Source organism: Bordetella trematum, from assembly GCF_900078335.1.
GTDB classification, from domain to species: domain Bacteria; phylum Pseudomonadota; class Gammaproteobacteria; order Burkholderiales; family Burkholderiaceae_B; genus Bordetella; species Bordetella trematum.
Genome location: NZ_FKBR01000009.1, coordinates 1 through 55,568 on the forward strand (window position 1 = coordinate 1; position 55,568 = coordinate 55,568).

The window sequence follows — 55,568 nt, forward strand, 5'->3', positions numbered from 1 at the left end:
CGGGCCAGCCCGCGCGGCGATCCCCTCTGCCCGCGCTTACCCCTCGCTGTACCGCCGCTGGTGTCCTCATGGCCGCGATCGTCGGGCTTCGTCGCCGATCTGCGCGGTTCCCGCCCCTGTCTGCCTGCCCTCGTGAACGAGATCACGCAGCCGACCCTGGCCGGCGTATTCCGTCGGTGTGATGCCTGGTCCGGCCTTTGATCCGCCGATCTGCAAGCGGGCAGAGCGGCGGAGTCGGGCCGGCGACAGGGAGATAGGGTGCGGGCAGATATCCGCGTGCCAGCAGGGCCACCGCGGCGCGAGCCGCGGGCCGGATTTCACACGTAATCGAGATGGAGGATGGCGGCGGTCTGCTTGCGGGTGTCGAAGCAGGCCTGGCTGTCGGTTTTCAGATCGACGCCGTAGGTAGGAATGAGGGTCTTGAGTCGCGGCAGCCAGGCATCCGGCGTGAGTCGGTCTGCAAAGCAGCGCTGCAGCACCTCCAGGGCGATGAAGGCGGCGGTCGAGGCGCCGGGCGAAGCGCCCAGCAGCACAGCCAGGCTGTGATCAGCCGAGGTGACCAGCTCGGTCCCGAATTCCAGCACGCCGACGGTGTCCTTGCCCGGTTTGATGATCTGCACGCGCTGGCCGGCCACCGCGTGCGTCCAGTCGTGCTGACGCACTTCCGGATAGTACTGGCGCAGCATCTCGAACTGGTGGCCGCTGCTTTGCAGTACCTGGGACACAAGGTATTCGGTGAGTTGCCAGTTGTTCTTGGCTACATCCAGCATCGGCAGGACGTTGCCCGGGCGAACCGAGCGGAACAGGTCGGTGATGGATCCGTGCTTCAGGAAGCGTGACGAGAAACCGGCATAGGGGCCGAAGAGCAGGGACTTCTTGCCATTGATGATGCGGGTGTCCAGGTGCGGCACGGACATGGGCGGCGAGCCGTGTGCGGCCTTGCCGTAGACCTTGGCGTGGTGGCGCTGGCTGACGCGGTCGACGTCGCAACGCAGCCACACGCCGCTGACCGGGAAGCCGCCGTAGCCGTGGCCTTCCGGGATGCCGGATTTCTGCAGCAGTTCGATGGCCCCGCCGCCCGCACCGACAAAGACGAAGGGGGCATGGAGGGTGTCGCGGGCCTTGCTGACGGTATCGCGAACGTGGACCTGCCAGCCGCCGCCCGGTTGCCGCGTGAGGTCGTCGACGTGTTTGTAGTAATGGATCTGGACGCCGGGCTGGCACGAAAGCTGCTGGATGAGCAGGTGGGTCAGCGCGCCGTAGTCGACATCGGCGCCGGAGACGATGCGCGTGACGGCGATGGGTTCACTGGTATCGCGCCCTTCCATGACCAGCGGAATCCATTCGGCGATCTGCTTGGGGTCTTCGCTGTACTCCATGCCGCGGTAGCAATGATGCGCCGACATTTCCTTGAAGCGCTGGCGCAGATACTTGACGTTGTCTTCGCCCCAGACAAAGCTCATGTGTGGGCAAGGGTGGATGAATGCCTGCGGGTCGGGAATGGCGCCCTTGGTCACCAGATAGGACCAGAGCTGGCGCGAAAGATCGAATTCGGTATTGACCTCAAGCGCCTCGCTGATGTCGACGGTGCCGTCTGCCCGGGCAGGGGTGTAGTTCATCTCGCAGTTGGCGGCGTGGCCGGTGCCGGCGTTGTTCCAGCCGTTGGAGCTTTCCTGGGCGCAGTCCTGCAGGGCTTCGAGGATGGTGATGTTGAGCGACGGCTCCAGTTCCTTGAGCACGGTGGCAAGCGTGGCGCTCATGATGCCGGCGCCGATCATGATGATGTCGGCCGGCGCGCCAGGGAGGGGAGTGGACATGGCGGTTTCCTCGTGGGCTCAGGCGGACGGTTTGGCGCTGATGAAGGGCGGCTGAGCGTCCGCAGCGAAGATCACATAGGCGCGGCGCCAGGGCTGCTGGTCGGTCAGTCGCCAGCGGTGGCCTTCGCCGGTGGTGTCCTCGGCCAGCAGGATATCGCCGGGATGGATCGTGAAGGTCGCGCCGCTGCGGGTTTCGAATTCCAGCGTGCCGCTCAAGGTGATGACGAACTGGCGGGCGGGCGCCTCATGCCAGCTGAAGCTGCCGCCGGCATTGGTTTCACGAAACGAGATGCTCTGTACCTTGACGGTGTCGCTGAGCATGTCGCCGCGTTCTCCCTTCGGAAGATCCAGCCAGCCTTCCTCGAAGTGAGACTCCTTGTCTTTGCCTGTCCACAGGCGTACACACCGGATCATTGCTCTTCCTTTGAGTGCGATCAGATTGGGGGGGCAGGCGCGACGTCGGCATGGCTGGCCGGCCTGCGGCGGGGCCGAGCGCGCGGCTCAGGCCGCCGTGAGCGGGCAGTAGTGCGCCGTCTGGGGCGGCTGCTGGAAAAAATCGGAGATGAAGGCGCGCCATTGCGGGAAGGCAGGCGATTGCCGGAAATCGACCAGATGGTTTTCCAGCGTCTGCCACTCGATGCGCAGCAGGTAATGGCAGGGGTCGTGCACGTCATGGATGAGCTCGTGGGCGATATAACCCTTGGAGCGGGCGATGACTGTCTCCAGCCCCTGGCGGGCGGCGGCTTCGAATGCCTGTTGCTGTCCGGCTTGCACCCAGATCTGGGTGTGTTCGTAGATCATGTGGCCCTCTGTGATGATGTGTCGGGTATCAGGCAGGAAACTCACCGTCCAGGTAATACCAGCGGCCGTCGATTTTCTCGAAGCGGCTGATTTCATGCAGGCGTGAGGCCCGGCCTGCCTGGCGGTAGCGGGCGACGAATTCGACGATCGCGTGGTTGTCGTCCTGGCAGACGTGACGCTTGACCTGCAAGCCGAGCCACTTCAGATCGGCCGGATTGGGTTCAAGCGCGGGAGCCTCGGGGTGCCAGGTCCGACGCAGGTAGTCGAGCTCGTCGAGTACATAGGCGCTGTAGCGGGCGCGCATCAGGGTAGCGGCATCGGGGGCTGGCGCATCGCCGTGATGCCACAGGCCGCAGCAGCGCGCATAGGGCATCGGGCTGCCGCAGGGGCAGCCCGATGCCTGCGCAGGGGCAGGCTTTCGACTCACGGTCAGGCCAGCAGGTCGGCGTGCTCGGGGTGGCGCTTGAAGTAAGCCGCAGCATAAGAGCATTGCGGACGAACCTTCCAGCCATTGTCGCGCGCCGTCTTCAGGGCGAACTCGGTCAATTCGGCTGCGATGCCGCGCCCGCCCAGTGCCGGCGGTACCCCGGTGTGGGTGATGGTCATGATCTTGTCTTCGCGCTGGTAATCCAGCTCGCAGACATGCCCTTCGATGATGAGTTCGAAGCGGCCTATCTCGGCCAGGTGCTGGATCTGGGGTTTGGGGGCCGCCGTGGGGCGGGCCTTCATGGCCAACAGGGCGAGCAGACGCTGGTCGCGCTCGCGCGCCAGTTCGGCGATGCTGCGTCCCTGCGCTTCGGCATTCACGCCCTGCACCAGCAGGGTGCGCAACTCGTCGGTGAGCTGGGGGTTGCCCAGATCGTCCCACCACTTCTGCATCGGCTCCCAGAGGTGGTCGAGGAAGTGGTTCATGCCGCCTTCGCCACCGCCCAGGTTGAAGGTCATGTGGGGGCCGAACAGCGCCCAGCGCAGGCCCGGGCCTTGCGAAATGGCGGCGTCGATGTCGGCCACGCTGGCCACGCCCTCGGCGGCCAGATGGGTGGCCTCGCGCCAGAGGGCGGCCTGCAGGCGGTTGGCAATGTGCCCGGGGACTTCCTTGTGCAGGCGGATGGCATATTTGCCGATGGCTTTATAGAAGGCCATGGCCGCATCCATGGCCGCCGGGCTGGTGCGCTCGCCGCCGACCACCTCGACCAGGGGAATCAGGTGGGGGGGATTGAACGGATGGCCGATCAGGCAACGTTCGGGGTGGGCGCAAGCCGATTGCACGCGCGTCATGAGCAGGCCCGAGCTGCTGGAGGCGATGATCACCTCGGGCGGCAACAGGGCGTCCATGCGCTGGAAGAGTTCGATCTTGAAGGCTTCGCGTTCGGGCGCGTTTTCCTGCACGAACTGCGCGCCGGCCAGGCCGCGCTCCAGGTCTGCCTCGAAACGCAGGTCCTGCGGCGTCAGCGCATGGGGCAGGATTTCCGGCAGGTTTTCCCAGGCATGGGCGATACGTTCACGCACGATGGCTTCGGCACCCGGGGCCGGATCGGTGAGCGTGACCTGCAGGCCGCGGCTCAGGAACAGGGCCGCCCAGCTGGCGCCGATGGTGCCGCCGCCGACGACAGCAACGCGTTCAATGGCAGAAGGAGAGTACATGGCCATACCTATAAGACGAAACAACTCCATGATCGGCCCGTCTGGCGCACGAAGCAAGGGGGTAAGGTCAAGGTTTGCCGGCCAGGCCGGAAGATCAGGCGTCTTCGGCAGGTGGCCATTCAGGGCGCAGCAGGCCCATCATGCCCGTATCCCAGCGCTCGTCGCCTATGCCGCTGGGTACCGAGGAGCGACGCACGCCTTCCCAGCGAAAGCCCAGGCGGGTGTACAGATGGATGGCTGGCGTATTGAAGGTGTAGACGTTCAGTTCGACGCGCTGTATCTCCGGATGCGAGAAGGCGTGATCGATCAGTTGGCGCAGCATGACCGGCGCCCAGCCCTGGCCGCGTGCCGCGGGCGCGATCAGGATGCGGCCCAGGCGGGCGTTGCCATCGGTCCAGTCGAAGGCGATCTGGCCGTGGCCGACGTATTCGCCATCGGCCAGCGCCATCCAGCTGCGGCGCGCCGGCTGAGGGCCGCTGTCCTGGGCCAGCATGATGTCGAACTGCTGCGGATCCAGCGGATACCGGACCTGGGCTCCGCCCCATTGGACGGCGGCGCGCTGGTCCGGCAGCCAGGAGGCCAACAGCGTGTAGTGCGAGCGGTCAAAGGGGACGAGTTGCATGGTCAGCGGCTCAGCAGCAGCAGTGTCCAGAGTGACACCATGGCGATGATGCCCAGGAAGCAGGAACCCCAGAAGCCGATGATGGGCCATTTGGCATCCAGCGGGAGCTGCTTGGGATCGACGTGGCTCAGTTGCTGGTTGGCATAACCGGCGACCCAGCGCTTGCTGCGCGGGAAGGACAGGCGCAGGAAGTAGTCAAGGAAGATCCCGGCCTGGATGGCGAAGGGGTATTGCCGGAAGGCGCGTCGCGCAAGCAGAGGATGCTTGAATTCGGCGTTGATGCGTGGGGCTTTCCAGAAAAACAGCACGGCGCCACAGATGGCGCAGGTCACGAAGCACAGCACGAACAGGCTGAAGACAAACACGAAGGCCTGGGAGAAGACGGTGGGCATGGCGATTCCTATCCGCGAGTCTGACCTTCGCCCTGCAGGACCCACTTATAGGTGGTAAGTCCTTCCAGGCCGACCGGCCCGCGCGCATGCAGGCGGTTGGTGGAGATGCCGATTTCGGCGCCCAGGCCGTATTCGAAGCCGTCAGCAAAGCAGGTCGGCAGGTTGACGTAGACCGAGCTCGAATCGACTTCGCGCTGGAAGCGTTGGGCCGCGCCGAGGTCTTCGGTCACGATGGCGTCGGTGTGGCCGGAGCCCCAGCGGGCGATGTGGTCGATGGCCTGCTCCAGATCGTCGACCACGCGCACGGCCAGGATGGGGCCCAGATACTCCGTGCCCCAGTCCGCGTCGGTGGCGGCCTGGATCGCGGGCAGCAGTGCGCGGCTGCGTGCGCAGCCACGCAGCTCGACCCCCTGTTCGGTCAGGGCGTGGGCAATGCGCGGCAACTGCGTTTGGGCAACGGCCTGATGGACCAGCAGGGTTTCCATGGCGCCGCAGATGCCATAGCGATAGGTTTTGGCATTGACGCTGATTTCCAGCGCACGGTCGGGGTCGGCCGCGGCGTCCAGGTAGACGTGGCAGTTGCCGTCCAGATGCTTGATGAGCGGCACGCGGGCTTCCTGTGCCAGGCGGGCGATCAGGCCTTTGCCGCCGCGCGGCACGATCACGTCGACATGCTCGGTCATGGTGATCAGCTTGCCCACGGCGGCGCGGTCGGTGGTGTCGACCACCTGCACGGCCGCCGGCGGCAATTCGGCTGCCGCCAGACCGGCCTGCACGATGGCGCCCAGGGCCAGGTTGGAGTGCAGGGCTTCGCTGCCACCACGCAGAATGGTGGCGTTGCCCGATTTCAGGCACAGGGCTGCCGCATCGATGGTCACGTTGGGGCGCGACTCGTAGATGATGCCGATCACGCCCAGCGGCACGCGCATCTGGGCCACTCGCATGCCATTGGGGCGGACATGGGTGGCGCTCAGGGCGCCGACGGGGTCGGGCAGGGCCGCGATCTGGCGCAGGCCTTCGGCCATCAGGTGCACGCTGCGATCGGACAGGGTGAGACGATCCAGCAGCGCAGGCTCCAGGCCGTTGTCGCGGGCATGCTGCACGTCGCGCGCGTTGGCTTCCTGCAGGGCAGCCTTGCGGTCGGTCAGCAGCTCGGCCATGGTGAGCAAGGCGCGGTTCTTGGCTGCGCCGCTGGCGCGCATCATGGCGCGCGACGCCTGGCGGGCGTTCTCGCCCAGCTTCAGCATGGTTTGTTCGATTGATGACATGATGGATTCCAGAGTGTCGCGTTGCCGCAGCGGGTCAGCTGCGGGCGCCGGCGGCGGCAACCCGCAGCGCCAGACGAGTCATTTCTTCCCAGGGGTCGGACAGCCGGCCCGGGACTTGCAGGCCCTTGATGAGGCGGTCGACTTCATGGGCATGTTGTACCGCGGCCGGCCAGGCTTGCGGCGGCACGCGGTTCAGGGCCTGCATGGCCAGGCGCTCGTGGGCGCCGAAGACCCGCAGACGCCGCATCAGTGCGCCGACGTCCTGCCGGTGCTGGCGCGCCTCGGCAATCCGGGCCAGCAGGCGGATTTCTTCGCCGACGGCCCACAGCACCAGCGGCAGGGCCTCGCCCTCGGCGCGCAGGCCGGCCAGCATGCGCACGGTGCGCGCGACGTCGCCTGCCAGCATGGCGTCGCGCAGGCCGAAGACATCGTAGCGGGCGACATTGAGCACCGCGCGCTCGACATCCTCGGCGGGGATCTCGCCTTCAGGGTAGAGCAGGCCGAGCTTGAGGATTTCCTGGTGGGCCGCCAGCAGGTTGCCTTCGACCTTGTCGGCCATCCATTGGAGGGTCGGGCTTTGCACGCGCTGGTTCTGGCGCGCCAGGCGCGCGCCGATCCAGGCCGGCAGGCGGGCGCGTTCGATGGTGGGGATGTCGGCCAGGATGCTGTTGCGCGAGAGCGCCTGCATCCAGCGCGATTCACGGGTGGCGCGATCCAGGCGCGGCAGGCTGACGACGATGAGGGTGTCGGGATCCGGCTGGCTTTCGGCCAGCCGGGTGAGTGTGTCGGCGCCGCTCTTGCCCGGCTTGCCGGTCGGGATCTTGATTTCCAGCAGGCGGCGGTCGCCGAACAGCGAGACGCTCTGCGTGGCGGCCAGCACCGCGCTCCAGTCGGCGCGCGCATCCAGCACCAGGGAGGTGCGGTCGGTGAAGCCGGCCTGACGCGCCGCTGCGCGCAGCGCGTCGCCGGCTTCGGTCACCAGCAGCGGCTCATCCCCCGAGAGGGTGTAGAGCGGGCCCAGGGGACCACGCCGCAGGTGATCGAGCAGGCCGTCGCCGTCCAGTACTTGCGCCATCAGTCGGGCTGAGCGCCCACGCCCGGAGTGATGTTGGGCATTTCCCAAGGCGCGGGCGTGGTGGGCAGCGGTTGCGTCACGGGATCGTACAGCAGCGTATCGTCGGCGATGTCGTCCTTGCTGCGCTCCAGGCGCTTCATGGACTCTGCCACGTCCGGCGCCGTCAGGCGGCGGATCAGGCGGTTGACCAGCGATTGCTGCATGGAGAGATAGAGCGTCTCCATCTGGGATTGCTTGGCCTGCACCACCCCGTCGTCATACGGCATGTCGCGGTAGATGGTGAAGGTGGTGTCCGGCAGGATGGCGCGCCCCGAGGGTTCGATCAGGCGGAAGGTGAAGACGATGCCCAATTCGTATTCTTCGACCCGGCCCTGGGCGTTGAGCGCCACGTCGCGCAGGCTGCGGGTGTTCTGCACCTGTTGCAGCACTGCCTGAGCGGTCTTGGGATCGTCGACCAGCCGGGTGTCGGGCGAAGCCGCGCGGATGGCGCGGCGGATCGCCGCGCCGAACTGCGAGTTGCTTTCGATGCCGACGTACAGCGTGTTGAAGGGCAGGGGGGTCTCCCCCCGCAGCTGGAAGCCGCAGGCCGTCAGCAGCATGACCATGGCCAGGCCACCGGCCTTGAGCCAACGTGACCCCTGAATGAACGGCAGGATAAGCCTGGCGAGGTTCATGCGCATCCTTTTAACCTACGACGTTGACCAGTTTGCCCGGCACGACGATCACGCGCTTGGGCGGGCGGCCCTCCAGGAAGCGGGCGACCTCTTCCTGAGCTACGGCGATCTGTTCGATCTCTTCCTTGGAGGCCTTGGCACTCACGCGCACGGCGCCGCGCAGCTTGCCGTTGACCTGCAGCATGAACTCGATCTCGTCGGCGATCAGGGCGGCCTCATCGACCTGGGGCCAGGGCGCATCAAGCAGATCGCCCAGCTGGGCGGCGTAGCCGAGGTCCTGCCAGAGATGCCAGGTGATATGCGGCACCACCGGGTAGAGCACGCGCAACAGCACGCTCAGGCCTTCTGCGCGCGCGGCATCGGCATGGACGCCTTCGGGCAACTCGGCGTGATCGAGCGCATTGAGCATCTTCATGCTGGCCGAGACAACCGTGTTGTACTGGATGCGCTGGTAGTCGTACTCGGCTTGCTTGAGCAGGCCATAGACTTCGCGGCGCAGGTCCTTGACGGGGGCCGGCGCATCCTGCCAGTTGGTCGACGTCGCCAGGCCGCGCTGGATGGCGGCGCGTTGTTCATAGGCCAGCGCCCAGAGGCGGCGCAGGAAACGGTTGGCGCCATCGACACCCGAGTCAGACCACTCAAGGGTCTGCTCCGGGGGGCTGGCGAACATCACGAACAGACGTGCCGTGTCGGCGCCCAGGGTGTCGATGAGCGATTGCGGATCGACGCCGTTGTTCTTCGACTTGGACATGGTGCCTACGCCGCCGTAGTCCACGGCCGAACCGTCGGATTTCAGGCGCGCGCCGGTGATGCTGCCCTTGGCGTCATAGATGTTCTCGACATCTTCGGGCCAGAAATACTCGATCCCCCCCTGCGGAGTGCGGCGGGAATAGATGTCGTTGAGCACCATCCCCTGGCACAGCAGGCGGGTGAAGGGCTCGTCGAACTTGAGCATGCCCATGTCGCGCATGACCTTGGTCCAGAAGCGCGCGTACAGCAGGTGCAGCACGGCATGCTCGATGCCGCCGATGTACTGGTCCATCGGCATCCAGTAATCGTTGCGGGCATCGACCATGGCCAGATCATTGCCGGGCGAGGCGTAGCGCATGAAATACCAGGACGAGTCCACGAAGGTGTCCATGGTGTCGGTTTCGCGGCGCGCGGGCTTGCCGCAGGACGGGCAGGCGCAGCGCAGGAAGCCTTCATGCTTGGTCAGCGGATTGCCCGAGCCATCCGGGATGAGGTCATCGGGCAGCACCACCGGAAGGTCTTTCTCAGGCACCGGCACCGGGCCGCAGTCGGCGCAGTGGATGATGGGGATGGGGGTGCCCCAGTAGCGCTGGCGCGAAATGCCCCAGTCGCGCAGGCGGTAGGTGGTTTGCTTTTCGCCCAGCCCGAGCGCGACCAGGTCATCGGCGATGGCATCGATGGCTTCGGCCGAGGTCAGGCCGTCGTACTTGCCGGAGTTCACGGTGCGGCCGGCCTGCTTGTCGCCGTACCAGTCCTGCCAGGCCTGCTCGGAATAGGTCTTGCCGTCCAGGGCGATAACCTGGCGGATGGGCAGCTGGTATTTGAGCGCAAAGGCGAAATCGCGCTCGTCATGAGCAGGCACGCCCATCACTGCGCCGTCGCCGTAGGTCATCAGCACATAGTTGCCGACCCAGATCTCGACCGGCTCGCCGGTGAGCGGGTGCTTGACGTGCAGGCCGGTGGCCATGCCTTCTTTCTCGCGCGTGGCGATTTCGGCTTCGGTGGTGCCGCCTTGCTTGCAATGCTCGATGAAGCTGGCCAGCGCCGGATTGTTGCGAGCCGCATGCGTGGCCAGGGGGTGCTCGGGCGCCACGGCGCAGAACGTCACGCCCATCACCGTATCGGCGCGGGTGGTGAAGACATAGAGCTTGCCGTCCTGGATGAGTTGGCCGTCGGCGCCGGCGATCTCGTGCGGGAAGGCCAGGCGCACGCCTTCGGACTTGCCGATCCAGTTTTCCTGCATCGTGCGCACGCGCTCGGGCCAGCCGGGCAGGTTGTGCTGTACCTGATCCAGCAGCTCGTCGGCGTAGTCGGTGATGCGCAGGTAGTAGCCGGGGATCTCGCGCTTTTCGACCGGTGCGCCGGAGCGCCAGCCGCGGCCGTCGATGACCTGCTCGTTGGCCAGCACGGTCTGGTCTACCGGATCCCAGTTGACGATCTGCGTCTTGCGGTAGGCGATGCCCTTTTCGAGCATCTTGAGGAACAGCCACTGGTTCCACTTGTAGTAGTCCGGATCGCAGGCGCACATTTCGCGCGACCAGTCGATGGCCAGCCCCATCGCCTTCATCTGCTTCTTCATGTAGGCGATGTTGTCGTAGGTCCACTTGGCCGGCGGCACCTTGGACTTGATGGCGGCGTTCTCGGCCGGCATGCCGAAGGCATCCCAGCCCATGGGCATGAGCACGTTGTAGCCGCGCATGCGCAGCTGGCGCGCCATCATGTCATTGATGGTGTAGTTGCGCACGTGACCCATGTGTAGCTTGCCGCTGGGGTAGGGCAGCATCGAGCAAGCGTAGAACTTGGGCTTTTCGCTGCCATCGGGGTTCTTGGCGTGCTCGTGAACGAGGTAGGCGTCGCGGGCCTGCCAGTCTTGCTGGGCGGCCGCTTCGACGAGATTGGGTTGATAGCGTTCCTGCATGGACTCGTGCGTCGAAATGAGAAGGGACAGGCCCGCCAGGCGGGCACTGGAAACCCTAGATTATAGGAGGTGCTAGCCCGCCGATGGGGATGGCTTGGTTTCGGGGATCCGGGCGCTGGGAAAGAGTACGCCGACGGCCAGGGCGAGCAGGCCCACCAGACCGCCCGCCACGGTCACGCCAAGCCAGCCATGATGACCGTAAATCCAGGCTGCCGCCAGGGATCCGGCTGCACCCCCCACGAAATAGGAGGTCATGTAACCGGCGGTCAGGCGGCTGCGGGCTTCGGGGCGCAGCCGGTAGATGGCGCTCTGGTTGGTGACGTGTACGCCCTGAATGGCCATGTCCTGGACCAGGATGCCCAGCAGCAGAGGCAGCACACTCTGTGCTCCCCAGGCGATGGGCACCCAGGACAGCAGCAGCAGGGTCAGACCCAGGCGGGTGGCCCGGTTTCCCAGGCCCTGGTCGGTCATGCGGCCGAAGCGGCTGGCGGCATAGGCGCCCATGGCGCCGACCAGGCCGAACAGGCCGATCGTCATGGTGCTGTAGTCGTAGGGCGGGCTGGACAGCAGAAAGGTCAGTGGCGTCCAGAGCATGCTGAAGCAGGCAAACAGCAGGGCGCCGATCAGCGAGCGGGCGCGCAGCAGCGGTTCGTCGCGGTAGAGGTGCCAGATGGACAGCAGCAGCCGCGGATAGCTGAGCGAGGTGTCGGAGCGATGGTCGGGCAGGATGCGCCACAGGATGGCCGACATTCCCAACAACAATGCGGCAGCGACCCAGTAAACGGTGCGCCAGCCGCCAAGATCGGCCAGTGCGCCGGCCAGCGTGCGAGCCAGCAGGATGCCCAGCAGCAGACCGCTCATGAGCGTACCCACGATGCGGCCGCGTTGTTGCGGTTCGGCCAGGGTGGCGGCGAAAGGGACCAGGACCTGGGCCACGACAGAGAGCGTGCCCGTCATGGCGGTGCCCGCGAGCAGCCAGCCCAGAGTGGGCGCGTTGGCCGAGATCAGCAGGCCAACCGCCGACAGCGCCGTCATCGAGACGATCAGGCGGCGCCGCTCCAGCATGTCGCCCAGTGGCACCAGCAGCAGCAGACCGGCGGCATAGCTCAATTGGGCAGCCATGACGATGCCGCCGGTCGCGGTGTTGGAAACCTGGAACTGCTCGCCGATGATGTGCAGCAGTGGCTGGGCGTAGTAATTGCTGGCGACAGCCAGGCCCGTGGCGACCGACATCAGCAGAATCATGGGGGGAGTCAGGCGGGCGTTCATGGCGAGATGCCTCCGGGCGCCTGGGCGTCATGGGCGGCGAGCACCCGTTTGAGCAGGGCGGCCAGCTGGCGTCGCTCGGCCTGCGACAGGGCCGCCAGGGTGGTATGCAGTTCTTCCAGGTAGTCGGGCAGGACGCGGTCGATGACCGCCAGTCCTTCTGCGGTCAGGGATACCAGTACGCTGCGGCGATCTTGCGGATGGGGGGTGCGGGCGATCAGACCGGCTTGTTGCAGCCGGTCGATGCGGTGGGTCATGGCGCCGGAGGACAGCAGCAGGGCGTCTATCAATTGCTGGGGGCTCAGCGCGTAGGGAGCGCCGCTGCGACGCAGCGTGGCCAGCAGATCGAATTCTCCCTGATGCAGGCCGTGGGCGCGGAAAGCCCGGTCGGCATTGCGCAAGGCAAGGGTGTTCAGGCGGAACAGGCGGCTGCCGACCGCCATGTCGGAGAGGTCCAGGTCCGGGCGCTCCCGGGCCCACTGGGCAAGAACGAGGTCGACGTGGTCGCGCATGATTTATCTCGATGTAAAGTATCTTTATATCAAGATAAATGGGGTGGGTGCAAATGTGCCGGCAGGCAGCGTGGACGAAAAAAAGAACCCGCCGTTGCGGGCGGGTTCCTTCGGGCTTGAGCGGACTGCAGCGCTTACTGAGCGGCGTCTTTCAGCTTCTTCAGGGGGCGGACCTTGACCTTGACCGAAGCCGGCTTGGCCGGGAACCAGCGCTCTTCGCCGGTGAACGGATCCTTGCCGAAGCGCTTGGCCTTGGCCGGCACCTTCTGCACGGAGACCTTGAACAGGCCGGTCAGCGTGAATTCGCCGACGCCCTTCTTGTCGACCGAACCCAGCACGGCGTTTTCCAGGCCAGCCAGAATGGCCTTGACCGACTTGGCTTCAATGCCCGTGCTTTCAACCAGGTGGGCCACCAGCTGCGACTTGTTCAGTGCTTCCTTGATCGGGCGGATCGTGGCGGCAGCCGTCTTCTTCACGGCAGGCTTGGCAGCGGCGGTGGTTTTCTTGGCGGCGGCAGGGGCCTTTTTGGCAGGCGCTTTGGCCGGAGCCTTGACGGCGGTTTTGGTGACTTTCTTGGCGGGAGCCTTTGCTTTGGTGGCCATGGTCAAAATCCGTATGTTGGGTCGTGAGGCGGCGCGTGCGACGGGTGTCCGGCACCACGCGCCCGATGATAGCGGAAAGTGAGCCGTGCGCACGGATTTTTGCGCCGAATAATGCTTGCAGGATGTTGTTTTCGAGAGAAACCCCGAGGCCAGGGCAGGGGCCTGCGGCAGGCGTTCGCAGGCGGCCTGCATTGCATCGCGAGCCCCCCGCGGATTACGCTAGCCGTTCTGCGCATGCCTGGATGCGCGTCCATATCGAGGGGAAGGCATTGCGGCGGGGAAGATGGTTGGGGGCGTGGGTGAGCGAGATCACGCCGCAGGGGGTGCGCGCCGATGCCATGGCGGGATTGCTGGGCGCGTTGCTGGTGCTGCCGCAAGGGATGGCGTTCGCGGTGCTGGCGGGGCTGCCGCCGCAGTACGGGCTCTATACGGCGGTGGTGCCCTGTATCGTGGCCGGCCTGTTCGGCTCCAGCAGGCACGTGCTGTCCGGCCCCACCAACGCCAACTCGCTCGCCTTGTTCGCGGTGCTGGCGCCGCTGGCTTTGCCGGGCTCGCCCGGCTATATCGAACTGGCGCTGGCGGTGACGGTGCTGGTCGGGGTCATGCAGCTGGCTGTCAGCCTGCTGCGCATGGGCGTGCTGGCCAACTTCATTTCGCCGGCCGCCTTGTTCGGCTTCACCAGCGGGGCGGCCCTGCTGATCGCCCTGCATGCCTTGGGCGATGCCGCGGGCGTGCCCCGGGAGCAGGCGCATGGCCTGGCGAACACGTTTTCCGCCATCCTTGATGGCTGGGTCAGCCCGGCGGCGCTGCTGGTGACCGTGATCACGCTGGGGGTGGCATTGGCGGTGCGTCGCTGGGACCGGCGGCGTCCGCACATGCTGGCCGGCCTGGTGGCGGGCACGCTGGCCGGCTGGCTGCTGGGCTGGGTCTGGCCGGGATTGGCCACGTTGGGGCCGATCGCCGAGCCGTTTCCGCCTTTCCATGTGCCGCAGTTCGAATGGCGTCGCCTGCCTGACATGCTGGGCGTGGCCGTGCCGCTGACCATCGTGGCGCTGGCGCAGTCGATTTCCATCGCCAAGGCGGTCGGGGCCCGTTCGGGCCAGACGATCGATGCGAACCGTGAGTTCTTCGGTCAGGGGCTGTCCAACATCGTGGGCGGTTTCTTCTCCTGCTACCTGTCCTGCGGGTCCCTGAATCGCTCCATGCCCAACTACGAGGCGGGGGCGCGTTCGCCGCTGGCGGCGGTCTTCTCGGCCGTGATGCTGGTGCTGCTGGTGTTGGTGAGCGCGCCCTTGCTGGCCCATATTCCTTATGCCGCGATCGCCGGCCTGCTGTTGCTGGTGGCCTGGAATCTGCTCGACATTCCCCGCTGGCGCTGGCTGCTGCGCGTCAATCGCAATGAGGCCGTCATCGCCGGCGTGACGCTGGCGGCCACGGTGTTCATCCGCATGGAGGTGGCGATCCTGCTGGGCGCGCTGCTGTCGTTGACCGCCTATCTGTACCGGACCTCGCGCCCGGCCATGCGGCTCATGGGGATCGCGGCCGACGATCCTGCGCGCCACTTCGTGCCGCGCGAGTCGGATGCGCCGGTGCTGGCGGCCTGCCCGCAACTGACGCTGTTGCGCATGGAGGGGTCGGTGTATTTCGGTGCAGCCGCCTATGTCGGCGAGCGCCTGGCCCGGCTGCGCAGCGAGTCAGCCAGCCATTTGCTGGTGATGAGCCGCAGCATGAATTTCATCGACCAGGCCGGCGCCGAAGTCTGGGAAGAAGAGCTCAAGCATCGCCGCACGCGCGGCGGGGATCTCTACTTTCATCGCCCGCGCCCGGGAGTGATGTCGGTATGGGAGCGCACCGGTTTCATCGAGCGCCTGGGCGCAGACCACATCTTCCCTGACAAGGCAGTGGCCATTGGCCACATCTATCAGAAGCTGGAGCCGGGCGTCTGCCGAGCCTGTACGGCGCGCTGCTTCCGGGAGTGCGGCCCTCCGGGCACGGCCCATCAATCGGGCCAGCGCGGCACCGCCGGGCCGGTGGAGATAAAGCCGCCGACGCCCACAGTGCGGGGCGCGTCCGGGGCCTGAGGCGGCGCTGACGCGGGCCTGGCAGTCGCCGTCGGGGTATCGGAGACCGGTGCGTCGCCGGCTTGCGCCGGCTGTCGCTGCGCCATCAGCTGGCGCACGGCCTGATCCGGGATCTGCAGGCGTGCGCCATCGGTGTAGTGGACCTGGGGTTTGCCATTGGCGGCCACCGCGCGCACATGCAGGCCCATGGTGGATTGGTGGTCAAGCTGTCGGAAATGGATCGGCCCCAGCGGCGAGGGCACGGTCAGGCCGGCGAGTGCGTCGCGCAAGGCCTCGGCATCGGTGCTGCCGGCCTGTTGCAAGGCGGCAGCCAGGCTGTGCAGGGCGATATAGCCCTGCAGTGCCGCCAGTGTCGGCGCCTGCTGGTAGCGTGCCTGGTAGGCCTGGGTAAAGTCGGCCAGGATGGCGGGCGGTTCAGGGGGATGGCCTGCTGCGATCCAGAAAGGAGGCGTGCTCAGGTCATCGGCGTACAGAGCCACCACCGGCAGGGTGGCGCTGCCGGCCAGTTGCAGATAGCGCTGCGCGTCGTCGCCGCGCAGCGCCAGCAGCAGGGCGTCGGGGCGCGTGGCATGCATGGCCGCCAGCGTGTCGGGCTGCAGCGCTGTGCTGGCGATGGCTTGCCGGTGCACGATCTCGGTGCGTGACTGGAAGGCCTCCAGCAGGGCGCTGAAGGTATCGGCGGCTTCGCGGCCGGCCGGCGAGTCTTCATGCAGGATGGCCCAGCGCCGGGCGCGCAGGCCGAGCGCGCGGGGCGCGACCGCGGTGACGCGCATGCGGGTGGAGGGTGCAAGCCGGAAGGTATAGGCGTTGCCTTGTTGCCAGATCAGGCGGTCGCTGTCGGCGGCTGTTGCCAGGTAGGGGGTGGCATGGCGCTGAGCCAGGGCTGCCACGGCCAGGGCCTCGCGGTCGTCTTCGCCGCCGAAAAGCGCCACGGCCTGTCGGCCGGCCAGCAGCGCCTGCGCGGATTGTTCGGCGTTCGCATCCGCTGCCGAGGGTGTGACCCGCAGTGGCCGCTGCAGTACGCCGCCGGCCTGATTGATCTCCTCCAGCGCCCATTGCCAGCCTTGTCGGAAGGCGGCGGCATGCGGTGTCTGGACGGCCACTTCGCCCAGCACGATGGGGGCGGCGGCCGGGGGCGGCGTGGCCCGGGCGGGCGACATCAGTGCCAGGCAGAGCAGGCAGAAGGCAGGCAGGCGCCAGAGAGGGCGGGCGGGCAGGGCGATCGGCATGCGCTCCAGTGTAGTGGGCGCAAGGCGCGCGTCGCCGCGCGAGCTTGGGCCAAAACGCCGCCCTGTTTGCGCAATCGGCGGGCGCAAACAAAAACCCCCGGCATCGGCTGATGGCGGGGGTTTGGGGAAAGCCTGGCCGAATTACTTCAGCTTGGTTTCCTTGTAGTCAACGTGCTTGCGAGCGACCGGATCAAATTTCTTGATCAGCATCTTCTCGGGCATGTTGCGCTTGTTCTTGGTCGTCGTGTAGAAATGGCCCGTGCCGGCGGTCGACTCGAGCTTGATCTTTTCGCGGATACCTTTTGCCATGTCGGGCTCCTAGTATTGGGTTTGCGGTTCGTGGGTAGGCGTCGGGGGCGGGTGGTTAGGCCACTTCGCCGCGAGCACGCAGGTCGGCCAGAACGGCGTCGATGCCGTTCTTGTCGATCGTGCGGATCGCCTTGGCCGTCACGCGCAGACGCACCCAGCGGTTTTCGCTTTCAACCCAGAAGCGGCGCGACTGCAGGTTGGGCAGGAAACGGCGCTTGGTTTTGTTGTTGGCGTGGGAAACATTGTTGCCCACCATCGGGCCTTTGCCGGTCACTTGGCAAACACGTGCCATGAATGCACCTCTTGTGTCAGGTCGCCGGGAGGACGGTGTCGGCTTGAGGCAGCAGGGGATATTCGCCGCTGGCGCGGATCCGATGAGGATCGGATCTGCTTTGCCAGCCACCCAACTGCTTGGATGTAGGCCGCCGTGCCGCCTTCTTGAAGGCGTGGGAAGTGAGGCCGGCATTGCTGCCATGCGATCACGCCCCGGGCTGGCCCGTGCTTATACCCGCTTGCCCCAGACCGGCATGAGCGCCTGGCGGGGTAAGGAATGTGGCAGCCACAAAGCATAGTGGCCACACACGGGAATAGTGTATTTAATGCTTAGCAAGCGAATGTACTACGGATCCGCTGCCTGGGTCAAGCCTCCTTGCGGGCGATGCACCCGGCTGCCCATGACAGGCAGCCGCAGGCGGCCAGCACGGTGGCCAGGGGCAACACACTGTCGGTCTGCCAGAGACTGATCGTCAGGCCGGCCATGGCCCCGCAGGAAAACTGCAGCGTGCCCAGCAGCGCGGACGCTGCGCCCAGGCGATGGCCTTGTTCGGCCAGCGCCAGGGCGGCCGAGTTGGGATTCACGAAGCCCTGGCAAAACATATAGCCGAGCAGGCAGACCATGAGCACGGTCAGGTCCATCGTGCCGCTCAGGGCCAGCGCCAGGCCGCACAGGCCAACGATGGCCAGCGCGCGCTGGGCATTGCGTTGCAGGGTCGCCGGCGGCAGGCGGCGCAGCAGGCGGGCGCTGATTTGCGAACCGACGATCAGCGCGGCAGCGTTGGCGCCGAACAGCAGGCCGTAGTAATGGGCCGGCACGCCATACAACTCGATGAAGACACGCGGCGAGCCGATGATATAGGTGAACATGCCAGCCTGGCCGAAGCCCCCGGACAGGCTGTGCGCCAGAAACCGGCGGTGGCGCAACAGGGCGCCATAGTTGCCGAAAATGGTGTTCCAGCGCAGCGGCACGACCCGATCGGCCGAGAGGGATTCTTTCATGATGCGCAGCACGCTGATCAGCAAGGCGACGGCGGCCAATGCCATAAGCCAGAAGAGGCTGCGCCAGCCCATAAAGGCCAGCAACTGGCCGCCGATCAGCGGCGCGAGGATCGGCGCCAGGCCCATGATGAGCATCAGCAGCGAGAGCGCGCGCGCCGCGTCCTGGGTGTCGTAGTGATCGCGGATCACGGCGCGTGGAATGACCACGCCGGCCGCGCCGCCCAGCGCCTGGACCACCCGCCAGATGCTCAGGGTCTGCACGTCGCTGGCCAGGGCGCATCCCAACGAGGCCACGATATACAGCACGAGCCCGACGATGACGGGCAGCTTCCGGCCGTAGCGGTCGGCTATCGGCCCGTAGACGATCTGCGCCATGGCCAGGCCGACCAGATAGGCCGCCAGTGTCCGCTCGACATCGCCGCGCGGCACGGCCAGATGATCGGCCATTGCCGGAAAGGCCGGCAGATACATGTCGATGGAAAAAGGCCCTAATGCCGTCAGCGCCCCCATCAGGATCAGCCATCCGGGCAAGGTGCGATCCAGGGTCTGGCGGGGGGAGCTGGGCGGTAAGGGTGGGGACATCAAGACAACACTAGGCAGCGCAGGCACGGGGCTCGGAAGGAGTCCGAACCCCGTTGGTCTGCGGATGGAGACAGCGAGAGCAGCCGGCTACGGGTCCGACGAAACCGGGAGGCGACTGAGCCAAAGACTTTAGCATGTGCTAACAGGCGTGCAAATTCCGATAGTTTTCCGATAAAGTCCATGTGTCGTTCTATATCCAGTGGAGAGGGAATTGGTGAATCCTTTGCTGTCTGTTGTCGAACGTAAGGTCGCTGCGCTGCCGGTAACGGTGCAATTACAGTTGCCCGGAGGAACCACGGTCGGGCCGGCAGATGCGAAAGTGCGCTTCGTGGCGCACGACAAGGGGGCTCTGGCCCACCTGGCCGAAGGAGCGGTCGGGGTGCTGGGCCAGGATTATGTCGAGGGCCGTATCGACATTCATGGCAGCATGCGCGACGTCATGGCCGCCGCCGCCGCCCTGTTGCCGGGCTCGCCGGTCGAGGCGGCGCGCGGGGGCTGGTTGACCGAACTGATACGCAAGGTAAGTTCGGTGTGGCGTCACTCGATGGAGCGCGACGCCAAGCAGATCGAGTTTCACTACGATCTGTCGGATGAGTTCTACGCGCTGTGGCTGGATCCGCGACGGGTCTATTCCTGCGCCTACTATCGCGAGCCGGACATGACGCTGGCGCAGGCCCAGGAAGCGAAGCTGGACCTGATCTGCCGCAAGTTGCGCCTGCGCGAGGGAGAGCGCTTTCTCGATGTGGGGGCGGGCTGGGGCGGCCTGCTGCTCTGGGTCGCCGAGAACTACGGTGTGGATGCCACCGGCATCACGCTCTCGCGCAATCAGCACGCCCACGTCAATCGCCTGATCGAGGCCAAGGGCCTGTCCGGGCGGGTGCGCATGGAACTGCTCGACTACCGCAAGCTCGAGGAAGGCCAGCCTTACGACAAGATCGCGTCGGTGGGGATGTTCGAGCACGTCGGACGGGCGCAATTGCCGGGCTACTTCTCCAAGCTGCGCCGCCTGATCAAGCCGGGCGGGCTGATTCTCAATCATGGCATCACGGCCGCCGGGGTCTACAACTCGGAGCTGGGCAGTGGCATGGGCGAGTTCATAGAGCGTTATATTTTTCCTGGCGGTGAGCTCACGCACATCAGCAGTGTGCTGGAGGCGGTCACGGCCGCAGGGCTGGAGTCCTGCGATGTCGAGAATCTGCGGCCGCATTATGCCCGTACGCTCTGGGCCTGGAGCGACGAGCTTGAAAACCGGCTCGACGAAGCCGCTGCCATCCTGAGCGGCGAGCAGGGCGCGCGATCGTTGCGGGCCTACCGCCTGTATCTGGCCGGCTGCGCCATGGCGTTCCAGCATGGCTGGATTGCCTTGCATCAAGTGCTGGTGAGCACGCTGTCGACCGGCCGCGCCGACGAGCTGGATAACGCCCCGGACCTGCAATACCCGTGGCGGCGCGATTATATGTATGGCAACCCCAAAGCCTGATGTGGGCAGCGTCCGGCGCCAGCCGGACGCTTTGGCCTGCTCCTGAGCCAGCTTTTGCCCGGCCAAAAATCCGCTAAAGTGCAACTTTATGTTAACTATAAATGATGCGCTTTGTTGCTGGCTTGGCCCAGGAGGATTTTCTTTTTTTCTTCTGGAAGCTAGGTGATTTCCCTAGTAATCGCCCCAGCGCCATGAAACTGAATGTAAGCAAATTGGCTTGGTTTGATTTTTAAAGTCAGCTAACATGCGGTCTTCTTCATTGAGTTGCTGTCAATTTTCTGCCTCATTCGGGGTTTCCCCTGAATGCTGCTGTCATCTGGAAAACCTGCCCTGCAGGTAGCGTTTTCTGCTGTGAGTGTCGGTTTGTATTGGCGGTTCTGCCCGTCTTCCGCACAACCCTCTTAGCTCCACGGCATAGCCGAAGCCTTTGCGCTGCCTGGTTGTGTCCCTGAACCTATGGAGGCAAAAAAGCCATGCGTTTCTTTCCCCTGAAAGCCCTGGTCGCCACGGCCGTCGTTTCTGCATTTGCGGGCGCTGCTCACGCAGATCCCCAGTGTGAACTCAAGCGCCCCGTGAAGTTTGGCGGCATGAACTGGGAGTCCAATCTGGTCCTGGTCGACGTCGAGCGTTTCATCCTGGAAAAGGGCTACGGTTGCAAAACCGAGGTGCTGCCCACCGAAACCCTGCCTGCGCTTGCCGCGCTGGAGCGTGGGGATCTGGATATCAATACCGAGATCTGGCTCAACAGTGTTGCCGAGCCTTGGGACAAGGCCGAGAAAGGCGGCAAGGTCAAGCGAGTGGGCGATGTCTACATGGGCGGCGAGGCCTGGTTCATCCCGCGCTATACCGCCGAGCGCTATCCCGAACTCAAGAGCGCGGCCGACCTGCCCAAGTTCAAGGACAAGTTCAAAGACCCCGAAGAGCCCGGCAAGGGGCGCTTCTATGGGTGCCCGGCAGGCTGGGGCTGCGAAGTCACCAGTACCAATCTGTTCAATGCGCTCAAGCTGGGCGACGATTTCACGCTGTATTCGCCCGGCACGGGCGCGGCCCAGAAAGCGGCGCTGACCTCGGCCTACAAGCGCAAGCAGGACGTGGTCTTCTATTACTGGTATCCGACGCCGCTGGTCGGCGCCATGGATCTGGTCAAGCTGGAGCTTCCGCCCTATGACGCGGAGAAGCACAAGTGCCTGACCGCGCCCAAGTGCGACAACCCCGAGCCCAGCGCCTACCCGGATAACCCGGTGTTCACGGCCGTCAACACCAAGTTCGCAGGCGAGGCGCCGCAACTGACCGAGTTCCTGTCCAAGGTCTCGGTGCCGAACGCGACGATGGACGCCACCCTGGCGCACATGGAGTCCTCGGGCGATGACGCCAGTGACGTGGCCGAGTGGTTCCTGAAGAACCAGGGCGATGTGTGGAAGAAGTGGGTGCCGGCCGATGTCGCCACCCGTGTCGAGGCCGCGCTCTGATAGCGCTGGCCGGGGGCCTCTCCCCGAGGCCCGGGGCGAAGGTACCGCGCCTTCGCCCGTCTATGCGGCTCCCGCCGTTTCTGGCGGGCCGCCGTTGCGGCGCTGATGCCCGCCTTCAATCTCCCGGAAGAGGAGCGATCCGATGTTTCCTGAATTAATTCCTGCCAAGGCCGTGCGCGGAGCCATCGATGGTTTCGTGGATCACCTGGTCAGCAACTACGCCGATACGCTCGAAGCCATCGCCAGCCCCGTTCTCCACGCCCTGGTGTGGCTGGAGCAGCTGCTGCGTTCGTCGCCGTGGTGGGCCGTGGTGCTGGCCACGGTCGTCATCGCCTGGCTGGTGAGCCGGCGCGTGGTGCTGAGCCTGTGCATGGGGCTGTTGCTGTGCGTGATCGGCTTGCTGGGCCTCTGGGATGCCGGCATGCAGACCCTGGCGCTGATGATCATGGCCGCCGGCCTGTCGGTGCTGATCGGCATCCCGCTTGGCATACTGATGGCGCGCGTGAACTGGTTGCGCTCCATCATGCTGCCGGTGCTGGATGTCATGCAGACCATGCCCAGCTTTGTCTATCTGATCCCGGTCGTGATGTTGTTCGGCCTGGGCAAGATTCCCGCCCTGATCGCCACGGTCATCTACGCAGTGCCGCCCCTGATCCGCCTGACGGATCTCGGGATCCGGCTGGTGGACGCGGAAGTGCTGGAAGCGGCGCGCGCCTTCGGCGCCAACTCGCGTCAGCAGCTCTTCGGCGTGCAACTGCCGCTTGCCATGCCCAACATCATGGCCGGTGTGAACCAGACCACGATGATGGCCTTGTCCATGGTGGTGATCGCCTCCATGATCGGCGCGCGCGGGCTGGGCTATGAAGTGTTGCTGGGCATCAACCGCCTGGAAGTCGGGCGCGGCCTGCTGGCCGGCCTGGGCATCGTGGTGCTGGCGATCCTGTTTGACCGCATCACCCAGTCGTATGGGCAGCGGGTACGTGTCGGAGGCCAGCAATGAGCAAGATCGAAGTCAAGAACATCTACAAAATCTTCGGGCCGCATCCCCAGAAGTACCTGAAGCTGGCCCAGGAAGGCATGAGCAAGGAAGCGTTGCTGGCCAAGACCGGGCACACGCTGGGTCTGCGCGATATCAGCCTGTCCATCGAGGAAGGCAGCATCTACGTCATCATGGGGCTGTCCGGTTCCGGAAAGTCCACCCTGATCCGCCATTTCAACCGGCTGATCGAACCCAGTGCGGGGCAGATCCTGGTCGATGGCGTGGATGTGGTGAGCCTGAACAAGCGCGACCTGGAAATCTTTCGCCAGAAAACCATGAGCATGGTGTTCCAGCGCTTCGGGCTGTTTCCGCACCGCACGGTGCTGGATAACGCCGGTTATGGGCTGGCGGTGCAGGGCGTGGCGCGCGCCGTGCGCGACGAGCGCGCCCGCCATTGGCTGGAGCAGGTGGGCCTGAGCGGTTTCGAGGCGCAGTATCCGCATCAGCTCTCGGGCGGGATGCAGCAGCGCGTGGGGCTGGCGCGCGCGCTGGCCACCGACGCCGAGATCCTGCTGATGGACGAAGCCTTCTCTGCGCTGGACCCTCTGATCCGGCGTGAAATGCAGGATCATCTACTGCAATTGCAGGCCAAGCTCAACAAGACCATCGTGTTCATTACGCACGATCTGGATGAGGCCTTGCGTCTGGGTAACCGTATCGCCATTCTCAAGGACGGCGAACTGGTTCAGGAAGGCACGCCCGAGGATATCCTGTTGAGTCCGGCCAACGATTACGTGCAGGCCTTTCTGCAGGACGTCAACCGTACCAAGGTGCTCAACGCTTCGCACGCGCTCAACCCGGCGCGCCTGACGCTGACGATGCGGACGCGGCCCGCCCATGCGCTGGAACGCATGCAGGCGCTGGACTATGAATATGCGCCGGTGCTCGACGGCAAACGCCTGGCAGGCGTGCTGATGGCCGAGGCGGCGCAGCGCGCGCAGCAGGAAGGCGCCCGCGACGTTTCGCAGTTCGTGGCCGATCTGGCTTCGGTCCCGGCGACTGCCGGTCTGGACGAAGTGCTGACCTGCCTGGTTCACAGCGATCAGCCGGTTGCCGTGACCGGCGCCGATGATGAGTTCCTCGGCATGCTGTCGCGCAAGAAGGTCGTCGAACTGGTTGCACCTGTGCTGGCCGAGAACCAAGGCGGCGATGCCAGCCCGGGCACGGAGCCCGCCGAGCGCCCGGCGGCCTGAGCCGGGCTGGGCGCACAGCGCGCCGGGCGATATCATGTGACCCCCTGCCTCGGGCAGGGGGTTTTTCATGGCGCGGCCAGAACTGGCTGCGCACCGTTCCTTCCACCGACACGCCACCACGGATTCGAGATGCCGCTTCTGAACGTTCACATCATGCAAGGCCATACGCCTGCCGCCAAAACCGCTCTGCTCAAGGCGCTCAGCGATGCCGTGGTGCAAAGCATCGGGGCGCCGCTGGCCAGTGTGCGGGCCATCCTGCAGGAATATGCGGCGGCCGATGTGATCGTGGCCGGCGAGGTGGGCGCAGCGATGGCGCTGGTCAACGTGGATCTGATCGCCGGGCGCACCGTCGAGCTCAAGGCGGCGCTCATCCTGGCCCTGAACCAGGCGGTCAGCGCCAGCCTGGGCATGGATGGCAAGGATGTGCGCGTGGTGCTGCGCGATATCCCCAAGACCGACATGGGCGTGGCCAACGGCCTGAGCGCGATGGCTGCAGGCCGTTGATCGAGGGGCTTAGTCCAGATGGACGCCGGCAGTCTCGATGACGCCGCCCCAACGCTGGATTTCGGCGTTGATGTAATCGGCGTATTCCTGCGGCGATGAGCCCAGCGGCTGGGCGGCCTGCAGTCGCAGCTGCTCCTGCAATTGCGGTGCGCGCAGGGCCTGGCGGATCTCCTGGTTCAGGCGTTCGACGATCTGCGGTGGTGTGCCGGCCGGTACCACCACGCCTTGCCAGGCGCCCATTTCAAAGCCCGGGATGAGGGTTTCATCGACGGTCGGCACATCGGGCAGGGCCTCCAGGCGTTGCGGGCTGGTCACAGCCAGCGCGCGCAGCTTGCCGTCGCGAATGAATCCCAGCGAATCATTGACCGTATTGGCCATGACCTGCACCTGCCCGCCGACCAGGTCGGTCATCGCCGGGGCGCTGCCGCGATAGGGGACATGGACCGCGTCGATGTCCATCGTACCCAGCAGCAGTGCGGCGCCCAGGTGCGTGACATTGCCTGCGCCGGCCGAACCGTAGGAGAGCTTGCCCGCCTGCTTGCGCGCGTAGTCGACGAAGCTGCGGGCATCCTCGGCCGGCACCGAGGGGTGAGCCAGCAAGACCAGCGGGATCACGGCGGTCGAGGACACCGGCGTGAAGTCCTTGACCGGATCAAAGGCCAGCGAGCGGTAGAGGTTGGGATTGAGCGCGATGGACGAGGTGTTGTAGAGCAGGGTGTAGCCATCGGGCTTGGCCTGGGCGACGTGCTGCATGCCGATGTTGGCGTTGGCGCCGCCTCGGTTTTCAACGATCACGGACTGCCCCAGCTGCTCGCTGAGCTGTTTGGACAGAACGCGGGCCACCAGGTCGGTGGGACCGCCGGCGGGAAAGGGCACCACCATGGTGATCGGCCGGGCCGGCCAATCCTGGGCCTGGGCGGCGTTGGCGGCAAGCGAGGCTGCCGCGCCGAGGAAAAGGGCGCTTAGGGTTTTCTTCATTGTTTTGTCTCCTGGGTTGGTGGAGCCGGCACGCCTGCGGGAGGGCGGCCGGCGAGGCGGGCGGGCGGCCTCAGTCGGGTCGCCCAGCCAGCAGGCGGGTAGCGGTGTAGTGCATCACCGCTTCATCGCGCTGATTGCGGACATCGATGGCCGAGACGACCACGGCACGGTTGCCGCGCGAGGTGGGGCGCAGCCCGGTGATTTCGATATCGGCCCAGATGGTGTCCCCGGCCACGACCGGAGCCAGCATTTTCTTGTGCACTTCCAGCAGCGCCAGGCCGGTACCTTGCACCATGCCCTGCATGATCAGCCCTTCGATCAGGCCATAGGTGAGGGCGCCGGGGGCCGGGCGTCCCTGGATGGCACCCTTGCTGAAGGTGGTGTCGATGAAAATGGTCTCCAGCATGCCCGTCACGCTGATGAAGTTGACGATGTCGGTTTCGGTGATGCTGCGACGGAAGGTGCGAAAGCGTTGGCCGACCTGGAGGTCCTGCCAGTAGTAGCCTTCGCCGAGTTGCTGGATGGCGGATTGCGGGGAGTCAGCGGTCATGGGAGATTCCAGGGGCGGTTGAGAAAGTGGGGGCGGCTTGCCGTGCGGCGCCGCTGTCGAGCAGTTGCGCGACGGCCGCTTCGTCCAGGCCGGCCTGCAGCAGGACTTCACGGGTGTGCTGGCCCAGGGCCGGCGGCATGACGGCTGCGACCTCGGAGCGCTGCAGGCGCACCGGATTGCGCGGGCTGCGGTAGCGATGACCCGCCGGGCTTTCCAGCGTCTGGAAGAAGTCCACGCTTTGCAGGTGGGGATCCTGCTCCAGGTCTTCGAGCCGGTTGACCGGCGCGGCCGGAATCTGCACCCGCTCGCACAGCGCCAGCCAATGGGCGGTGTCATGCTGCCGGACGATCCGGCCGGTCAGTTCATAGAGCGTTTCGATATGGCGGGTGCGCGCGGCAATGTCCTGGAAGCGGGCGTCCCCGGCCAGCTCGGGATGCCCGCTGGCGATGAAGAAGTCGTGCCAGTGGGCATCGGTGTAGGGCATCAGGCAGAGGTGGCCGTCGGCGGTCTGGTAGGGCTTGCGCCAGGGCGTGGTGGCCCTGGGATAACCGATGGGGGCCGGCTGCTCGGCAAGGTGGCGGCCATAGTAGTGCTCGATCAGGAGAAAGGACGCCATGCTTTCGAACATGGGGACTTCCAGTTGCTGGCCCAGGCCGGTGCGTTCGCGTTGCAGCAAGGCGGCCAGAATGGCGTGGGCCGCGATCAATCCGCAGGTCTTGTCGGCGGCGACCGTGGGCAGGTAGCGCGGCACGCCACCCTGGCGATCCATCAGGTCGGCGAACCCCGACAGGCCCTGAATGATGTCGTCGTAGGCGGGGCGACCGGCATAGGCGCCGCCTTCACCAAATCCGTACAGACCGGCATAGACCAGACGTGGATGGCGGGCACAGAGAGGTTGCGGACCCAGCCCGAGCGCCTCCATCTTGGCCGGACGCATGCTGTGCATGAGCACGTCGGCCTGGCCCACCAGCGTCAGCAGCGCCTCGCGCGCGGCAGGCTGCTTCAGATCCAGCACGAGACTGCGCTTGTTGCGGTTCAGGCCGAGAAACATCGCGGCCAGCCCGGCTTCCTGCTCGGGACCGGTGCGGCGGGTGGAGTCGCCGGCGGGCGCTTCGATCTTGATCACGTCGGCGCCGTAGTCGGCCAGGATCTGCGAGGCGTAGGGGCCGAAGACCACCGAGGTCAGGTCCAGCACACGGATGCCTGCGAGCGCGCCATTCGCAGGGTTGGGAGGGAGGATGGAGGTCATCATGGGCCGGATCGTATCGGCGCCAGATATACTCGTCTAATATAGTGTTGATATTGAGTGATTGATATTTATTATGTCTATCGGATTGCGGCAGTTGCGGCAGTTTCTCGCCATCGCCGAGCTGGGCAGCTATCGGCGCGCTGCGGATGCGCTGCACATTGCTCAGCCGGCGCTCTCGGTTTCCATCCAGAAACTGGAGCACGCCGTCGGGGTGCAACTGCTTGAACGCGGTGCGCGTGGCGTCACCCTGACGCCGGCCGGGCAGGCCCTGATGGACGATGCCCGGCGCGCGCTGTTCCATGCCGAGCAGGCTCGCCAGGCTGCCCGCCGGGTGGCGCTGGGCGAGTGGGGCCAGTTGCGGCTGGGGTTCGTCGGCTCGGCCACTTACATGTTGCTGCCACGTTGCCTGCCGGCATTTCGCCGTGCCTATCCGGGCGTGCGGCTGGACTTGCGCGAAGGCAGCACCACCGGGCTGGTCGCCATGCTGCGCAGCAACGATCTGGACGCCTGCCTGGTACGCGGCCCGCTGGCCGATGACCCGGATCTGGACACCTGGCAGGTCGAGCATGACGACCTCATCCTGGCCGTGCCTGCCGGACATGCGCTCGCCGGCCGTGGCGAGCAGCCGCTGGCGGCGGCCCGCGGCGAAAGTTTCGTGATGTATTCGCCCGCCAAGGTGCCGGGCCTGCATGACGTGGCCATGGCGCTGTGCCGGCGCGCCGGGTTTGCGCCGCGTGTGAGCCAGGAGGCCATCCAGGTGCAGACCCTGGTCAGTCTGGTGGCAAGCGGCATGGGCGTGGCCCTGGTGCCAGGGGTCGCGCGCGCCTATGTCACGCCGCATGTGGCCTTCGTGCCGCTGGCCGACGCCGAGGCGCGCGCAGCCCTGTCGCTGTCGCTGGTCACGCAGCGCGAAACCACCTGCGCCAGCGCTTTGCGGCTGCGCGACAACCTGCTGGCCAGCCTGGCGCCCTGAGCCGGGCGCTTCAGGCCGGTTGCAGCCTGTCGAGCAGGTAGTCGAGCGCCGTGCGGGAGTCGGCCAGGGCGTCGGCGCCGATGCGCGCCTGCCAGAAGGTTTCGCTGCCGGCGGCGCGGCGCCAGGCCTGCAAGCGGCGGCTGTAGCGTTGCAGGGCGAACTCCTGGGTGATGCCAATGGCGCCGTGCACGGCATGGGCGCGCGTGCTCACCTGCCAGGCGGCCTGGCTGCTGCGGGCCTTGCCCAGCGCCGCCAGCATCGGCGCAGGCGCCCAACTGGCGCTGCTGAAGGCGAGTTCGCTGGCCATGCGGGCCGCCCAGGTCTGTTCGGCCATGATGCTGATGCTTTGCTGCACCGCCTGGAAGCGGCCGATGGGTTTGCCGAATTGGCGCCGGGTACTGGCGTAGTCGAGTGTCAGCGCCAGCACCTGTTCCAGTGCGCCGGCGATCAGGCCGGTATAGCCCAGCGCGGCCAGCAGGGCGAGCTCCGGGGCGGTTGCAGCGCCGGGCAAGGGCTGTACGGCGGACCGGTGCCAGCGCAGGCTGGCGTCCAGACTGCCATGGACGCTGTCGCGGCGCTCGCGCGCCTGGTTCACGGCCAGCAGGCAGGCCTGGCCATCCAGCCAGCCGAGGATATGGGCGCTGCTGCGGGCCCACGGCAGGTCATCGCCGTGGATGCCCTCGGCATCGCTGCGTAAGCCGTGGGGGGCGAGCGCGATGGGGCCGTCGGGCACGGTCTGGCCCTGGTGATGCAGCCAGGCCCGCGCCAGCAAGGTATCGGCCAGCGGGAAGGGAAAGAGATGCCGGCCGGCCTCGTGCAGCAGCGGCAGGATCTGAGGCAGGATCAAGCCCGCACCGCCGGCGTCTTCGGGCAGCAGCGCATCGGCGAAACCGGCGTCCTGGCAAGCCTGCCAGGCCGCCAGAGGGGGCGCTCCGTCTTCGGCCTCTTGCAAGAGGCCGGGCTGGCAGGTCTGGGAGAAAAAACGTTGCGCCGCTTGGGCAAGCAGATCGTCCATGGGGAGTCCTTATCTGAGGTCCAGGCCGCGGGCGATGATGCCGCGCAGGATTTCGCGCGTGCCGCCGCGCAGGGAGAAGGTCGGGCTGATCTGCTCCAGGTAGGCCAGGGTGCGCAACAGGGCCGCTGGCGGCGGCAGCGCCGGGTTGCGGCCCAGCGCATCGCCGATGAGCTCGGGGATGCGCTGCTCAAGTTCGGTGCCCAGATCCTTGACCAGGGCGGCCTCGATGGCCGGGCTTTGCCCTGCGGCGAGCTTGCCGGCCACCGACAGCGACATCGATCGCAGCACGGCCAGTTGCGCCAGCACATCACCCAATGTCTGTTGCGACGCGGCATCGGCGCCGTGCGCGCGGCAATGCAGCAGCCAGCCCTGCAGCAAGGCCATGCTGGAGTAGAGCCGCTCCGGCCCGCTGCGCTCGAAGGCAAGTTCGGCATTGACCTGCGCCCAGCCGGCCCCTTCCTCGCCGATCAGGGCGTCTTCGGGCAACAGCACGTCATCGAAGAACACCTCCGAAAAATGGCTGTCGCCGGCCAGGTCGCGGATCGGTCGGCAGGTCACGCCGGGCAGGCTCAGGTCGATGATGAACTGAGACAGGCCCTGATGGCGATCGCTGGCCTGGCCGGCGCTGCGAACCAGGGCGATCATGTAGTGCGAACGGTGGGCGTTGGTCGTCCAGGTTTTGCTGCCGTTCAGGCGCCAGCCGCCGGCACAGCGTTCGGCGCGGCTACGGATGCCGGCGAGGTCCGAGCCGGCGTCCGGCTCGCTCATGCCGATGCAGAAAAAAGCTTCGGCGCGGCAGATGCGGGGCAGATAAAAAGCCTTCTGCTCGGGGGTGCCGTAGCGCAGGATCAGGGGGGCGCTCTGGCGGTCGGCGATCCAGTGGGCAGAGACCGGCGCGCCGGCGGCCAGCAGTTCCTCGGACAGCACAAAGCGCGCGAACTGGCCACGGGCGGCGCCGCCATATTCGGTGGGCAGGGTCATGCCCAGCCAGCCCTGTTCGGCCAGCTGGCGGCTGAACTCCGCGTCGAACCCCATCCACGAACGAGCCCGCTCGGGCAATGACAGGCCGGCCAGTGCGCGGTTCAGAAAGGCGCGCAGGGGCGCGCGCAAGGCTTCGTCGTGCGCCGGGATGGCGGTTAATTCCAAAGTGTCGATCATTCACACGCTCCATGCCTGAAAGCCTGGCCCTGAACGCGGCGAAGGAGCACGCGTTCAGGGACGTACATGGGCGAACTATCTGGGATGAGCGATAGCCTGTCTAATAGTATTTTTCCCCTGAGTGATAACGTTTGAATATGGCCTGACGCGCCTGGGGGAAATCGCCGGCGGCTCTGGACAGCCACGCTGCGAGCGTTATGATGCACTGCACTAACCACCAGGAGGAATGGCATGAAAGAAGTGATCGTTGCGGCGGGCGTACGTACCGCGATCGGCGACTTTGGCGGTGCGTTGAAGGATCAGGCTCCCTGCGATCTGGGCGCCATGGTGATCCGCGCCGCGCTGGAGCGCGCCGGCGTCGAAGGGCATGAGGTCGGTCATGTGGTCATGGGCCATGTCATCAATACCGAGCCGCGCGACATGTATCTGTCGCGCGTGGCAGCCATGAACGCCGGCATTGCCAAGGAAACGCCGGCCTTCAACGTCAACCGCCTGTGCGGTTCGGGCCTGCAGGCCGTGGTGTCGGCCGCGCAGAGCCTGATGCTCGGCGATGCCGAGATCGCCGTGGCCGCTGGCGCCGAAAGCATGAGCCGCGCGCCCTATATTGCGCCGGCGCAGCGCTGGGGCGCGCGCATGGGCGACAGCGTCATGGTCGACATGATGACTGGCGCACTGTCGGATCCGTTTGGCCGCATGCACATGGGCGTGACGGCCGAGAACGTGGCGGCGCGTTTTGGCATCAGCCGCGCCGACCAGGACGCGCTGGCCGTGGCCTCGCACCAGCGTGCCGCCGCGGCGATCGCGGCCGGCCATTTCAAGGATCAGATCCTGCCCGTCACCCTCAAGACCCGCAAGGGCGAAGTGGTGTTCGATACCGATGAGCATGTGCGCGGCGACGTCACCCTGGAAGGCCTGGCCAAGCTCAAGCCGGTGTTCCAGCGCGAGAACGGCACGGTGACCGCTGGCAATGCCTCGGGTCTGAATGACGGCGCGGCCGCGCTGGTGCTGATGCAGGCCGATACCGCCGCGCGCCGTGGCGTCAAGCCCCTGGCCCGCCTGGTGGCCTATGCCCACGCCGGCGTGGATCCGGACATCATGGGGATCGGTCCGGTGCCGGCTACCGAGGCGGCGCTCAAGCGCGCCGGCCTGACCGTCGATCAGCTCGACGTGATCGAGGCCAATGAGGCCTTTGCCGCCCAGGCTTGTGCCGTGGCCCGCGAGCTCAAGCTCGATCCGGCCAAGGTCAACCCCAACGGCAGCGGGATCAGCCTGGGGCATCCTATCGGAGCGACCGGCGCCATCATCACCCTGAAGGCGCTGTATGAACTGCAGCGCATCCAGGGCCGCTATGCCCTGGTGACCATGTGCATCGGCGGCGGCCAGGGGATCGCCGCCGTGTTCGAGCGGGTCTGATGCGTCGGGGGGCGGGCGCAGGGCCTGCCCCGCGCCGGCCCTAGCCGGCGATGGCGTCGCCCCAGGGCGACATGATCTCCGTGCAGCCCTGGTTGCCTTGCGCATCGCGCAGCACGCCTGCGGGGCAGGCGTAGGCATAAGGGTAGACCCCGCGTCTGGCCTGCACCTGCCGGAAGCGCGCAGCCAGTGCGCTGCGGGTTGCGTCGTCCAGTGCCGGGTCCACTACCAGAGTGTCGGTGCTGGCGTCGATGCGGGGGTGGTGGAAAGCTTCTTCCAGCGTCATGCCATAGTCCATCAGGAATGACGTCAGTTGCAGCACGGCGGGCAGGATCTTGCGCCCGCCCGAGGCGCCGAGCGCAAAGCGGCGATCCGCCTGCACGCCGACGACCGGGCAGATATTCATCAGGCAGCGCTTGCCGGGACCCAGCGAGTTGGGTTTGCCGGGCTCGGGGTCGAACCACATGATGCCGTTGTTCAGCAGCATGCCGGTCGAGGGGGAAACCACGTGCGACCCGAAAGCCGACAGCAGAGTCTGCGTCACGGCGCACAGATTGCCGTGGCGGTCGACCACACTGAAATGGGTGGTGCAGGCCGGCGTGCGCGGGTCTTCGTTGTCGCCCATGTTCTCGAAGCGCCATTGGTATTCGTCGAGCAGCACCTGGGCGTAGGTTTCGAAGGCCTGTGAATCCGGGCGGCTGGCGGGTTGCAGCTGCTGCGCCAGGCGGGCCAGGCAGCGCGCCAGATTGGGGCCTGCCGTCATCTGGGGCGTGGCGTAGACCGTGCCGTCGCGATAGGGCACGGCCAGAGCGTCGAACCACTGGGCCTCATAGGCCCGCAGGTCATCGCGAGACAGGCAGCCCCCCTTGGCCTGCACGTCGGCCGCGAGCGCAGCACCGATGTCGCCTTGATAGAAGGCCTGCGCGCCTTCTTCGGCCAGCTGGCGCAGGGTCTGGGCTGCGCGGCGCATGTCCAGGCGGCGCGAGGCCAGCGCCGTCCAGCCTGCCGTCTTGGGCCAGCAGCCCTCATCCAGAAACATGGCAGCGGCGTCGGGGTCGCGCGCCAGCCAGCGCGCCGATCCGGTGATCATCAGCGAGGTGTACCAGTCGATCAGCGGACCTTGCTCGGCCAGCGCGATGGCGCCTTGCAGCGTGTCGCGCCAGGGCAGGCGTCCGTAGGCCTGATGGGCGGCGGCCATGCCGGCCACGGTGCCCGGCACAGCCACGGCGGTCGCGCCACGGCAGTTGCGGTCCTCGACCACGGCAGGCCAGGGGAACAGGTCGGCCGAGACGCCGCCATCGGCGCTCAGCGGATAATCGGCCGGGTTCAGGGCGCCGGGCGAGCGCATGCCGAAGTGCACCACCCGCGTCTCCTTGCTGTCGGCGCGGTGGATCACCATGGCGCCTCCGCCCATCGGGCCGCTCATCCACGGCTCGACCACGCCGGCGGCGAAGGACGTCGCCACGGCCGCATCGACCGCATCGCCGCCGGCCGCGAGGATGGCGGCGCCCGCTTCGGCGGCCTTGCGATGCTGCGAGGCCACCACGCCATGCGCGCTGCGCAGGACGGTCTTGTGGACGGTTTGCGTGGATGAGAAGTTGTCAGACACGATAGGGCTCCGTAAACGAGGGGGCGGGGGGGTGTCGATACAATGCCCCGATGTCACGACGCAAGCAACCCTCAGAACTTGACCAGCCCTCGATCTCCGAAGGCGATGGCATCCGTTATCTGCACTTCGGCAGCGAGTGGATCCAGGGCGCCATGCGCATCCGGCGTCCCTCCGATCTGGTGCTGGAATACACCGCACAGATGATGGCCTGGCTGCTTTTTCTGGAGCCGCCGAAAGAGTCTTCGATCGGCCTGTTGGGCCTGGGCGCAGGTTCGCTCACGCGCTATTGCCTGAAGCACACGCGCAGCCAGCTCGACGTGGTCGAGTGGAACCCGCAGGTCACTGCCACCTGCCAGATGTTCTTCCGCCTGCCGGAAACGGCGCGCCTGGACATTCATCACCAAGACGCCGGCGTGTGGGTGGCCGACGCGCTCAACGCCGGGCGCTGCCCGGTGCTCATGGTGGACCTCTACGATGCCCTGGCCGAGGGGCCGGTGCGCGACAGCGTTACTTTCTATCGCCATTGCCGCCGCGTGCTGGGCGAGGTCGGCGTGCTCAGCGTGAACCTGTTCGGCCGGCATGAAAGCTTCGGACGCAACATCGAGAATCTTTCCAAGGCTTTCGACGACCGGATCATCCTGTTGCCCGAGATCGACGCCGGCAACCAGATCGTGCTGGCCTTTAGCGGCCCGCCGCTGGCGGTCACGCCGGCCGAGCTGCTCGAACGCGCTGAAGTGGTGGAGGCCACCTATGGCCTGCCAGCAAGACGCTGGGCGCGTGCCTTGCTGGGCCATGCGGTGGACGGCGTGCTGCACCTCTAGCGCCGCGGGCGGGCTGCGGGTTTTTCCCAGGGAAGACAAAAGTCGGGGATGTCTTTACCATGGCTGTAATTATGAATTATGGAACAGGCCATGGCGGCTTCCGCTCCCATCATCCGGCAGGCGCTGTATCTCGAAGTCGCGGAGCGGCTGCGCGACATGATCCGCTCCCACGAGCTGGTGGGAGGGCAATGGATCGATGAGCTCGCGCTGGCCGCCGACCTGGGCATCTCCCGCACGCCCTTGCGCGAAGCGCTCAAGGTGCTGGCCAACGAGGGGCTGGTCCGGCTGGAGCCGCGCCGCGGCTGTTTCGTCAACGAGCTCTCGGTGGACGACCTGGAAAAGATCTTCCCGCTCATGGCGATGCTGGAAGGACGCTGCGCCTACGAGGCCGCGCTCAAGGCCACGCCGCAGCAGGTGCAGGCGCTCGATGGCCTGCATGTCAGCCTGCGCGAGCAGGCAGAGGCCGGGCTGGCCGATGCCTATTACGACACCAATTACCGCATCCACGTGGCGATCGAAGCGCTGGCCGACAACCAGTGGCTCTCTGACATGGTGGACAAGCTGCGCAAGGTCGTGGGGTTGTTCCGTCACAAGAGCCTGGCCTGGCCAGGGCGGCTGCAGGAGTCCTGCGCCGAGCACCTGGCCATATATGCCGCCTTGCAGGCGCGTGACCCGGAAGGCGCCGAGGCGCTGACCCGCAAGCACCTGCTCAGGCAAATGGATGCGTTGCGCCATCTGGCGCAGCAGGAATCGCCCGCCGCTCGCCGGCAGGCAACGAAGTCGGAGGAAGCGGATCATGGCATCGAAAGACAATCGCAGCGTCATCGTGCAGAGCGAGCAGGAGGTTGAGGAGGCCCAGGCGCCCGGCGGCCTGCTGGCTCGTCTGGCGCGCCTGCTGGAACGTGACCGCCTGAGCGACAGCGACGTGGCGGCGCTGTTCGAGGCCCGTGCCACGGACGTGCGCGCCAACAAACTGGCGCAGGCCTGGCGCGAGGCCTATCAGCAGGCCGATAACGCCCGCCGCCGCAGCCTGCTGGCCAGCCTGGTGCGCGGCCATGCGCAGGGGCAGGGCGGGGCCGACGCAGCCGGGCGGTTTTTCCGCCGCCTGAATGCCCAGACCGACGGGCTGCGCTTCCTGGTGGCGCTGCGCGCCGACATGCTGCGCTGGCGCAAGCAGGTCGCCGGCGTGGGCGTGCTGGAACAGGCGCTCGAAGGGCTGCTGTCGGCCTGGTTCGATGTCGGCCTGCTGGAGCTGCGTCCGCTGACCTGGGATTCGCCGGCCTCGCTGCTGGAAAAACTGATTCTTTATGAGGCGGTGCACGCTATCCAGTCATGGGATGACCTGCGCCACCGCGTCGCCTCCGAACATCGCCGCTGCTATGCGTATTTCCATCCGCAGATGCCGGATGTGCCGCTCATCTTCGTCGAGATTGCGTTTGATGCCCGCATGTCCGACAGCGTGCAGTCTTTGCTGGACACGAGCGGCCCCAGCCAGGATCTGCGCAAGGCGCGCTGGGCGATTTTCTATTCCATCTCCAATACCCAGGAGGGCCTGCGCGGCATCAGTTTTGGCAACTTCCTGCTCAAGCGCGTCATCGAGCGCCTGCTGCAGGAGTTGCCGCAGCTCAAGTCCTTTGCCACCCTGTCGCCGATTCCGGGGTTCAACGCCTGGCTGTCCAAGCTGGATGGCGTGCAGGTGGAGGCCATCGTGCGTGGCCAGCCGGACGACAAGGCCAAGCCGCAGGCGCCCCGTCGCGCCGGCCCCGACGGCCAGCGCTGGATCGAACGGTTGCGGCGTGGCGCCCGCGGGAAACCCTCGGAGGCGGTGCGCCGCGCGGGCCTGAAGCTGGCGGCCCACTATCTGATGGGCCTGCGCAATGGCGCGCCGCTCGATCCGGTGGCGCGCTTCCACCTGGGCAACGGCGCTCGCCTGGAGCGCCTGAACTGGGCCGCCGACATCTCGGAAAAAGGCCTGGCGCAATCCAGCGGCATGATGGTCAATTATCTCTACGTGCTGGATGATCTGGATGACAACCTGGCGCGCCTGGGCGACGGGCGCATCGCCGCCAGCCGTAGCTTCGCCAAGGGGAACTAGCATGACCACGCAAGCAACCGTCAACCCGCAACCTGCCGCAGGCAAGGTGATTCTCGAGCGCGAAGGCGCGCTGGCCAAGGTGGTGTTGTCGCACCCCGGGCGCCTGAATGCCATCACGGTGGGCATGTGGCAACAGCTGCGCGAGACTTTCATCGCCATCGCCGCCGATCCGCAGATACGCTGCGTGACCGTGCGCGGCGCCGATGGCCAGTTTGCCGCCGGCGCCGACATCCGCGAGTTTCCGCAGGTGCGCGCCGATGAGGCCGCCGTGATGCGCTATCACCGTGACATCCTCGCGCCGGCGCTGGCCGCCGTGGCCGCCTGCCCACAGCCGGTGATCGCCGTGATCGAGGGCGTGTGCGTGGGCGGCGGCATGGAGATTGCCGCCCAGTGCGACCTGCGCATCGCCGCCAGCGGCGCCCGTTTCGGCGTGCCCATCAATCGATTGGGCTTTCCCATGGCTCCCGATGAAATGCGCGGCCTGCTGGCGCTGGTCGGGCGCGCCAACACCTTGGCCATCCTGCTCGAAGGGCGTGTGTTCGATGCCCAGGAGGCGCTGCGCATGGGCCTGTTGACCCGCGTGGTCGAGGCGGCCCGCCTGGACGAAGAGGCGCAGGCCAGCGTGCAGGCCATCCTGCGCGGCGCGCCGCTGGCGGCACGCGCCAACAAGCAGATCGCCGCCCGCCTGACGGCCAGCGCCGCCGCCCTGAGCGAGGCGGAGTACCAACACTTCTTTTCCTATGCCGACAGCCGCGACCACAAGGAGGGCGTGCGCGCCTTCCTGGCCGGCGAAAAACCGATTTTTCATGGAGAGTGACAACGGTGAGCAATGCCAACCTTTACGCCGTGCTGGCGTCGGGCTTTCCCGCAGACCGCAGCCAGGTAGCGCTGGAAACGCCGCAGCGCCACTACACCTGGGATGACCTCGACCAGGGCAGCGCGCGGCTGGCCAATCTGCTGGCTTCACTGAACCTGCCCGAAGGCGCGCGCGTCGCGGTGCAGGTCGAGAAGTCGCCCGAAGCCTTGCTGCTGTATCTCGCCACGCTGCGCGCGGGTTACGTCTACCTGCCGCTGAACACGGCTTATCGCGAAGCCGAGGTGCAGTACTTCCTGGAAAACGCCGAGCCGTCGGTGGTGGTGTGCTCGGGCAAGAACGAAGCGTGGGTGAAGCGGGTGGCGCAGGCCGCCGGCACGGCCCATGTCTATACCCTCGAAGAAGATGGCAAGGGCTCGCTGATGACGGCGGCCGAGAAACAGCCGTCCGCCTTCGAGACGGTCGTGCGCCAGGAGGACGATCTCGCTGCCATTCTCTACACCTCGGGCACGACCGGCCGCAGCAAGGGAGCGATGCTGTCGCATGGCAACCTGGCTGCCAACGCGCGCGTGCTGCATCAATATTGGGGCTGGCACGAAGGCGATGTCCTGCTGCACATGCTGCCCATCTTCCATGTCCACGGGCTGTTCGTGGCATCGCACGGCGCGCTGCTGGCCGGGGCGCGCATGATCTGGCTGCCCAAGCTCGATCTGGAGCAGGCCTTGCAGTACCTGCCGCGCAGCACCGTGATGATGGGCGTGCCCACCTACTACGTGCGCCTGCTGGCCGATCCGCGTTTCACGCGCGAAGTCTGCGCCAACATGCGGCTGTTCATCTCGGGTTCGGCGCCGCTGCTGACCGAGACCTTCAACGACTTCCGCGAACGTACCGGCCACACCATCCTGGAACGCTATGGCATGAGCGAAACCGTCATGCTGACCTCCAATCCCTATGCCGATGGCAGCGGCGAGCGTCTGGGTGGCACCGTCGGGCGCGCCTTGCCGGGGGTGGATGTGCGCGTGGTCGATGATCAGGGGCAGGCCTTGCCGGTGGGCGAGATCGGCAATATTCAGGTGCGCGGCGCCAACGTGTTCTCGGGCTACTGGCGCATGCCGGAAAAAACCCGCGAGGAATTCACTGCCGACGGCTGGTTCAAGACGGGCGACGTGGGCCGCTGGGGCGCGCCGGATGGCTCGGCTCCGGACGATTATCTGTCCATCGTGGGCCGCAGCAAGGACCTGATCATCTCGGGGGGCTACAACGTCTATCCGAAGGAAATCGAAAGCGTGATCGACGACATGCCCGGGGTGGCGGAGTCGGCGGTGATCGGCGTGCCGCATCCCGATTTCGGCGAGGCGGTGGTGGCGGTGGTCGTGCCGCGCGCCGGCGCGCAACTCGATGCCGAGGCGATGCAGCAGGCCCTGCGCGACAAGATTGCCAACTTCAAGGTGCCCAAACGCATCCATGTGGTTGAGCAACTGCCGCGCAACACCATGGGCAAGGTGCAGAAGAACGTGTTGCGCGACACCTATCACGCGTTGTGATGGGCGAGCCGGGAAAGGGGAGGCCTTCCCGGCTTTTTTTGCCAAAAGGAGTGGTCCAGCTCAGTACATGAATGACAGCAGTGCGTGGTGGTAGATCGCCGCAGCGCCAAGGCGCGCGGTGCAAAACAGGTGGCGTTCCCGAGGCGCCCCAACTAGAACGATCCAAGGAGGAGACCCCATGAAGCACCGTAAGATCTTTACTGCATTGGCCATCGCCGGCTCGCTGGTGAGCCTGTCAGCCCAGGCGGCCTGGCCGGAACGCGCCGTCACCGTCATCGTGCCGTTCCCGGCTGGTGGCGGCACCGATACCTTCGCCCGTCCGCTGGCAGCGCAGCTTGGCCAGCAACTGGGCCAGAGCGTGGTGATCGACAACAAGGGCGGGGCCGGCGGCACCTTGGGCGCGGGCGTGGCCGCCCGGGCCAAGCCGGATGGCTATACGTTTTTCATGGGCGGCGCGCATCATGCGCTGGCCCCGTCGCTCTATCGGCGCCTGAATTACGACATCCAGAAAGATTTCGTGCCGGTGGCGCTGCTGGCTCAGCCGCCACAGGTCATCATTGTCAACAAGGACAAGTTGCCGATCAAAACCCTGCGCGAGCTGGTCGATTACGGCAAGGCCCACCCTGGAGAGCTCAATGTGGGCAACGCCGGACAAGGCAGCACCCACCACCTTGCCGGCGTGATGTTCGCCACCCAGAACGGCCTGGATGTCATGGATGTGCCATACCAGGGCGCCGGCCCCATGCTGACGGCGCTGATGAGCGGGCAGGTCGATGTCGCATTCGATGGGCTGGGATCCTCGGCCGGCCATATCCGGGCCGGCAGCGTGCGGCCGCTGGCGGTGGCTGCGGCCGAGCGTTCGCCATCCTTTCCCGATATCCCCACTGTCGCCGAAGCCGGCCTGCCCAAGTTCGAAGTCTCGACCTGGTATGCCTTGTGGGCCCCGGCCGGCACGCCGGACGAGGTGGTCCAGAAAATGGCCGATGAAGTGAACAAAGCCCTGCAAAGCGACAAGGTCAAGGAAATCTGGAAGACCAACGGTTCGACCACGCCACAGATGACGCGGGCCGAATTCGGCGCGTTCGTCGACAAGGAGATCGAGCGCTGGAGCGAGGTCGCCAAGGGATCCGGCGTCGTGCTGGACTAGCGGGGACAAAAGGCGCGCTTGGTCGGAATCTGCGGACAGTCCGAGGCAGCGGGGAGGAGGTGGATACACTGGGACAGGCCGCAAGGGGCGGCCATCTCTGGAGGTATACCGATGAAGTTTCCCTGGAAAACCACCTTTTTTTCCCTGGCGCTGGGCCTGTCCGGCCATGCAGCCGCACAGAGCGTCGAACTGTTCATGGCCGGCCCGGCCGGACCTGAACAGTCGGTCGGCACTGTCACCCTGTCGCAGACACCTTACGGCACGTTGCTGACGCCCGACCTGCACGGCCTGCCTCCCGGCATTCATGGCTTTCACCTGCACGAGAAGCCGTCTTGCGAGCCGTCGCAGGTGGATGGCAAGACCGTGCCGGCCGGCGCAGCGGGCGGCCACTGGGACCCCAAGAAGACCGGCGCGCACAAGGGCCCCTATGACGACAGCGGCCACCTGGGCGATCTGCCGGCCATCTACGTGAGCGCTGACGGCAAGGCCGATTATCCGGTGCTGGCGCCGCGACTGAAGCTCTCGGACTTTCCGGGGCATGCCTTGATGGTGCACGTGGGCGGCGACAACAACAGCGACCATCCCAAGCCGCTGGGCGGCGGGGGCGCCCGCATGGCCTGCGGCGTGGTGCCGCCAGCCAGGTAAATGGCGCCTTGCGAGGCCGTGCCGCCGTGGGCGGCCTTGCTGCTTCTTAGGGGTTTCCCCCGTTGACGCTCCCGCGCCACTTTTTCGGGCCGCAAGTTAGACTACGGGGACTCTCGGCCGGCGCATCGGGCCAGAAGCCCTTTGCGGTGCCAGGAACCAGACAAACATATACCCCATTGGTGGAAGGAGCATTTCTATGCGGAGCGGGAAAAATCTTTTTCTGACGGCAGGCGCCCTGGCCCTCGCACTGGCTGCGGGCGGCGTCATGGCGCAGCAGAAATCCGTGGCAGTGACCGCAATCGTGGAGCATCCGGCGCTGGACGCGGTCCGTGATGGCGTCAAGGAAGGCCTGAAGCAATCGGGTTTCACCGTCGACAAGAATCTCAAGTGGCAATATCAAAGTGCGCAGGGCAACACCGGCACCGCCGCCCAGATCGCCCGCAAGTTCGTGGGTGACAACCCTGACGCCATCGTCGCCATCGCCACGCCCTCGGCGCAGGCCGTGGTCGCGGCCACCAAGACCGTTCCCGTGGTGTATTCGGCCGTCACCGACCCGGTTGCCGCGCAACTGGTGCCGTCGATGGGACCGTCGGGCACCAATGTCACTGGCGTGTCCGACCTGCTGGCCCTGGACAAGCAGATCGAGCTCATCAAGAAGGTTGTGCCTGATGCCAAGCGCGTGGGCATGGTCTACAACCCCGGCGAGGCCAACTCGGTGGTGGTCGTCAAGCAGCTCCAGGAACTGCTGCCCAAGGCCGGCATGACGCTGGTCGAGGCCGCCGCGCCGCGCACGGTCGACGTGGCGGCCGCCGCACGCAGCCTGATCGGCAAGGTCGACGTGATCTACACCAACACCGACAACAACGTGGTGTCGGCCTATGAGTCGCTGGTCAAGGTCGGCAATGATGCCAAGATCCCGCTCATTGCCTCGGATACCGACAGCGTCAAGCGTGGCGCCATCGCGGCCCTGGGCATCAACTACCATGACCTGGGCGTGCAGACCGGCAAGCTGGTCGGTCGCATCCTCAAGGGCGAAAAGCCCGGCGAGCTGGCCTCCGAGACCAGCACCAAGCTGGAGCTGTTCGTCAATCCGGGGGCGGCAGCCAAGCAAGGGGTGACGCTGCCCGAGGCCCTGATCAAGTCGGCGACCGAGGTCGTCAAGTAAGGCGACGGCCTGCGCTGTCGTTTCAACCACGCCAGGCGGGCCGTGCAACGGCCCGCCTTTTGAATCTATCCCTGGTCTGAAGCGTTGTCCCGGTTCACAAGACGGGGATGACCGAGATGCTTATGTCTTTATTCGCCTTGCTCGGTGCACTGGAAATCGGCTTGATTTTCAGCCTGGTGGCACTGGGCGTCTTTATCTCCTTTCGCTTGCTGCGATTTCCCGACCTGACGGTCGATGGCAGTTTCCCGCTGGGCGGCGCCGTGGCCGCCACCCTGGTTTCCTCAGGTTGGGATCCCTTCCTGGCGACCGTGGTCGCCACCTTTGCGGGCGCGCTGGCCGGTCTGGTGACGGGCTGGCTGAATGTGCGCCTGCGCATCATGGATCTGCTGGCCAGTATCCTGATGATGATCGCGCTTTACTCCGTGAACCTGCGCATCATGGGCCGCCCCAATGTGCCGCTGATCACCGAGCCGACCATTTTCTCGATTCTGCAGCCCGATTGGCTGAGCGATTATGTGGCCCGACCGTTGATCCTGGTGGTCGTGGTGCTGGTGGCCAAGTTCTTGCTGGACTGGTATTTCGCGACCCAGAGCGGTCTGGCCATGCGGGCAACCGGCTCGAATCCTCGCATGGCGCGCGCGCAGGGCGTGAACACTGGCGGCATGGTGCTGGCGGGCATGGCGCTGTCCAACGCGCTGGTCGGCCTGGCGGGCGCCCTGTTTGCCCAGACCCAGGGCGGCGCCGACATTTCCATGGGCATCGGCACCATCGTGATCGGCCTGGCGGCGGTCATCGTGGGCGAGAGCATCCTGCCTTCGCGGCGGCTGGTGCTGGCCACCCTGGCGGTCATCATCGGTGCCATCGTCTACCGTTTCTTCATCGCGCTGGCCCTGAACAGCGACTTCATCGGCCTGCAGGCCCAGGACCTGAACCTGGTGACGGCCGTGCTGGTGACCATCGCGTTGGTGATTCCCATGCTCAAACGCCGCCTGCGCGGCCAGAAGGGGCGCTGACATGCTGAGCGCAAAAGACCTGACCATCACTTTCAATCCGGGCACGCCCATCGAGACCCGTGCCCTGCGCGGGCTGTCGCTGGAGATTCCGACCGGCCAGTTCGTCACCGTGATCGGCTCCAACGGCGCCGGGAAATCGACCTTTCTGAACGCCATTTCTGGCGATCTGCAAGTAGATAGCGGCAAGATAGAAATCAACGGCAGCGACGTCACCCGCTGGCCGGTCTGGCAACGCGCCGGCCAGGTGGCGCGGGTATTCCAGGATCCCATGGCGGGTACCTGTGAAGACCTGACCATCGAGGAGAACATGGCCTTGGCGCAGTTGCGCGGCAATCGGCGCGGCCTGAGCCGTGCGGTCAAGGCCGCCATGCGCGAGGTGTTTCGCGAACGGCTGGCCACGCTTGGGCTTGGCCTTGAGAATCGTTTGTCGGATCGTATCGGCCTGTTGTCGGGTGGCCAGCGTCAGGCCGTCAGTCTGTTGATGGCAGCGCTGCAACCGTCGCGCATCCTGCTGCTGGATGAGCACACGGCGGCGCTGGACCCGCGCACCGCCGACTTCGTGCTGCGTCTCACGGAACGGATTGTGTCCGAAAATCACCTGACCACCATGATGGTGACCCACAGCATGCGTCAGGCGCTCGATGTGGGTGAGCGCACCGTCATGCTGCATCAGGGGCAGGTGGTGCTCGACGTCAGCGGCGAGCAGCGCAAGGGCCTGGAGGTCGGCGACCTGCTGGCCATGTTCGAGCGGGTACGTGGCGAAACCCTCGCCGACGACGCGCTGTTGCTGGGCTGAAAAACGGCGCCGCCTGCGGGCGGCGTCTTTTTGACTAGCGTTATGTACCTGCGTATATTTCGCTTACATCACCCCGGCGCCGCCGGATCTGTCACCTGAGGAAGATCATGCAGTTACGCACCCGATTTCTGTTCGCGGCGCTGGGCGCCGTTTTCGCGACTGGCGCGGCGCAGGCCGCCGATCTGACCGTCTCGGCGGCTTCGAGCCTGACCAACGCCTTCAAGGAGCTCGGCCAGGCGTTTGAAGCCAAGCATCCGGACACCAAGGTCGTGCTGAACTTCGCCGCCTCGGACGTGCTGCTGCGCCAGATCGAACAGGGTGCGCCGACCGATGTGTTTGCCTCGGCCGACCAGACCGCCATGAATCGGGCCCAGGAAGCCAAGGTCATCCAGCCGGCGACCCGCGTCAACTTTGCCGCCAACGCCCTGGTGCTGATCACGCCGGCCAGCGGTGGCGTGGACATCAAAGGCCCCGGGGATCTGACGGCCGAGCGTGTCAAACGCGTGGCCTATGGCAATCCGGCCTCGGTGCCGGTGGGGCGCTACACCCAGGCAGCCCTGGAAAAACTGGGTCTGTGGGCGGCCGTCTCTGCCAAGGGCGTGCCGGCTCAGAATGTGCGCCAGAGCCTGGATTATGTGGCCCGCGGCGAGGTCGAGGCCGGTTTCGTGTTCGCCACGGATGCCGCCATCATGCCCGACAAGGTCAAGGTCGTGGCCACGGTGCCCACGCCGCAGCCGATTACCTATCCCATCGCCCTGACCACCCGCGATACCAATCCCCAGGCCGCCAAGGCCTTCGTGGAATACGCACTCTCGCCGCAGGGGCAGGCCATTCTGTCGCGCTACGGCTTCCAGAAGCCCTGAGGGTGCGCGGATGACCGACCCGGTCTGGGTGCCGCTGCTGCTGTCCCTGAAGGTGGCGGGCTGGGCCACGGCAATCAGCGCCGTACTGGGTACGGGGCTGGGATTCTGGTTGGCGCGCTGGCGGTCTCCGCTGCGCGAGCTGGCCGATTCCGTGCTCACGCTGCCCATGGTGCTGCCCCCGACCGTGCTGGGCTATTACCTGCTGGTGCTGCTGGGCAGGCGCGGCGTGTTGGGCGAGATCCTGGCGGGCTGGGGCATCGAACTGGTGTTTACCTGGCAGGGTGCGGTGATCGCCGCCGCCGTGGTCGCCTTTCCGCTGGTGCTCAAGGCCGCCCGTACGGCGTTTGAGGAAGTCGATCCGCAACTGGAGTCGGCAGCGCGGGTACTGGGCCTGCGCGAGTCAGCGGTCTTCTTCCGGGTGACCCTGCCGCTGGCCATGCGTGGGATCATGGCCGGGGTGTTGCTGGCGTTTGCCCGTGCCCTGGGCGAGTTCGGCGCCACGCTGATGGTGGCCGGCAACCTGCCGGGTCGTACCCAGACTCTCTCGATCGCCATCTATGAAGCCGTGCAGGCGGGCGATGACGACACCGCCAATCTGCTGGTGCTGATCACCTCCGTGACCTGTGTGGCCGTGCTGTTGCTGGCCAGCCGCCTGATGCCGCGACGTCGCAGGAGGGCGCCGGTATGATCGACATCGACATTGCCAAGGTGTTGCATGCCGAGGAGCGGCGTTTTGCCATGGACATACGGCTGCGCACCGCCTCGCGCCGGGTGGTGCTGTTCGGGCCCTCGGGAGCGGGGAAAAGCCTGACCCTGCGCGCCGTTGCCGGCCTGATGCGTCCGGATGCCGGCCGCATCGAGGTCAATGGCCGCGTGTTCTATGACAGCGATCATGGCGTCTGGCTCTCGCCCCAGGAACGCCGCATCGCCTATCTGTTCCAGGATTACGCGCTCTTCCCGCATCTCACGGTGGGGCAGAACGTCGCCTTCGCTCTGCGGGGAGGGTGGCTCAACCCGCGTCGTCGCCGCATCCCGGAGGCCGCGCGGCGCTGGATCGACGCCTTCGAGCTGGGACCCATCATCAACAGCTACCCCGGCCAGATTTCGGGCGGGCAGAAGCAACGCACTGCGCTGGCGCGCGCCCTGGCAGCCGAGCCCGAAATGATTTTGCTGGATGAGCCCTTCTCGGCGCTGGATGTGCAATTGCGCGGCAAGATGCGCGCCGAATTGCGTGATCTGCTGGAGGGGCTTAAGGTGCCGATGCTGCTGATCACGCATGATCCGGCGGATATCGACGCCCTGGCAGAAGTGGTGTTCGAGGTGCGAGACGGCCAGATCGTGCACGAGCGTCTGGCCGAACCTGCCCTGAAGAGTCAGTCCATCACCCCCAGGATGACGCTGGAGGCGTCGAAAACGGCATAGACCTCGCCGCCCTCGGCCAGCGCCAGGCGCTCGGCGCTGTCGCGGGTGATGATGGCCACCAGCGTGCCGCCGCCATCCAGGTCGATCACGATCTCATCGTTGACCGCGCCGGCGCGTCGCTGGGCCACCCGCCCGGCGATCTGATTGTCGGCCGACAGGCGCAGCCCGTCAGCCTCCTGGCGGGCCACCATGACGGCCGAGGCCTTGATCAGCGCGATCACTTCGCGTCCGGGCTTCAGGCCCAGCTCCTGGGTGCTGTCGCGGGTGATGGTGGCGCGCACGATCTGCCCGCCCGGCAGGGACAGGCGGACGTCGTCGTTGACGGCGCCGGTATGGATTTCACTGACTTCACCCAGGAGGCGGTTGCGTGCGCTGGTTTTGAGCATGAGGCGTTGCATGAGGTCGAGATCTCCGGTGAGGCCCTGGCTTGCCAGGTGTTGCATGAAACGCTGGTGTTCGGCCTGCAGCCGGTTGAACGTGGCGATCAGCTGACGTGCCCGTCCGGTCAGGCGGGTCCCGCCGCCGCCCTTGCCGCCGGCATTGCGTTCCACCAGGGGGGTGCCGGCCAGATTGTTCATGGTGTCGATGGCATCCCAGGCGCCTTTGTAGCTCATCCCGACCGCCTTGGCTGCCGCCGTGATGGAGCCGCAGGCCTCAATCTGGGCCAATAAAGCGATGCGCTGGGCGTTGCCCCATTGCTGGCTGCCGCTGCGCAGCCAGATGGAGCCCTCAAGTTCAAAATCAGGCAAAGTTGACATTGCTCTAGGTCAGAAAGGTAGCGGCAAAGTTTATTGCAAGTTGCCGATATTCAAGGCAAGATCAATTCAACAATGATGGTTTTCACGGAGAAAGCAATGCAGACAACGGGAAGGGCATTGGGCGTATTGGCTTTGGCTGCTGCCCTGGGCGGCTGCGCCAGCGGGCCGGAAATACGCAGTGATTACGACCATCAGGTCAATTTTGCCGAGTATCACAGCTTCGGCTTCATGGACCCCCTGGGCACGGACAAGGCGGCCGGCTATACCAATCTGGCCACCGAGCGGCTGAAGGCGGCGACCCGCTTCCAGATGGAGTCACGCGGCTATGTCTACAAGGCCGAGCAGCCTGACCTGCTGGTCAACTTCAATGGGCGTCTGCGTCAGCGTACCGAGGTCGTGCCGGTCGCGCCGGGGCCGTACTACGGTTACTACGGTTACCGCAGCGGTTTCTACGGCGGCTGGCCGGGCTACGGCTGGACCGAGGACGTCTACACCTATACCGAGGGGACGCTCAATATCGATCTGGTTGACCGCCGTAGGCGTCAACTGGTCTGGGAGGGAGTGGCCACCGGCCAGGTGAATGACGTCCAGGCAGTACAGTCCACCGCTACGATAGACAAAGTCGTGGCGGATCTCTTCACCCGGTATCCCTTCCGGGCGGGCGAGGGGGTGCCGCTCAAACCAAAGCAGTGAGGCACAGGCAGCAATGAGCAAGCGTGATGTGATGGTCCCCCCTTATCAAACCGTGGCGCTGGTGTTGCAGGGGGGGGGAGCCTTGGGGGCCTATCAGGCGGGCGTCTACGAGGGGTTGCACGAGGCCGGCATCCGGCCCAACTGGCTCTCTGGCATTTCCATCGGCTCGATCAATGCTGCCATCATTGCCGGTTCCCCCGAGGATGAGCGGGTCGAGCGTTTGCGTGGCTTCTGGGAAAGCATCTGCCGCCCGACCGGCTTTGCCGCCTTGCCCTGGGGCGATACCTGGGCCGAGATGTTCAAGGGCATGCCCTTCGGTTTCGGCTCCTCGACCTCGAACAGCCATCTGGCCGCTTTCAATGCCATCTGGCAGGGGCAACCGGGGTTTTTCACGCCGCGCTATCTCTCTCCCTACCTGCTGCGCGACGCCGGCCCGGCCTCCACCAGCTTCTACGACACGGGGCCGCTGGCCGACACCCTGGCGCGCTATGTCGACGTCAAGCTCCTCAATGAGGGTGGCGTGCGCGTGAGTTTCGGCGCGGTCAATGTGCGCACCGGCAACTTCAACTATTTCGACAGCAGCAAGCAGAAGGTGGGGCTTTCGCACGTGATTGCCTCGGGCGCGCTGCCGCCCGGCTTCCCTGCCGTCGAAATCGATCACAAGCATTACTGGGATGGCGGGCTGGTGTCCAACACGCCATTGGCCGGGGTGCTGTCAGAGTCGCCCTTGCGCGAAACGCTGGCCTTCCAGGTTGATCTGTGGCCCGCACGCGGTCCGCTGCCCAAGACCATGGATGAGGTGGCCGAGCGCCAGAAGGACATTCAGTACTCCAGCCGTACGCGTACCGTCACAGACAATTTTGCGCGCGTGCTGCACCTGCGCCTCGGCCTGCAACGGCTGCTCGAGCGGCTCCCCGAAAGCGAGCGCAACAGCCCTGAGCTGGCCGATCTGCGTTGCGAGGCCTGCACCCCGGCGGTGAACATCGTCAACCTCATCTACGAGGCCAAGCACTACGAACGCCACTCCAAAGATTACGAGTTCAGCACCGAGGCCATGCGCGAACACTGGCATGCCGGCCTGATGGATATCCGGCGTACGCTGGAAAAGCCCGGGGTGCTGGATCGCCCGCCTGCCGGCCAGCCTTTCGTGGCGCACGACGTTCACCGGCGTTAAGGGGTGGTAGTCGCCTCTTTGGGTCAGATAGGTCTGCTTTTTTTATCAGTTGCTCAGAGGGGCGCGCAAACAATCGTAATCTGGCGCGTACTTGAGCAAGATGGTGTGCGGCCTTGTGGTTTGGCGCATCCGTTTGCCTGACCTCTCTTTGCCATTGCCGCCATGACCCAACCCCTCACCGCCCCGGGGCTGGCCGCCGAGGCCTCGCCCGATGCCCAGACGCCGCCTGCCGCTGCCGCCGCTGAAACCTGGCAGTTGCTATATAGGGGGTGGGTGTTGAGTACGCCGCATGGCGTTCGAATCAGTCTTACCGCCTTGGAGCGTGTCTGTTTCCTGGCAATTGCCGATCATCCTGGCCGGGAATTGTCTCGCGATATCCTCATGAAGGCCTTGCCGGGATCCAGCCTGCGCACCCTCAATGTGGCGATCAGCCGGCTGCGCAAGAAGGTCAGCGATGCGGGGATGGAGTTGCCGCTGCATACCGTGCATGGGATGGGCTATGTCTTTCTTGGCCATCTGCATGTGCAGCCTTCCTGAGCGGGGCAGGGCGGTGGCGAGGCATGCGCCAACGCTGGATAAACCCTGAGAATGTAAGAGAAACGCTGGAATTATCAGAAAAAATCAGGGTTTCCCCTTGAAAATAAGCTACATTACGTGAGTTCGCGTCCCCTCTTTTATGAGAAATAAGAACCGTCTGCCTGACGGAACGAGGGTGGCGTGCTTTCACTCCGTGAGGGATTCATGCGCTTTTCTCCTCAACGTGTTTCGGGTCTGGGCATCGCCGTAACGCTTGGTTTGCTGTTGACTGCTTGCGGTAAAGAGCCGCAAATGAACCCGGGCATGCCCCAGGTTGCCGTCATCACCGTTCAGCCTCAGAAGGCTTCCGTCATCTCCGAACTGCCCGGCCGGGTGGATGCTGTGCGTGATGCGCAGATCCGCGCTCGTGTGACGGGCATCGTGCAGAAGATTCAGTTCCAGCAGGGTGGGGACGTCAAAGAGAACCAGGTTCTCTTCAAGATCGACCCCGCGCCCTACAAGGCAGCCTACGATCAGGCCAGCGCCCAGCTCAAGCAGGCGCAGGCCGACCTGTTCAGCGCCAAGCTGCTGGCCGAGCGCTACGCGCCCCTGGTCAAGGCCAACGCGGTGAGCAAGCAGGAATATGACAATGCGCTGGCGGCCTACCGCCAGGCCGATGCGGCCGTGACTGCCGCAAAGGCTGCGCAGACCGCGGCGCAGATCAACCTGGGCTATACCGAGGTGACCTCGCCGATTACCGGCCGCATCGGCCGGCCGCTGGTCACCGAGGGCGCGCTGGTCGAAGCCACCAGCGCCACCCAGATGGCCACGGTGCAGCAGCTCGATCCGGTCTATGTCGACTTCACGCAGTCCACCGCCGATCTGGCTCGTCTGCGCCAGGCCTTCGAGTCGGGCCAGCTGCAGAAGGTCGGGCCGGACACCGCACGTGTATCCATCATGCTGGAAGACGGCTCGCGCTATCCGCAAGCCGGCAAGCTGCTGTTCACGGGCATCACCGTGGACCCCAGCACCGGCAACGTGATTCTGCGCGCCGAAGTGCCCAACCCGAGCGAAGTGCTGCTGCCGGGCATGTATGTCCGGGTTCGTCTGGACGAGGGCGCCAACGACCGCGCGCTGATGGTGCCGCAGCAGGCGCTGCAGCGTACGGCCGACGGTCTGCAGAGCCTGATGGTCGTCAAGGAAGGCAAGGTGCAGCAGGTGCCGGTCCTGACCGCGCCGTCCGCCGTGGAGAACCAGTGGATCGTCACCCAGGGCCTGGCGGCCGGTGACGTCGTGGTGGTTGAGGGATTCCAGAAGATCCGCCCCGGTGCGCCGGTGGAAACCTCGCCCTGGGATCCGAATGCCAAGCCGGGCGCCAAGCCTGCCCAAGGGCAGGCGCCGGCCAAGGCGGAGTCCAAGTCCTGAGCGGCACGCGGCGAAAGCCGCGTTCCTCGTTCGTGAGCATCGCTTTCAGAGTCAGCCCACATGCCGCAATTTTTTATTGATCGCCCCATTTTTGCCTGGGTGGTTGCGCTATTCATCCTGCTGGCGGGCATATTGGCCATCCCCAATATGCCGGTTTCGCAGTATCCGGACGTCGCGCCGCCGGCCATCTCCATCAGCGCCACCTATCCGGGCGCATCGGCCAAGGAAGTGGCCGAGACGGTGACCAGTATCATCGAGGATGAGCTCAACGGGGCCAAGGGTCTGCTGTATTACGAATCCGTCAGCGATTCGAACGGCCAGGCCGAAATCACGGCGACCTTCCGCCCGGGCACCGATCCCGACATGGCGCAGGTGGACGTGCAGAACCGCATTTCCAACGTGACGGCGCAACTGCCGGCGGCCGTGATGCAGCAGGGTCTGCAGTACGAGCAGACCAGCGCGGGCTTCCTGTTGTTCGTGACGCTGTCCTCGACCGATGGCTCGCTGGATCAGGCCGCCCTGGCCGATTACATCACCCGTAACGTCAAGAACCCCATCTCGCGCGTGCCGGGGGTGGGCAAGTTCCAGCTGTTCGCCGCGCCGCGTGCCATGCGTATCTGGGTCGACCCGCAGAAGCTGGTCGGCTATGACCTGAGCATGGCGCAGGTCAACCAGGCGATTTCCTCGCAGAACGTGCTCGTGTCGGCCGGCTCGATCGGCGCGCCGCCCAACCCGGCGGCCGTGCGCGTGACAGCGACCGTGACCGCCAATGGCCAGCTCAGCACCGTCGAGGATTTCGGCAAGATCGTGCTGCGTGCCAACACTGACGGCTCGCGCGTGCTGCTGCGCGACGTGGCCCGTATCGAAGTCGGTTCGGATAACTACCAGTTCGGTGCGCGCCTGAATGGCAAGCCCACGGCGGCCTTCGCCATCGTGCTGTCGCCGGACGCCAACGCGTTGCAGACGGCCGAAGGCATCCGCAAGGAAATGGCCACGCTGTCGCAGTATTTCCCGGACAACATCAAGTACGAAATCCCGTATGACACCGCGCCCTATGTGAAGGTGTCCATCGAGAAGGTGATCCACACCCTGGTCGAGGCCATGGTGCTGGTGTTCCTGGTGATGTTCCTGTTCCTGCAGAACGTGCGCTACACCCTCATTCCCGCTCTGGTGGTGCCGGTGGCGATGATGGGGGCGTTTGCGGTGATGCTGGCCCTGGGCCTGTCGATCAACGTGCTGACCATGTTCGCCATGGTGCTGGCCATCGGGATCCTGGTGGACGACGCCATCGTGGTGGTGGAGAACGTCGAACGGATCATGGCCACGGAAGGCCTGCCGCCCAAGGAGGCAACCTCCAAGGCCATGCCGCAGATCACGGGCGCCATCGTGGGCATCACCCTGGTGCTGGTGACGGTGTTCCTGCCGCTGGCTTTCATGAGCGGCTCGGTGGGCGTGATCTATCGCCAGTTCGCTGTGGCCATGGCCGTGTCGATTTTCTTCTCGGCCTTCCTGGCCCTGAGCTTCACGCCGGCCCTGTGCGCCACGCTGCTCAAGCCCATCCCGGGTGGCCACGTCAATGAGAAGAAGGGCTTCTTCGGCTGGTTCAACCGCAAGTTCGACGCCACCACCCATGGCTACCAGAACTGGATCTCGCGCGTGCTGCACAAGGGCGGCCGCATGATGTTCGTGTTCCTGCTGCTGGTGGTGGGTCTGGCGTGGCTGTACCTGCGCCTGCCGTCGGCCTTCCTGCCCGAGGAAGACCAGGGCTACGTGATCAGCAATATCGAGCTGCCCGCCGGCGCTTCGGCCAACCGCACGATCGAGGTGGTCGAGCAGGTCGAGGAGTATTTCGCCAAGCAGCCGGCCACCGAGAACATCGTGGCCGTGCAGGGCTTCAGCTTCAACGGCAATGGCCTGAACGCCGCGCTGGTGTTCACCACGCTCAAGGACTTTGCGCAGCGCACCGCGCCGCAGGACTCGGCGCCCGCGATCGCCGGCGCCGCGTTCCAGCATCTGTTCATGGGCATCAAGGATGCGGTGGTGTTCACCGTGGTGCCGCCGGCCATTTCCTCGCTGGGCAACGCTTCCGGCTTTGACTTCCGTCTGCAGGACCGCGGCGGCGCGGGCAGCGAAGCGCTGGCCGCGGCGACCGGCCAGTTGATGGGCATGGCGATGCAAAGTCCGGTGCTGTCGCAGGTGCGGATCACGGGCCTGGGCCCGGGCGCGCAGTTGTCGCTGACCATCGACCGCGAGAAGGCGGCCGCTCTCGGGGTCGATTTCTCCGAGGCCGCGTCGCTGATTTCGACGGCTGTCGGTTCGGCCTACCTGAGCAAGTTCCCCAACATGGGGCGCATGCAGAACATCTGGGTGCAGGCCGATGCGCCGTACCGCATGCACGTCGAGGACGTGTTGCGCCTGAACGCGCGCAACAACCAGGGTGGCATGGTGCCGCTGTCTTCCTTCGTGACGGCGCGCTGGTCGCAGGGCCCGACCCAGGTGGTGCGCTACAACAGCTACGAGGCCGTGCGCATCAGTGGTGACGCTGCGGATGGTTATTCCAGCGGCGAAGCCATGACCGAGATGGAGAACCTGGTGGCCAAGCTGCCGCCGGGCTTCGGCTACGAGTGGAATGGCTTGTCCTACCAGGAGCGTCTGGCCGGCAACCAGGCCGTCATCCTGATGGCGCTGGCGCTGCTGGTGGTGTTCATGGTGCTGGCGGCCCTGTACGAGAGCTGGGCGATTCCCCTGTCGGTGATGCTGGTGGTGCCGCTGGGCATGCTGGGTGCGGTCGGGCTGGTGACCGTGCTGGGGCTGCAGAACGACGTGTATTTCCAGGTCGGCATGGTGACCGTGATCGGTCTGGCGGCCAAGAACGCGATTCTGATCATCGAGTTCGCGAAGGATCAGTATGCGCGGGGCAATGGCCTGTATGAGTCGGCGGTCGAGGCGGCGCGCCTGCGTTTCCGTCCGATCCTGATGACCTCGCTGGCCTTCATCCTGGGCGTGGTGCCGCTGGCGATCGCCACCGGGGCCAGCGCGGCCAGCCAACGGGCCGTGGGCACCGGGGTGCTGGGCGGGATGCTGGCGGCCACGCCGTTCGCCGTGATCTTCGTGCCGACTTTCTTCGTCGTGGTCATGAGCCTGTTCAAGACCCGTCCGCGTCTGCTGGGCGCCGAGCTGCGCGCCTTCCAGGCCGAGCAGGCAGCCAAACAGGCCGAAGAGGGCAAGGCCGCTGAACAGAAACCGTCCAATGGTCCGCAGGGCCAGAGCGGTCAGGAGAACAAGGAATGATGGCCTTGATGCATAAACGCGGCGCCGTGCTGGCGCTGCTGGCCGCCGGTCTGAGCGGCTGCTCGCTGGCGCCGGACTACCATCGTCCGCAGGCACCTGTGACGGCCGATTGGCCGGATGTGCCCAAGGTGCAGTATGGCGCCTACGCCAAGCCGACCGAGCTCGGCGCGCAGCCGGCAGCCGAGGTCGCCCCCGCGGCGGCCACGCCTGCAGGGGATATCGGCTGGCGCGAATTTTTCCGCGACCCGCGACTGCAGGCCTTGATCGGTATCGCGCTGGAGAACAGCCGCGATCTGCGCGTGGCCGTGCAGCGTGTCGAAGAGGCGCGCGCGCAATACGGCGTGCAGCGCGGTGCGCAGTGGCCCTCGATCGGGGGCGGCATTCAGGGCCAGCGTCAGCATCTGCCGCCCGACATGCGCCAGGGAGGCCCGAACGGCCCGTCGATTGCCAGCCAGTACCAGGCCGGCATCGGCCTGACCTCGTTCGAGATCGATCTGTTCGGCCGCTTGCGCAACCTGTCGCAGGCCGCCTATGAGCAGTACCTGTCGACCGAGCAGGCGCAGCGGGCGGTGCACATCACGCTGGTGGGCGCAGTGGCGCAGGCGTATTTCACGCTGCGCGCGGCCGACCTGCAGCTGGAGCTGACCCGCCAGACTCTGCAGGCGCGCCAGGAATCGTACCGCCTGGTGCAGACCCGCTTTGATGGCGGCGTGGCCTCCGAGCTCGATCTGAATCAGGCCAAGACGCTGCTGGATTCGGCCTCGGCCGATCTGGCGCAACTGGCGCGCACGCGCGCCCAGGCCTATAACGCGCTGGTGCTGGTGCTGGGGGTGCCGGGCCTGCCGGACGATCTGCCTGCGGCCGCCGAGTTCGGCCGCGATCAGCTGTTGGCGAGCGTGCCGGCGGGTCTGCCCTCCGACATGCTTGAACGCCGTCCGGACATCCTCGCGGCGGAGAACCAGTTGCGTGCGGCCAAGGCCAATATCGGTGCGGCGCGAGCGGCGTTCTTTCCGACCATTTCGCTGACCGGGCTGCTGGGCGTGGCCAGCCCGTCGCTGGATCACCTGTTCCGGGGCGGCCAGGGTTACTGGAGCTTCTCGCCCCAGATCACCACGCCGCTGTTTGCCGGCGGCAGCATCCGCGAAGGGCTCAACCTGGCCCGTGCCCGCGACAACATCGCGGTGGCGGAGTACGAAAAGACGATTCAGCAGGCCTTCCGCGAGGTAGCCGATGCCTTGGCTGGCGAGGCTACCTACAGCGCCCAGCTCGAGGCGCAACGCGGGCTGCAGAAATCGTCGGCGCGTACTCTGGAACTGTCGAATCTGCGCTATTCGGGCGGGGTCGACAGCTATCTGCAGGTGCAGACCGCCCAGGTGGATTTCTTCAACGCACAGATGGCGCTGGTGCAGACCGGCCTGGCTTCGCTGATCAACCGCGTCGAGCTGTACAAGGCGCTGGGCGGCGGCTGGCAGGAAAACACCGTCATGCCTGAGGCTCAACCTACGTCAACGCAAGCAGAATGATAGAACTCGGCGTCAATATCGATCATGTGGCGACGCTGCGCCAGCAGCGCCACACCGCCTACCCGGATCCGCTGCAGGCGGCGCTGCGCGCCGAGGATGCCGGTGCAGACCTGATCACCTTGCACCTGCGCGAAGACCGGCGCCATATCCAGGATGCGGATGTCTATGCCATTCGCCCGCAATTGCGCACGCGCATGAACCTGGAGTGCGCGGTGACGCCGGAAATGCTGGAGATCGCCTGCGCGGTCAAACCCAGCGATGTTTGCCTGGTGCCGGAAAAACGCGCCGAACTGACCACCGAGGGCGGCCTGGACGTGGTGAGCCACTTCGACGCCGTGGCCGAGGCCGTGGCGCTGCTGAAAGAGACGGGCATCCGGGTGTCGCTGTTCATCGACCCCGAGGCGCGTCAGATCGAGGCG

Annotated in this window: 53 protein-coding genes and 1 pseudogene (1 of these 54 running past the window's edge); 28 read left to right on the forward strand and 26 right to left on the reverse strand. The window is 65.9% G+C overall.

The genetic code is table 11. The features are described from left to right. Positions 1-317: 317 nt before the first annotated feature. The 15 genes and pseudogenes from mqo to A7V84_RS02775 all read right to left on the reverse strand — a co-directional run bounded on the left by mqo (position 318) and on the right by A7V84_RS02775 (position 13,341). Positions 318-1,817 (reverse strand): malate dehydrogenase (quinone), encoded by a 1,500-nt coding sequence (mqo, locus tag A7V84_RS02710; protein ID WP_063492513.1) that lies wholly within the window; start codon positions 1,815-1,817, stop codon positions 318-320. 18 nt (positions 1,818-1,835) lie between these two features. After that, on the reverse strand, positions 1,836-2,231 hold the full coding sequence (locus tag A7V84_RS02715) for a cupin domain-containing protein (RefSeq protein ID WP_063492512.1): 396 nt from the start codon (positions 2,229-2,231) through the stop codon (positions 1,836-1,838). An 87-nt stretch (positions 2,232-2,318) separates the two neighbouring features. Then, the gene (locus A7V84_RS02720) at positions 2,319-2,618 is read right to left on the reverse strand and encodes an antibiotic biosynthesis monooxygenase family protein (protein WP_063492511.1); all 300 of its coding nucleotides are present in this window, start codon (positions 2,616-2,618) and stop codon (positions 2,319-2,321) included. A gap of 28 nt (positions 2,619-2,646) precedes the next feature. Next, on the reverse strand, positions 2,647-2,991 hold the full coding sequence (locus A7V84_RS02725; RefSeq protein WP_051348164.1) for a YchJ family protein: 345 nt from the start codon (positions 2,989-2,991) through the stop codon (positions 2,647-2,649). Positions 2,992-3,047: 56 nt separating this feature from the next. Continuing rightward, on the reverse strand, positions 3,048-3,311 hold the full coding sequence (locus tag A7V84_RS21605) for a GNAT family N-acetyltransferase (RefSeq protein WP_412778645.1): 264 nt from the start codon (positions 3,309-3,311) through the stop codon (positions 3,048-3,050). A 3-nt stretch (positions 3,312-3,314) separates the two neighbouring features. Then, positions 3,315-4,268, reverse strand: a pseudogene (locus A7V84_RS02730) (3-hydroxyacyl-CoA dehydrogenase NAD-binding domain-containing protein); the annotation flags it as partial. Positions 4,269-4,356: 88 nt separating this feature from the next. Continuing rightward, positions 4,357-4,884, reverse strand: a complete 528-nt coding sequence (locus tag A7V84_RS02735) for a GNAT family N-acetyltransferase (protein ID WP_025512750.1) — start codon at positions 4,882-4,884, stop codon at positions 4,357-4,359. Positions 4,885-4,886: 2 nt separating this feature from the next. Continuing rightward, complete coding sequence (locus tag A7V84_RS02740; RefSeq protein ID WP_025512749.1) at positions 4,887-5,276, reverse strand: hypothetical protein; 390 nt, start codon at positions 5,274-5,276, stop codon at positions 4,887-4,889. 8 nt (positions 5,277-5,284) lie between these two features. Continuing rightward, on the reverse strand, positions 5,285-6,556 hold the full coding sequence (locus A7V84_RS02745) for a glutamate-5-semialdehyde dehydrogenase (RefSeq protein WP_257792248.1): 1,272 nt from the start codon (positions 6,554-6,556) through the stop codon (positions 5,285-5,287). Between the two features lie 22 nt (positions 6,557-6,578). Then, positions 6,579-7,619, reverse strand: coding sequence for a DNA polymerase III subunit delta (gene holA, locus A7V84_RS02750; RefSeq protein WP_063492510.1), 1,041 nt, complete (start codon positions 7,617-7,619; stop codon positions 6,579-6,581). Beyond that, positions 7,619-8,293 (reverse strand): LPS-assembly lipoprotein LptE, encoded by a 675-nt coding sequence (locus A7V84_RS02755; RefSeq protein ID WP_025512746.1) that lies wholly within the window; start codon positions 8,291-8,293, stop codon positions 7,619-7,621. The genes holA and A7V84_RS02755 overlap by 1 nt, the downstream gene beginning before the upstream one ends. Before the next feature lie 10 nt (positions 8,294-8,303). Beyond that, positions 8,304-10,961, reverse strand: coding sequence for a leucine--tRNA ligase (leuS, locus tag A7V84_RS02760; RefSeq protein WP_063492509.1), 2,658 nt, complete (start codon positions 10,959-10,961; stop codon positions 8,304-8,306). A gap of 72 nt (positions 10,962-11,033) precedes the next feature. Continuing rightward, entirely contained in the window at positions 11,034-12,230 is a 1,197-nt protein-coding gene (locus A7V84_RS02765) for an MFS transporter (RefSeq protein ID WP_231940102.1), read from the reverse strand. Further along, positions 12,227-12,739, reverse strand: a complete 513-nt coding sequence (locus A7V84_RS02770) for a MarR family winged helix-turn-helix transcriptional regulator (protein ID WP_025512743.1) — start codon at positions 12,737-12,739, stop codon at positions 12,227-12,229. Before A7V84_RS02770 ends, A7V84_RS02765 begins: the two co-directional genes overlap by 4 nt. A gap of 134 nt (positions 12,740-12,873) precedes the next feature. After that, positions 12,874-13,341, reverse strand: coding sequence for an HU family DNA-binding protein (locus tag A7V84_RS02775; protein ID WP_025512742.1), 468 nt, complete (start codon positions 13,339-13,341; stop codon positions 12,874-12,876). A 242-nt stretch (positions 13,342-13,583) separates the two neighbouring features. Here A7V84_RS02775 and A7V84_RS02780 point away from each other — a divergent pair, with 242 nt between their 5' ends. Further along, positions 13,584-15,422, forward strand: coding sequence for a SulP family inorganic anion transporter (locus A7V84_RS02780; RefSeq protein WP_082833052.1), 1,839 nt, complete (start codon positions 13,584-13,586; stop codon positions 15,420-15,422). On the opposite strand, the gene A7V84_RS02785 is transcribed toward A7V84_RS02780, so the two are convergent. The 4 genes from A7V84_RS02785 to A7V84_RS02800 all read right to left on the reverse strand — a co-directional run bounded on the left by A7V84_RS02785 (position 15,341) and on the right by A7V84_RS02800 (position 18,817). Further along, a complete protein-coding gene (locus A7V84_RS02785) occupies positions 15,341-16,651 on the reverse strand; it encodes an ABC transporter substrate-binding protein (RefSeq protein WP_063492507.1) in 1,311 nt (436 codons plus the stop codon). The genes A7V84_RS02780 and A7V84_RS02785 overlap by 82 nt on opposite strands. 141 nt (positions 16,652-16,792) lie before the next feature. Next, positions 16,793-16,960: a 50S ribosomal protein L33 gene (gene rpmG / locus A7V84_RS02790; RefSeq protein ID WP_003810296.1), complete on the reverse strand. Its 168-nt coding sequence runs from the start codon at positions 16,958-16,960 to the stop codon at positions 16,793-16,795. A 55-nt stretch (positions 16,961-17,015) separates the two neighbouring features. Next, positions 17,016-17,252: a 50S ribosomal protein L28 gene (gene rpmB / locus A7V84_RS02795; RefSeq protein WP_005016019.1), complete on the reverse strand. Its 237-nt coding sequence runs from the start codon at positions 17,250-17,252 to the stop codon at positions 17,016-17,018. A gap of 347 nt (positions 17,253-17,599) precedes the next feature. Then, positions 17,600-18,817 carry a Bcr/CflA family multidrug efflux MFS transporter gene (locus A7V84_RS02800; protein WP_459562048.1) on the reverse strand — a complete coding sequence of 406 codons (1,218 nt, stop codon included), beginning with the start codon at positions 18,815-18,817 and terminating at the stop codon, positions 17,600-17,602. 214 nt (positions 18,818-19,031) lie between these two features. Between A7V84_RS02800 and A7V84_RS02805 the strand changes: the two genes are divergently transcribed. The 5 genes from A7V84_RS02805 to A7V84_RS02825 all read left to right on the forward strand — a co-directional run bounded on the left by A7V84_RS02805 (position 19,032) and on the right by A7V84_RS02825 (position 24,502). Continuing rightward, a complete protein-coding gene (locus A7V84_RS02805) occupies positions 19,032-20,297 on the forward strand; it encodes a class I SAM-dependent methyltransferase (RefSeq protein ID WP_115638928.1) in 1,266 nt (421 codons plus the stop codon). Between the two features lie 473 nt (positions 20,298-20,770). After that, on the forward strand, positions 20,771-21,766 hold the full coding sequence (locus A7V84_RS02810) for an ABC transporter substrate-binding protein (RefSeq protein WP_025512737.1): 996 nt from the start codon (positions 20,771-20,773) through the stop codon (positions 21,764-21,766). A gap of 142 nt (positions 21,767-21,908) precedes the next feature. Continuing rightward, on the forward strand, positions 21,909-22,766 hold the full coding sequence (locus A7V84_RS02815; protein ID WP_025512736.1) for an ABC transporter permease: 858 nt from the start codon (positions 21,909-21,911) through the stop codon (positions 22,764-22,766). Continuing rightward, a complete protein-coding gene (locus A7V84_RS02820; protein ID WP_025512735.1) occupies positions 22,763-23,998 on the forward strand; it encodes a quaternary amine ABC transporter ATP-binding protein in 1,236 nt (411 codons plus the stop codon). The genes A7V84_RS02815 and A7V84_RS02820 overlap by 4 nt, the downstream gene beginning before the upstream one ends. Before the next feature lie 129 nt (positions 23,999-24,127). Beyond that, positions 24,128-24,502: a tautomerase family protein gene (locus A7V84_RS02825; RefSeq protein ID WP_025512734.1), complete on the forward strand. Its 375-nt coding sequence runs from the start codon at positions 24,128-24,130 to the stop codon at positions 24,500-24,502. A gap of 9 nt (positions 24,503-24,511) precedes the next feature. On the opposite strand, the gene A7V84_RS02830 is transcribed toward A7V84_RS02825, so the two are convergent. From A7V84_RS02830 to A7V84_RS02840, 3 genes are all read right to left on the reverse strand, one after another. Beyond that, positions 24,512-25,480, reverse strand: a complete 969-nt coding sequence (locus A7V84_RS02830; protein ID WP_025512733.1) for a Bug family tripartite tricarboxylate transporter substrate binding protein — start codon at positions 25,478-25,480, stop codon at positions 24,512-24,514. Between the two features lie 70 nt (positions 25,481-25,550). Next, a complete protein-coding gene (locus A7V84_RS02835) occupies positions 25,551-26,030 on the reverse strand; it encodes a MaoC family dehydratase (protein WP_033534501.1) in 480 nt (159 codons plus the stop codon). Beyond that, positions 26,020-27,279, reverse strand: coding sequence for a CaiB/BaiF CoA transferase family protein (locus tag A7V84_RS02840; RefSeq protein WP_063492656.1), 1,260 nt, complete (start codon positions 27,277-27,279; stop codon positions 26,020-26,022). The genes A7V84_RS02835 and A7V84_RS02840 overlap by 11 nt, the downstream gene beginning before the upstream one ends. Before the next feature lie 73 nt (positions 27,280-27,352). On the opposite strand from A7V84_RS02840, the gene A7V84_RS02845 reads away from it, so the two are divergent. Next, positions 27,353-28,252 (forward strand): LysR family transcriptional regulator, encoded by a 900-nt coding sequence (locus tag A7V84_RS02845; RefSeq protein WP_033534500.1) that lies wholly within the window; start codon positions 27,353-27,355, stop codon positions 28,250-28,252. 10 nt (positions 28,253-28,262) lie between these two features. Here the strand turns inward: A7V84_RS02845 and A7V84_RS02850 are convergent, their stop codons facing one another. Together A7V84_RS02850 and A7V84_RS02855 are read right to left on the reverse strand one after the other, a co-directional pair. After that, positions 28,263-29,267: an acyl-CoA dehydrogenase family protein gene (locus A7V84_RS02850; protein ID WP_033534499.1), complete on the reverse strand. Its 1,005-nt coding sequence runs from the start codon at positions 29,265-29,267 to the stop codon at positions 28,263-28,265. 9 nt (positions 29,268-29,276) lie between these two features. Next, a complete protein-coding gene (locus A7V84_RS02855) occupies positions 29,277-30,425 on the reverse strand; it encodes an acyl-CoA dehydrogenase family protein (protein WP_025512728.1) in 1,149 nt (382 codons plus the stop codon). Positions 30,426-30,656: 231 nt separating this feature from the next. On the opposite strand from A7V84_RS02855, the gene bktB reads away from it, so the two are divergent. Further along, positions 30,657-31,838 (forward strand): beta-ketothiolase BktB, encoded by a 1,182-nt coding sequence (bktB, locus tag A7V84_RS02860; protein ID WP_033534498.1) that lies wholly within the window; start codon positions 30,657-30,659, stop codon positions 31,836-31,838. 40 nt (positions 31,839-31,878) lie between these two features. Here the strand turns inward: bktB and A7V84_RS02865 are convergent, their stop codons facing one another. Then, positions 31,879-33,444 (reverse strand): gamma-glutamyltransferase, encoded by a 1,566-nt coding sequence (locus A7V84_RS02865; RefSeq protein ID WP_063492506.1) that lies wholly within the window; start codon positions 33,442-33,444, stop codon positions 31,879-31,881. 50 nt (positions 33,445-33,494) lie between these two features. Between A7V84_RS02865 and A7V84_RS02870 the strand changes: the two genes are divergently transcribed. The 13 genes from A7V84_RS02870 (at position 33,495) to A7V84_RS02930 (ending at position 45,769) form a co-directional block, all read left to right on the forward strand. Continuing rightward, a complete protein-coding gene (locus A7V84_RS02870) occupies positions 33,495-34,265 on the forward strand; it encodes a class I SAM-dependent methyltransferase (protein ID WP_025512726.1) in 771 nt (256 codons plus the stop codon). A gap of 90 nt (positions 34,266-34,355) precedes the next feature. Then, positions 34,356-35,114, forward strand: coding sequence for a GntR family transcriptional regulator (locus A7V84_RS02875; RefSeq protein ID WP_033534546.1), 759 nt, complete (start codon positions 34,356-34,358; stop codon positions 35,112-35,114). Continuing rightward, positions 35,062-36,360, forward strand: a complete 1,299-nt coding sequence (locus A7V84_RS02880; RefSeq protein WP_063492505.1) for a malonyl-CoA decarboxylase domain-containing protein — start codon at positions 35,062-35,064, stop codon at positions 36,358-36,360. The genes A7V84_RS02875 and A7V84_RS02880 overlap by 53 nt, the downstream gene beginning before the upstream one ends. Before the next feature lies 1 nt (position 36,361). Beyond that, complete coding sequence (locus tag A7V84_RS02885; protein ID WP_025512723.1) at positions 36,362-37,177, forward strand: enoyl-CoA hydratase/isomerase family protein; 816 nt, start codon at positions 36,362-36,364, stop codon at positions 37,175-37,177. Positions 37,178-37,182: 5 nt separating this feature from the next. Next, the gene (locus tag A7V84_RS02890; protein WP_025512722.1) at positions 37,183-38,718 is read left to right on the forward strand and encodes a malonate--CoA ligase; all 1,536 of its coding nucleotides are present in this window, start codon (positions 37,183-37,185) and stop codon (positions 38,716-38,718) included. 178 nt (positions 38,719-38,896) lie between these two features. Continuing rightward, positions 38,897-39,865: a Bug family tripartite tricarboxylate transporter substrate binding protein gene (locus tag A7V84_RS02895; protein ID WP_025512721.1), complete on the forward strand. Its 969-nt coding sequence runs from the start codon at positions 38,897-38,899 to the stop codon at positions 39,863-39,865. Between the two features lie 111 nt (positions 39,866-39,976). Further along, on the forward strand, positions 39,977-40,510 hold the full coding sequence (gene sodC, locus A7V84_RS02900; RefSeq protein ID WP_063492504.1) for a superoxide dismutase family protein: 534 nt from the start codon (positions 39,977-39,979) through the stop codon (positions 40,508-40,510). A 196-nt stretch (positions 40,511-40,706) separates the two neighbouring features. Next, positions 40,707-41,675 (forward strand): ABC transporter substrate-binding protein, encoded by a 969-nt coding sequence (locus A7V84_RS02905; protein ID WP_025512719.1) that lies wholly within the window; start codon positions 40,707-40,709, stop codon positions 41,673-41,675. 122 nt (positions 41,676-41,797) lie between these two features. Beyond that, a complete protein-coding gene (locus tag A7V84_RS02910) occupies positions 41,798-42,688 on the forward strand; it encodes an ABC transporter permease (RefSeq protein ID WP_025512718.1) in 891 nt (296 codons plus the stop codon). Position 42,689: 1 nt separating this feature from the next. Next, positions 42,690-43,484, forward strand: a complete 795-nt coding sequence (locus A7V84_RS02915) for an ABC transporter ATP-binding protein (RefSeq protein WP_025512717.1) — start codon at positions 42,690-42,692, stop codon at positions 43,482-43,484. Between the two features lie 107 nt (positions 43,485-43,591). Continuing rightward, the gene (gene modA / locus A7V84_RS02920; RefSeq protein WP_025512716.1) at positions 43,592-44,347 is read left to right on the forward strand and encodes a molybdate ABC transporter substrate-binding protein; all 756 of its coding nucleotides are present in this window, start codon (positions 43,592-43,594) and stop codon (positions 44,345-44,347) included. Between the two features lie 10 nt (positions 44,348-44,357). Then, entirely contained in the window at positions 44,358-45,035 is a 678-nt protein-coding gene (modB, locus tag A7V84_RS02925) for a molybdate ABC transporter permease subunit (RefSeq protein ID WP_025512715.1), read from the forward strand. Further along, positions 45,032-45,769, forward strand: coding sequence for an ATP-binding cassette domain-containing protein (locus A7V84_RS02930; protein WP_082833051.1), 738 nt, complete (start codon positions 45,032-45,034; stop codon positions 45,767-45,769). The genes modB and A7V84_RS02930 overlap by 4 nt, the downstream gene beginning before the upstream one ends. On the opposite strand, the gene A7V84_RS02935 is transcribed toward A7V84_RS02930, so the two are convergent. Beyond that, complete coding sequence (locus A7V84_RS02935) at positions 45,721-46,527, reverse strand: TOBE domain-containing protein (RefSeq protein WP_025512713.1); 807 nt, start codon at positions 46,525-46,527, stop codon at positions 45,721-45,723. The two genes, A7V84_RS02930 and A7V84_RS02935, sit on opposite strands and share 49 nt — an antisense overlap. Positions 46,528-46,623: 96 nt before the next feature. Between A7V84_RS02935 and A7V84_RS02940 the strand changes: the two genes are divergently transcribed. The 7 genes from A7V84_RS02940 to A7V84_RS02970 form a co-directional block, all read left to right on the forward strand. Beyond that, the gene (locus A7V84_RS02940) at positions 46,624-47,220 is read left to right on the forward strand and encodes a DUF4136 domain-containing protein (RefSeq protein ID WP_025512712.1); all 597 of its coding nucleotides are present in this window, start codon (positions 46,624-46,626) and stop codon (positions 47,218-47,220) included. 13 nt (positions 47,221-47,233) lie between these two features. Next, complete coding sequence (locus tag A7V84_RS02945; RefSeq protein ID WP_025512711.1) at positions 47,234-48,394, forward strand: DUF3734 domain-containing protein; 1,161 nt, start codon at positions 47,234-47,236, stop codon at positions 48,392-48,394. A 162-nt stretch (positions 48,395-48,556) separates the two neighbouring features. Next, positions 48,557-48,931 (forward strand): helix-turn-helix domain-containing protein, encoded by a 375-nt coding sequence (locus tag A7V84_RS02950; protein ID WP_025512710.1) that lies wholly within the window; start codon positions 48,557-48,559, stop codon positions 48,929-48,931. A 204-nt stretch (positions 48,932-49,135) separates the two neighbouring features. Continuing rightward, positions 49,136-50,335, forward strand: coding sequence for an efflux RND transporter periplasmic adaptor subunit (locus tag A7V84_RS02955; RefSeq protein ID WP_025512709.1), 1,200 nt, complete (start codon positions 49,136-49,138; stop codon positions 50,333-50,335). A gap of 60 nt (positions 50,336-50,395) precedes the next feature. Continuing rightward, entirely contained in the window at positions 50,396-53,626 is a 3,231-nt protein-coding gene (locus tag A7V84_RS02960; RefSeq protein ID WP_025512708.1) for an efflux RND transporter permease subunit, read from the forward strand. After that, positions 53,623-55,149, forward strand: coding sequence for an efflux transporter outer membrane subunit (locus tag A7V84_RS02965; RefSeq protein ID WP_025512707.1), 1,527 nt, complete (start codon positions 53,623-53,625; stop codon positions 55,147-55,149). The genes A7V84_RS02960 and A7V84_RS02965 overlap by 4 nt, the downstream gene beginning before the upstream one ends. Further along, positions 55,146-55,568, forward strand: partial view of a pyridoxine 5'-phosphate synthase gene (locus A7V84_RS02970; RefSeq protein WP_025512706.1) — the 5' portion only. It continues 303 nt past the right edge of the window; the window shows 423 of its 726 coding nt (coding positions 1-423); its start codon is at positions 55,146-55,148; its stop codon lies beyond the right edge, outside the window. The genes A7V84_RS02965 and A7V84_RS02970 overlap by 4 nt, the downstream gene beginning before the upstream one ends.

What these genes read in the sequence shown, in the direction of transcription:
- A7V84_RS02835 (WP_033534501.1), bottom strand. Translation starts at nt 26,030, where the DNA reads ATGACCGCTGACTCCCCGCAATCCGCCATCCAGCAACTCGGCGAAGGC.
- A7V84_RS02840 (WP_063492656.1), bottom strand. Translation starts at nt 27,279, where the DNA reads ATGACCTCCATCCTCCCTCCCAACCCTGCGAATGGCGCGCTCGCAGGC.
- A7V84_RS02815 (WP_025512736.1), top strand. Translation starts at nt 21,909, where the DNA reads ATGTTTCCTGAATTAATTCCTGCCAAGGCCGTGCGCGGAGCCATCGAT.
- holA (WP_063492510.1), bottom strand. Translation starts at nt 7,619, where the DNA reads ATGGCGCAAGTACTGGACGGCGACGGCCTGCTCGATCACCTGCGGCGT.
- A7V84_RS02810 (WP_025512737.1), top strand. Translation starts at nt 20,771, where the DNA reads ATGCGTTTCTTTCCCCTGAAAGCCCTGGTCGCCACGGCCGTCGTTTCT.
- A7V84_RS02780 (WP_082833052.1), top strand. Translation starts at nt 13,584, where the DNA reads ATGCGCGTCCATATCGAGGGGAAGGCATTGCGGCGGGGAAGATGGTTG.
- A7V84_RS02950 (WP_025512710.1), top strand. Translation starts at nt 48,557, where the DNA reads ATGACCCAACCCCTCACCGCCCCGGGGCTGGCCGCCGAGGCCTCGCCC.
- A7V84_RS02850 (WP_033534499.1), bottom strand. Translation starts at nt 29,267, where the DNA reads ATGGACGATCTGCTTGCCCAAGCGGCGCAACGTTTTTTCTCCCAGACC.
- A7V84_RS02785 (WP_063492507.1), bottom strand. Translation starts at nt 16,651, where the DNA reads ATGCCGATCGCCCTGCCCGCCCGCCCTCTCTGGCGCCTGCCTGCCTTC.
- A7V84_RS02915 (WP_025512717.1), top strand. Translation starts at nt 42,690, where the DNA reads ATGCTGAGCGCAAAAGACCTGACCATCACTTTCAATCCGGGCACGCCC.
- A7V84_RS02955 (WP_025512709.1), top strand. Translation starts at nt 49,136, where the DNA reads ATGCGCTTTTCTCCTCAACGTGTTTCGGGTCTGGGCATCGCCGTAACG.
- A7V84_RS02755 (WP_025512746.1), bottom strand. Translation starts at nt 8,293, where the DNA reads ATGAACCTCGCCAGGCTTATCCTGCCGTTCATTCAGGGGTCACGTTGG.
- A7V84_RS02965 (WP_025512707.1), top strand. Translation starts at nt 53,623, where the DNA reads ATGATGGCCTTGATGCATAAACGCGGCGCCGTGCTGGCGCTGCTGGCC.
- A7V84_RS02870 (WP_025512726.1), top strand. Translation starts at nt 33,495, where the DNA reads ATGTCACGACGCAAGCAACCCTCAGAACTTGACCAGCCCTCGATCTCC.
- A7V84_RS02855 (WP_025512728.1), bottom strand. Translation starts at nt 30,425, where the DNA reads ATGATCGACACTTTGGAATTAACCGCCATCCCGGCGCACGACGAAGCC.
- A7V84_RS02770 (WP_025512743.1), bottom strand. Translation starts at nt 12,739, where the DNA reads ATGCGCGACCACGTCGACCTCGTTCTTGCCCAGTGGGCCCGGGAGCGC.
- A7V84_RS02800 (WP_459562048.1), bottom strand. Translation starts at nt 18,817, where the DNA reads ATGTCCCCACCCTTACCGCCCAGCTCCCCCCGCCAGACCCTGGATCGC.
- A7V84_RS02935 (WP_025512713.1), bottom strand. Translation starts at nt 46,527, where the DNA reads ATGTCAACTTTGCCTGATTTTGAACTTGAGGGCTCCATCTGGCTGCGC.
- A7V84_RS02910 (WP_025512718.1), top strand. Translation starts at nt 41,798, where the DNA reads ATGTCTTTATTCGCCTTGCTCGGTGCACTGGAAATCGGCTTGATTTTC.
- mqo (WP_063492513.1), bottom strand. Translation starts at nt 1,817, where the DNA reads ATGTCCACTCCCCTCCCTGGCGCGCCGGCCGACATCATCATGATCGGC.
- A7V84_RS02725 (WP_051348164.1), bottom strand. Translation starts at nt 2,991, where the DNA reads ATGCCCTATGCGCGCTGCTGCGGCCTGTGGCATCACGGCGATGCGCCA.
- A7V84_RS02945 (WP_025512711.1), top strand. Translation starts at nt 47,234, where the DNA reads ATGAGCAAGCGTGATGTGATGGTCCCCCCTTATCAAACCGTGGCGCTG.
- A7V84_RS02905 (WP_025512719.1), top strand. Translation starts at nt 40,707, where the DNA reads ATGCGGAGCGGGAAAAATCTTTTTCTGACGGCAGGCGCCCTGGCCCTC.
- modB (WP_025512715.1), top strand. Translation starts at nt 44,358, where the DNA reads ATGACCGACCCGGTCTGGGTGCCGCTGCTGCTGTCCCTGAAGGTGGCG.
- bktB (WP_033534498.1), top strand. Translation starts at nt 30,657, where the DNA reads ATGAAAGAAGTGATCGTTGCGGCGGGCGTACGTACCGCGATCGGCGAC.
- A7V84_RS02735 (WP_025512750.1), bottom strand. Translation starts at nt 4,884, where the DNA reads ATGCAACTCGTCCCCTTTGACCGCTCGCACTACACGCTGTTGGCCTCC.
- rpmG (WP_003810296.1), bottom strand. Translation starts at nt 16,960, where the DNA reads ATGGCAAAAGGTATCCGCGAAAAGATCAAGCTCGAGTCGACCGCCGGC.
- A7V84_RS02875 (WP_033534546.1), top strand. Translation starts at nt 34,356, where the DNA reads ATGGCGGCTTCCGCTCCCATCATCCGGCAGGCGCTGTATCTCGAAGTC.
- A7V84_RS02940 (WP_025512712.1), top strand. Translation starts at nt 46,624, where the DNA reads ATGCAGACAACGGGAAGGGCATTGGGCGTATTGGCTTTGGCTGCTGCC.
- A7V84_RS02820 (WP_025512735.1), top strand. Translation starts at nt 22,763, where the DNA reads ATGAGCAAGATCGAAGTCAAGAACATCTACAAAATCTTCGGGCCGCAT.
- sodC (WP_063492504.1), top strand. Translation starts at nt 39,977, where the DNA reads ATGAAGTTTCCCTGGAAAACCACCTTTTTTTCCCTGGCGCTGGGCCTG.
- A7V84_RS02885 (WP_025512723.1), top strand. Translation starts at nt 36,362, where the DNA reads ATGACCACGCAAGCAACCGTCAACCCGCAACCTGCCGCAGGCAAGGTG.
- A7V84_RS02880 (WP_063492505.1), top strand. Translation starts at nt 35,062, where the DNA reads ATGGCATCGAAAGACAATCGCAGCGTCATCGTGCAGAGCGAGCAGGAG.
- A7V84_RS02845 (WP_033534500.1), top strand. Translation starts at nt 27,353, where the DNA reads ATGTCTATCGGATTGCGGCAGTTGCGGCAGTTTCTCGCCATCGCCGAG.
- A7V84_RS02765 (WP_231940102.1), bottom strand. Translation starts at nt 12,230, where the DNA reads ATGAACGCCCGCCTGACTCCCCCCATGATTCTGCTGATGTCGGTCGCC.
- A7V84_RS02740 (WP_025512749.1), bottom strand. Translation starts at nt 5,276, where the DNA reads ATGCCCACCGTCTTCTCCCAGGCCTTCGTGTTTGTCTTCAGCCTGTTC.
- A7V84_RS02825 (WP_025512734.1), top strand. Translation starts at nt 24,128, where the DNA reads ATGCCGCTTCTGAACGTTCACATCATGCAAGGCCATACGCCTGCCGCC.
- A7V84_RS02895 (WP_025512721.1), top strand. Translation starts at nt 38,897, where the DNA reads ATGAAGCACCGTAAGATCTTTACTGCATTGGCCATCGCCGGCTCGCTG.
- A7V84_RS02720 (WP_063492511.1), bottom strand. Translation starts at nt 2,618, where the DNA reads ATGATCTACGAACACACCCAGATCTGGGTGCAAGCCGGACAGCAACAG.
- A7V84_RS02930 (WP_082833051.1), top strand. Translation starts at nt 45,032, where the DNA reads ATGATCGACATCGACATTGCCAAGGTGTTGCATGCCGAGGAGCGGCGT.
- A7V84_RS02830 (WP_025512733.1), bottom strand. Translation starts at nt 25,480, where the DNA reads ATGAAGAAAACCCTAAGCGCCCTTTTCCTCGGCGCGGCAGCCTCGCTT.
- rpmB (WP_005016019.1), bottom strand. Translation starts at nt 17,252, where the DNA reads ATGGCACGTGTTTGCCAAGTGACCGGCAAAGGCCCGATGGTGGGCAAC.
- modA (WP_025512716.1), top strand. Translation starts at nt 43,592, where the DNA reads ATGCAGTTACGCACCCGATTTCTGTTCGCGGCGCTGGGCGCCGTTTTC.
- A7V84_RS02775 (WP_025512742.1), bottom strand. Translation starts at nt 13,341, where the DNA reads ATGGCCACCAAAGCAAAGGCTCCCGCCAAGAAAGTCACCAAAACCGCC.
- A7V84_RS02715 (WP_063492512.1), bottom strand. Translation starts at nt 2,231, where the DNA reads ATGATCCGGTGTGTACGCCTGTGGACAGGCAAAGACAAGGAGTCTCAC.
- leuS (WP_063492509.1), bottom strand. Translation starts at nt 10,961, where the DNA reads ATGCAGGAACGCTATCAACCCAATCTCGTCGAAGCGGCCGCCCAGCAA.
- A7V84_RS02960 (WP_025512708.1), top strand. Translation starts at nt 50,396, where the DNA reads ATGCCGCAATTTTTTATTGATCGCCCCATTTTTGCCTGGGTGGTTGCG.